This is a genomic window from Microbacterium immunditiarum (assembly GCF_013409785.1).
GTDB lineage: Bacteria > Actinomycetota > Actinomycetes > Actinomycetales > Microbacteriaceae > Microbacterium > Microbacterium immunditiarum.
In genome coordinates this window covers 2,051,417-2,107,993 of record NZ_JACCBV010000001.1, presented here as the reverse complement: position 1 = coordinate 2,107,993, position 56,577 = coordinate 2,051,417, and the positions used below count along the sequence as shown (strand labels likewise).

54 protein-coding genes and 2 riboswitches (2 of these 56 only partly in view) are annotated in these 56,577 nt (G+C 70.8%); of the genes, 26 read left to right on the top strand and 28 right to left on the bottom strand.

Annotation, left to right across the window (positions count from 1 at the left end; genetic code table 11):
- A protein-coding gene (locus BJ991_RS09740; protein ID WP_179489561.1) for a DEAD/DEAH box helicase crosses the window boundary here: on the top strand, positions 1-1,135 show its 3' portion. 377 nt of this gene lie to the left of the window's left edge; 1,135 of the gene's 1,512 nt are visible here — the last part of the coding sequence; its start codon lies beyond the left edge, outside the window; the stop codon is at positions 1,133-1,135.
- 265 nt (positions 1,136-1,400) lie between these two features.
- Entirely contained in the window at positions 1,401-2,279 is an 879-nt protein-coding gene (locus BJ991_RS09735; RefSeq protein ID WP_343048703.1) for an endonuclease domain-containing protein, read from the top strand.
- Here BJ991_RS09735 and BJ991_RS09730 read toward each other — a convergent pair.
- A complete protein-coding gene (locus BJ991_RS09730; protein WP_179489559.1) occupies positions 2,271-3,221 on the bottom strand; it encodes a DUF817 domain-containing protein in 951 nt (316 codons plus the stop codon). The genes BJ991_RS09735 and BJ991_RS09730 overlap by 9 nt on opposite strands.
- 154 nt (positions 3,222-3,375) lie before the next feature.
- Between BJ991_RS09730 and BJ991_RS09725 the strand changes: the two genes are divergently transcribed.
- Positions 3,376-3,765, top strand: coding sequence for an SHOCT domain-containing protein (locus BJ991_RS09725; protein WP_179489557.1), 390 nt, complete (start codon positions 3,376-3,378; stop codon positions 3,763-3,765).
- A 39-nt stretch (positions 3,766-3,804) separates the two neighbouring features.
- Here BJ991_RS09725 and BJ991_RS09720 read toward each other — a convergent pair whose 3' ends face one another.
- Positions 3,805-4,668 (bottom strand): PHP domain-containing protein, encoded by an 864-nt coding sequence (locus BJ991_RS09720; RefSeq protein ID WP_179489555.1) that lies wholly within the window; start codon positions 4,666-4,668, stop codon positions 3,805-3,807.
- A 97-nt stretch (positions 4,669-4,765) separates the two neighbouring features.
- Between BJ991_RS09720 and BJ991_RS09715 the strand changes: the two genes are divergently transcribed.
- Genes BJ991_RS09715 through BJ991_RS09700 form a run of 4 tightly spaced genes read left to right on the top strand, consistent with a single transcriptional unit; the run spans position 4,766 to position 9,406 of the window.
- A complete protein-coding gene (locus BJ991_RS09715; RefSeq protein WP_179489553.1) occupies positions 4,766-5,785 on the top strand; it encodes an endonuclease/exonuclease/phosphatase family protein in 1,020 nt (339 codons plus the stop codon).
- Positions 5,786-5,828: 43 nt separating this feature from the next.
- A complete protein-coding gene (locus BJ991_RS09710) occupies positions 5,829-7,301 on the top strand; it encodes an aminopeptidase P family protein (protein WP_179489551.1) in 1,473 nt (490 codons plus the stop codon).
- 25 nt (positions 7,302-7,326) lie between these two features.
- Positions 7,327-9,129, top strand: coding sequence for a gamma-glutamyltransferase (locus tag BJ991_RS09705; protein ID WP_179489549.1), 1,803 nt, complete (start codon positions 7,327-7,329; stop codon positions 9,127-9,129).
- A 34-nt stretch (positions 9,130-9,163) separates the two neighbouring features.
- Entirely contained in the window at positions 9,164-9,406 is a 243-nt protein-coding gene (locus BJ991_RS09700) for a PIN domain-containing protein (protein WP_179489547.1), read from the top strand.
- Between the two features lie 76 nt (positions 9,407-9,482).
- On the opposite strand, the gene BJ991_RS09695 is transcribed toward BJ991_RS09700, so the two are convergent.
- Genes BJ991_RS09695 through BJ991_RS09685 form a run of 3 tightly spaced genes read right to left on the bottom strand, consistent with a single transcriptional unit; the run spans position 9,483 to position 11,069 of the window.
- A complete protein-coding gene (locus BJ991_RS09695) occupies positions 9,483-10,166 on the bottom strand; it encodes an alpha/beta hydrolase family protein (RefSeq protein WP_179489545.1) in 684 nt (227 codons plus the stop codon).
- Positions 10,167-10,191: 25 nt separating this feature from the next.
- Positions 10,192-10,365: a hypothetical protein gene (locus BJ991_RS09690; protein ID WP_179489544.1), complete on the bottom strand. Its 174-nt coding sequence runs from the start codon at positions 10,363-10,365 to the stop codon at positions 10,192-10,194.
- Complete coding sequence (locus BJ991_RS09685) at positions 10,362-11,069, bottom strand: YflT domain-containing protein (RefSeq protein WP_246301066.1); 708 nt, start codon at positions 11,067-11,069, stop codon at positions 10,362-10,364. Before BJ991_RS09685 ends, BJ991_RS09690 begins: the two co-directional genes overlap by 4 nt.
- 40 nt (positions 11,070-11,109) lie before the next feature.
- Here BJ991_RS09685 and BJ991_RS09680 point away from each other — a divergent pair, with 40 nt between their 5' ends.
- From BJ991_RS09680 to BJ991_RS09670, 3 genes are read left to right on the top strand one after another with little or no spacing between them, the layout of a single operon-like run.
- Entirely contained in the window at positions 11,110-12,405 is a 1,296-nt protein-coding gene (locus tag BJ991_RS09680; RefSeq protein WP_179489543.1) for a magnesium transporter MgtE N-terminal domain-containing protein, read from the top strand.
- A complete protein-coding gene (locus tag BJ991_RS09675; protein WP_179489542.1) occupies positions 12,405-12,938 on the top strand; it encodes a DUF1003 domain-containing protein in 534 nt (177 codons plus the stop codon). The genes BJ991_RS09680 and BJ991_RS09675 overlap by 1 nt, the downstream gene beginning before the upstream one ends.
- On the top strand, positions 12,935-14,086 hold the full coding sequence (locus tag BJ991_RS09670) for a P-loop NTPase (protein ID WP_179489541.1): 1,152 nt from the start codon (positions 12,935-12,937) through the stop codon (positions 14,084-14,086). The genes BJ991_RS09675 and BJ991_RS09670 overlap by 4 nt, the downstream gene beginning before the upstream one ends.
- A gap of 9 nt (positions 14,087-14,095) precedes the next feature.
- Here BJ991_RS09670 and BJ991_RS09665 read toward each other — a convergent pair whose 3' ends face one another.
- On the bottom strand, positions 14,096-14,476 hold the full coding sequence (locus BJ991_RS09665) for a twin-arginine translocase TatA/TatE family subunit (protein WP_179489540.1): 381 nt from the start codon (positions 14,474-14,476) through the stop codon (positions 14,096-14,098).
- A gap of 73 nt (positions 14,477-14,549) precedes the next feature.
- On the opposite strand from BJ991_RS09665, the gene BJ991_RS09660 reads away from it, so the two are divergent.
- Positions 14,550-15,185: an O-methyltransferase gene (locus tag BJ991_RS09660; RefSeq protein ID WP_179489539.1), complete on the top strand. Its 636-nt coding sequence runs from the start codon at positions 14,550-14,552 to the stop codon at positions 15,183-15,185.
- A gap of 70 nt (positions 15,186-15,255) precedes the next feature.
- On the opposite strand, the gene BJ991_RS09655 is transcribed toward BJ991_RS09660, so the two are convergent.
- From BJ991_RS09655 to dapE, 3 genes are all read right to left on the bottom strand, one after another.
- Complete coding sequence (locus BJ991_RS09655; protein ID WP_019179788.1) at positions 15,256-15,429, bottom strand: DUF3117 domain-containing protein; 174 nt, start codon at positions 15,427-15,429, stop codon at positions 15,256-15,258.
- A gap of 96 nt (positions 15,430-15,525) precedes the next feature.
- On the bottom strand, positions 15,526-16,761 hold the full coding sequence (locus tag BJ991_RS09650) for a hypothetical protein (protein ID WP_425487524.1): 1,236 nt from the start codon (positions 16,759-16,761) through the stop codon (positions 15,526-15,528).
- On the bottom strand, positions 16,749-17,819 hold the full coding sequence (gene dapE, locus BJ991_RS09645) for a succinyl-diaminopimelate desuccinylase (RefSeq protein ID WP_179489538.1): 1,071 nt from the start codon (positions 17,817-17,819) through the stop codon (positions 16,749-16,751). The genes BJ991_RS09650 and dapE overlap by 13 nt, the downstream gene beginning before the upstream one ends.
- A 102-nt stretch (positions 17,820-17,921) precedes the next feature.
- On the opposite strand from dapE, the gene dapD reads away from it, so the two are divergent.
- Positions 17,922-18,878, top strand: a complete 957-nt coding sequence (gene dapD, locus BJ991_RS09640; RefSeq protein ID WP_179489537.1) for a 2,3,4,5-tetrahydropyridine-2,6-dicarboxylate N-succinyltransferase — start codon at positions 17,922-17,924, stop codon at positions 18,876-18,878.
- 64 nt (positions 18,879-18,942) lie between these two features.
- On the opposite strand, the gene BJ991_RS09635 is transcribed toward dapD, so the two are convergent.
- The 8 genes from BJ991_RS09635 to BJ991_RS09600 all read right to left on the bottom strand — a co-directional run bounded on the left by BJ991_RS09635 (position 18,943) and on the right by BJ991_RS09600 (position 27,329).
- Positions 18,943-20,241: a citrate synthase gene (locus BJ991_RS09635; RefSeq protein ID WP_179489536.1), complete on the bottom strand. Its 1,299-nt coding sequence runs from the start codon at positions 20,239-20,241 to the stop codon at positions 18,943-18,945.
- A gap of 192 nt (positions 20,242-20,433) precedes the next feature.
- The gene (dapC, locus tag BJ991_RS09630) at positions 20,434-21,540 is read right to left on the bottom strand and encodes a succinyldiaminopimelate transaminase (protein WP_179489535.1); all 1,107 of its coding nucleotides are present in this window, start codon (positions 21,538-21,540) and stop codon (positions 20,434-20,436) included.
- Positions 21,540-21,860: a ferredoxin gene (gene fdxA, locus BJ991_RS09625; RefSeq protein WP_179489533.1), complete on the bottom strand. Its 321-nt coding sequence runs from the start codon at positions 21,858-21,860 to the stop codon at positions 21,540-21,542. Before fdxA ends, dapC begins: the two co-directional genes overlap by 1 nt.
- A 10-nt stretch (positions 21,861-21,870) precedes the next feature.
- A complete protein-coding gene (locus BJ991_RS09620; RefSeq protein WP_246301065.1) occupies positions 21,871-22,317 on the bottom strand; it encodes a DUF6113 family protein in 447 nt (148 codons plus the stop codon).
- 40 nt (positions 22,318-22,357) lie between these two features.
- Positions 22,358-22,672, bottom strand: coding sequence for an AzlD domain-containing protein (locus BJ991_RS09615; protein WP_179489531.1), 315 nt, complete (start codon positions 22,670-22,672; stop codon positions 22,358-22,360).
- Positions 22,669-23,427 (bottom strand): AzlC family ABC transporter permease, encoded by a 759-nt coding sequence (locus BJ991_RS09610; protein ID WP_179489528.1) that lies wholly within the window; start codon positions 23,425-23,427, stop codon positions 22,669-22,671. Before BJ991_RS09610 ends, BJ991_RS09615 begins: the two co-directional genes overlap by 4 nt.
- A gap of 91 nt (positions 23,428-23,518) precedes the next feature.
- The gene (gene typA / locus BJ991_RS09605; protein ID WP_179489526.1) at positions 23,519-25,438 is read right to left on the bottom strand and encodes a translational GTPase TypA; all 1,920 of its coding nucleotides are present in this window, start codon (positions 25,436-25,438) and stop codon (positions 23,519-23,521) included.
- Positions 25,439-25,520: 82 nt separating this feature from the next.
- A complete protein-coding gene (locus BJ991_RS09600; RefSeq protein ID WP_179489524.1) occupies positions 25,521-27,329 on the bottom strand; it encodes a dipeptide ABC transporter ATP-binding protein in 1,809 nt (602 codons plus the stop codon).
- A 31-nt stretch (positions 27,330-27,360) separates the two neighbouring features.
- Between BJ991_RS09600 and BJ991_RS09595 the strand changes: the two genes are divergently transcribed.
- Positions 27,361-27,969 carry a PH domain-containing protein gene (locus BJ991_RS09595; protein WP_179489522.1) on the top strand — a complete coding sequence of 203 codons (609 nt, stop codon included), beginning with the start codon at positions 27,361-27,363 and terminating at the stop codon, positions 27,967-27,969.
- A gap of 10 nt (positions 27,970-27,979) precedes the next feature.
- On the opposite strand, the gene BJ991_RS09590 is transcribed toward BJ991_RS09595, so the two are convergent.
- The 3 genes from BJ991_RS09590 to BJ991_RS09580 all read right to left on the bottom strand — a co-directional run bounded on the left by BJ991_RS09590 (position 27,980) and on the right by BJ991_RS09580 (position 32,664).
- Entirely contained in the window at positions 27,980-29,134 is a 1,155-nt protein-coding gene (locus BJ991_RS09590) for an ABC transporter permease (protein WP_179489521.1), read from the bottom strand.
- A gap of 1 nt (position 29,135) precedes the next feature.
- Positions 29,136-30,653: an ABC transporter permease gene (locus BJ991_RS09585; RefSeq protein ID WP_179489520.1), complete on the bottom strand. Its 1,518-nt coding sequence runs from the start codon at positions 30,651-30,653 to the stop codon at positions 29,136-29,138.
- A 178-nt stretch (positions 30,654-30,831) separates the two neighbouring features.
- Positions 30,832-32,664, bottom strand: a complete 1,833-nt coding sequence (locus BJ991_RS09580; protein ID WP_179489519.1) for an ABC transporter family substrate-binding protein — start codon at positions 32,662-32,664, stop codon at positions 30,832-30,834.
- 166 nt (positions 32,665-32,830) lie between these two features.
- On the opposite strand from BJ991_RS09580, the gene BJ991_RS09575 reads away from it, so the two are divergent.
- Complete coding sequence (locus BJ991_RS09575) at positions 32,831-33,712, top strand: CPBP family intramembrane glutamic endopeptidase (protein ID WP_179489518.1); 882 nt, start codon at positions 32,831-32,833, stop codon at positions 33,710-33,712.
- Positions 33,713-33,805: 93 nt separating this feature from the next.
- Here BJ991_RS09575 and gcvP read toward each other — a convergent pair whose 3' ends face one another.
- The 4 genes from gcvP to BJ991_RS09555 all read right to left on the bottom strand — a co-directional run bounded on the left by gcvP (position 33,806) and on the right by BJ991_RS09555 (position 39,735).
- A complete protein-coding gene (gene gcvP / locus BJ991_RS09570; protein WP_218853159.1) occupies positions 33,806-36,661 on the bottom strand; it encodes an aminomethyl-transferring glycine dehydrogenase in 2,856 nt (951 codons plus the stop codon).
- A gap of 62 nt (positions 36,662-36,723) precedes the next feature.
- The gene (gcvH, locus tag BJ991_RS09565) at positions 36,724-37,107 is read right to left on the bottom strand and encodes a glycine cleavage system protein GcvH (RefSeq protein ID WP_179489516.1); all 384 of its coding nucleotides are present in this window, start codon (positions 37,105-37,107) and stop codon (positions 36,724-36,726) included.
- A complete protein-coding gene (gcvT, locus tag BJ991_RS09560) occupies positions 37,104-38,231 on the bottom strand; it encodes a glycine cleavage system aminomethyltransferase GcvT (protein WP_179489515.1) in 1,128 nt (375 codons plus the stop codon). Before gcvT ends, gcvH begins: the two co-directional genes overlap by 4 nt.
- 49 nt (positions 38,232-38,280) lie before the next feature.
- Positions 38,281-38,384: riboswitch (glycine riboswitch) on the bottom strand.
- A 1-nt stretch (position 38,385) separates the two neighbouring features.
- A riboswitch (glycine riboswitch) is annotated at positions 38,386-38,488 on the bottom strand.
- 74 nt (positions 38,489-38,562) lie between these two features.
- On the bottom strand, positions 38,563-39,735 hold the full coding sequence (locus BJ991_RS09555; RefSeq protein ID WP_179489513.1) for a MarP family serine protease: 1,173 nt from the start codon (positions 39,733-39,735) through the stop codon (positions 38,563-38,565).
- A 116-nt stretch (positions 39,736-39,851) separates the two neighbouring features.
- Here BJ991_RS09555 and BJ991_RS09550 point away from each other — a divergent pair, with 116 nt between their 5' ends.
- From BJ991_RS09550 to BJ991_RS09525, 6 genes are read left to right on the top strand one after another with little or no spacing between them, the layout of a single operon-like run.
- Positions 39,852-40,580, top strand: coding sequence for an NUDIX hydrolase (locus BJ991_RS09550; protein ID WP_179492672.1), 729 nt, complete (start codon positions 39,852-39,854; stop codon positions 40,578-40,580).
- Between the two features lie 12 nt (positions 40,581-40,592).
- Positions 40,593-41,942, top strand: a complete 1,350-nt coding sequence (gene nadA, locus BJ991_RS09545) for a quinolinate synthase NadA (RefSeq protein ID WP_179489511.1) — start codon at positions 40,593-40,595, stop codon at positions 41,940-41,942.
- Positions 41,939-43,702: an L-aspartate oxidase gene (gene nadB, locus BJ991_RS09540; RefSeq protein ID WP_179489509.1), complete on the top strand. Its 1,764-nt coding sequence runs from the start codon at positions 41,939-41,941 to the stop codon at positions 43,700-43,702. The genes nadA and nadB overlap by 4 nt, the downstream gene beginning before the upstream one ends.
- Positions 43,696-44,559, top strand: coding sequence for a carboxylating nicotinate-nucleotide diphosphorylase (nadC, locus tag BJ991_RS09535; protein WP_179489507.1), 864 nt, complete (start codon positions 43,696-43,698; stop codon positions 44,557-44,559). Before nadB ends, nadC begins: the two co-directional genes overlap by 7 nt.
- A gap of 8 nt (positions 44,560-44,567) precedes the next feature.
- The gene (locus BJ991_RS09530; RefSeq protein ID WP_179492670.1) at positions 44,568-45,710 is read left to right on the top strand and encodes a cysteine desulfurase family protein; all 1,143 of its coding nucleotides are present in this window, start codon (positions 44,568-44,570) and stop codon (positions 45,708-45,710) included.
- A 59-nt stretch (positions 45,711-45,769) separates the two neighbouring features.
- Positions 45,770-46,723, top strand: coding sequence for a glycosyltransferase (locus tag BJ991_RS09525; protein ID WP_179489505.1), 954 nt, complete (start codon positions 45,770-45,772; stop codon positions 46,721-46,723).
- A gap of 16 nt (positions 46,724-46,739) precedes the next feature.
- On the opposite strand, the gene BJ991_RS09520 is transcribed toward BJ991_RS09525, so the two are convergent.
- A complete protein-coding gene (locus BJ991_RS09520; RefSeq protein ID WP_179492668.1) occupies positions 46,740-48,743 on the bottom strand; it encodes an ABC transporter ATP-binding protein in 2,004 nt (667 codons plus the stop codon).
- Positions 48,744-48,826: 83 nt separating this feature from the next.
- Between BJ991_RS09520 and BJ991_RS09515 the strand changes: the two genes are divergently transcribed.
- The 4 genes from BJ991_RS09515 to adhP all read left to right on the top strand — a co-directional run bounded on the left by BJ991_RS09515 (position 48,827) and on the right by adhP (position 52,723).
- Positions 48,827-49,048, top strand: coding sequence for a hypothetical protein (locus BJ991_RS09515; RefSeq protein ID WP_179489503.1), 222 nt, complete (start codon positions 48,827-48,829; stop codon positions 49,046-49,048).
- Between the two features lie 173 nt (positions 49,049-49,221).
- Entirely contained in the window at positions 49,222-50,763 is a 1,542-nt protein-coding gene (locus BJ991_RS09510; RefSeq protein ID WP_179489501.1) for a DHA2 family efflux MFS transporter permease subunit, read from the top strand.
- Between the two features lie 88 nt (positions 50,764-50,851).
- Positions 50,852-51,430, top strand: a complete 579-nt coding sequence (locus tag BJ991_RS09505; protein WP_179489499.1) for a carboxymuconolactone decarboxylase family protein — start codon at positions 50,852-50,854, stop codon at positions 51,428-51,430.
- 273 nt (positions 51,431-51,703) lie between these two features.
- Positions 51,704-52,723, top strand: coding sequence for an alcohol dehydrogenase AdhP (gene adhP, locus BJ991_RS09500; protein ID WP_179492666.1), 1,020 nt, complete (start codon positions 51,704-51,706; stop codon positions 52,721-52,723).
- Between the two features lie 18 nt (positions 52,724-52,741).
- Here the strand turns inward: adhP and BJ991_RS09495 are convergent, their stop codons facing one another.
- Positions 52,742-53,587, bottom strand: a complete 846-nt coding sequence (locus BJ991_RS09495; RefSeq protein ID WP_179489497.1) for a DNA-formamidopyrimidine glycosylase family protein — start codon at positions 53,585-53,587, stop codon at positions 52,742-52,744.
- A gap of 114 nt (positions 53,588-53,701) precedes the next feature.
- Here BJ991_RS09495 and BJ991_RS09490 point away from each other — a divergent pair, with 114 nt between their 5' ends.
- Complete coding sequence (locus BJ991_RS09490; protein ID WP_179489495.1) at positions 53,702-54,286, top strand: flavin reductase family protein; 585 nt, start codon at positions 53,702-53,704, stop codon at positions 54,284-54,286.
- Positions 54,287-54,343: 57 nt separating this feature from the next.
- Here the strand turns inward: BJ991_RS09490 and BJ991_RS09485 are convergent, their stop codons facing one another.
- The gene (locus tag BJ991_RS09485) at positions 54,344-54,625 is read right to left on the bottom strand and encodes a GlsB/YeaQ/YmgE family stress response membrane protein (protein WP_179489493.1); all 282 of its coding nucleotides are present in this window, start codon (positions 54,623-54,625) and stop codon (positions 54,344-54,346) included.
- 159 nt (positions 54,626-54,784) lie between these two features.
- Between BJ991_RS09485 and BJ991_RS09480 the strand changes: the two genes are divergently transcribed.
- Positions 54,785-55,165, top strand: a complete 381-nt coding sequence (locus BJ991_RS09480; protein ID WP_179489491.1) for a bleomycin resistance protein — start codon at positions 54,785-54,787, stop codon at positions 55,163-55,165.
- 29 nt (positions 55,166-55,194) lie between these two features.
- Here the strand turns inward: BJ991_RS09480 and BJ991_RS09475 are convergent, their stop codons facing one another.
- On the bottom strand, positions 55,195-56,577 hold the 3' portion of the coding sequence (locus BJ991_RS09475) for a UDP-glucose dehydrogenase family protein (protein ID WP_179489489.1). The gene runs 15 nt beyond the window's last position; only the last 1,383 of its 1,398 coding nucleotides appear in the window; its start codon lies off the right edge, out of view; its stop codon occupies positions 55,195-55,197.

Below are 56,577 nucleotides of genomic sequence, written 5' to 3'. Positions count from 1 at the left end.
CGGCACGCCCGGCCGACTGATCGACCTCAACAACCAGCGCCTGCTCGACCTCTCCAACGCGGCCGAGGTCGTGCTCGACGAGGCCGACAAGATGCTCGACCTCGGGTTCCTCCCCGACATCGAGAAGATCTTCCAGAAGCTCCCGGCCGTCCGCCACACACAGCTCTTCTCGGCGACGATGCCCGGCCCGATCGTCGCGCTCGCGCGCCGGTTCATGTCGAACCCGATCCACATCCGCGCGAACGACCCCGACGAGGGGCTCACGCAGGCGAACATCCGCCACCTCGTGTACCGCGCGCACGCCCTCGACAAGGACGAGGTCATCGCCCGCATCCTCCAGGCCGAGGGCCGCGGCAAGACCGTCATCTTCACGCGTACGAAGCGCGCCGCGCAGAAGCTCGTCGACGAGCTGAGCGACCGCGGCTTCAACGCGGGCGCCGTGCACGGCGACATGAGCCAGGAGGCGCGCGAGCGCTCGATGGCCGCGTTCAAGGCCGGCAAGAAGGACGTGCTGATCGCGACGGATGTCGCCGCCCGCGGCATCGACGTCGACGACGTCACCCACGTGATCAACCACACGATCCCCGACGACGAGAAGACCTACCTGCACCGCGCCGGCCGCACGGGCCGCGCCGGCAAGACCGGCATCGCGGTGACGTTCGTCGACTGGGAGGACCTGCACAAGTGGGCCCTCATCAACCGAGCCCTCGAGTTCGGCCAGCCCGAGCCCGTCGAGACGTACTCGTCGAGCCCGCACCTGTTCGCCGACCTCGACATCCCCGCGGGCACGAGGGGCCGCATCGCGACCGCGCCCAAGACGCAGGCCGTCAAGACGCAGCGCCGCCCCGAACGCGCGGCCGAGGCCGCCGCCGAGGGCGAAGACGCCGGCACGACCCGTCGCCGCCGCCGGCGTCGCTCGTCGAGTGAGCGCGTCGGAGCGACGTTCGCAGAGGGGTCGACGGATGCCGCGCCCTCGCGCGACGGGGACCACGAGTCCGCGCATCGCGCCGAGCGCACCGAGGGCGGCGGAACGCACGACGGCGGAGGCAAGGAGCACCACGACGGCAAGCCCGCACCCGCGCGCCGCCGCCGCCGCCGCCGCGGCCCGCGCTCGAGCACGCCCGCCGCCTCCTGAGGCGGCGCCTCCGCGCTCAGGAGGCGGCGGCGCCGCGCGCCGGCGCCGCCCGCCCGCGCACCACAGGCCCGCCCGCCAGCGCGCCGAGAAGAGGACGATGGACCGGCATCAGGGCGACGCATCCGTTTCCGCCCTGATCTGGGTGCATCGGCCTGCTCTCGTGACTGAGACGACGTTCCTCCCCAAGAGCCGCAGTTCGCCGCGCTGACCACAGGAGCCGCCTGAATGCGCGGCGCCGTCCGGTTCGGCGACCACGCTCGGCGGGGTGAGCAAGCAAGACCTCTTCGTGCGATGGCTGACCGCCCGTGGCGGAGTGACGCATACAAGCGAAGCGCGTGTCGCGGGGTTCGACTCGCGCGTGATCGCGGCGATTGAGGCGAAGGGTCGCATTCGCCGCATCCGTCGTTCGTGGATTGTTCTGCCGAACACGGATGCAGCGACCTGCGCGGCACTGGCCGTCGCCGGCCGGCTGACCTGTGTCACCGCGGCGGCGGATCTCGGGTGGTGGGTGCCACCGAACATGAGTGATGCGACCCACGTCGCGGTCGCGCCGACGGCGAGCCGGATCGAGCGCGATGGAGTTCACCTGCACTGGTCGCGCGGACCCGCTCCGACGGCTCGCTACGCCGTGCGGGAGCACTCCGTGAACGTCCTGGCTCACGTGGCCGGCTGCCTGGATCGCATGGACGCGCTCGCCGTGTGGAACTCCGCCGCGCGTTCGGCGCAGACGAGCCCCCGCGTGCTGAAGTCGGTGGCTTGGAGCACGCCACGCGCGCGCGAACTCGCCCACGCGGTCTCGGTGCTGTCGGACTCAGGTCTGGAGACGCATGCCGTCGAGCGGTTCCGTGCGCTGGGTCTCGCCGTGCAGCAGCAGGTCTGGATCGCCGACCAGCCCGTCGACCTCCTCATCGGCGAGCTGCTCGTCGTGCAGGTCGACGGGGCCCACCACCTCGAGCAGAGGCAGCGTCGCCGCGACATCCGGCATGATGCCCGCCTCCGGCTCATGGGCTACACCGTCCTGCGGTTCGACTACCAGCAGGTGCTCTTCGACTGGGCCTATGTGGAGTCGGTGGTGACGACCGCGGTGGCGCAGGGCCTCCACCTCGCCGCGAGCGCGACGCGACGTGCAGCGAGATCAGGTTGATGCATCCGGATCAGGTCGGTTTGTCAGAATGGGCCCTGTTCTCGGTACGGCGGCCTGTTCTCGCGGCACGGCCCCCGCCCGCGCCACCACTGCGGCCGCGGGCTCGCGCGGCGGGTACACCCACGCCACGAGCACCACCGAGATGATCATGAGCAGGAACCACGACACGAGCTTCGTGGCGGACACCGGATGCCACCCCTCGACCTGGTTCGGGTACAGCCATGCGCCCGCCCACGTGCCGATGTTCTCGGCGAGGTAGATGAACGCCGCGACGCCGGCGAACGCGGCGAGCAGCGGGATCCGGAGCACGCGCCGCCACACGCGCGCGTACATCACCGTCGGCAGCCACAGCAGCACGACGAGCGCGAGCAGCACCCACCGCAGGTCCCACCAGAAGTGGTGGGTGAAGAAGTTCACGTAGATCGCCGCGGCGACGATCGCCGTGAGCCACCGCCGCGGGTACCGCGTGAAGCCGAGGTCGAAGAGCCGGTACACGCGCACCATGTACGAGCCGACCGCGGCGTACATGAACCCGCTGAACAGGGGCACGCCGGCGATCCGCAGCACGCCGTCCTCCGCGTACGCCCACGACCCGACGTCGATCTTGAAGATCTCCATGACCGTGCCGGTCACGTGGAAGAGCACGATGACCCACAACTCGCGTCCCGTCTCGAGGCGCGCTGCGACCATGACGACCTGGATCGCGACCGCCGCGATCGTGAGGAAGTCGTTGCGCGCGAGCAGCGCGTCGTCCGGATACCAGAGCCGCACCGCGACGATGACCGCCAGCAGCGCGGCGCCGAAGACGCACGCCCACGCCTGCTTGAGCACGAAGACCGCGAGCTCGACGAGGGTCGCACGGATGCCGCGATCCGGAGCGTTCCGCAGCAGTCGATGCGCGACAGAATCGATGCGCCGTTCGAGCGCGGTGGACTGCCGCATCCGTCCACGCTAGCCCGGCCGCCCGGGACACGCCCTCCGACGCCCGCGCGGAGGGCATTCCGTCCAGCGCGCTCCCCCGCCATAATCGGCATCAGACGACGGATCCTCGCCGCCGTCGCGCTGCTCGCAGCGTCCTTCTATCCAAGGAGAATCCATGGACTTCTGGTCCAACTTCTGGAGCCTCATCTGGTGGTTCCTGTGGGCGTTCGTCTTCATCGCCTACCTCATGGCACTGTTCGCGATCATCGGAGACCTCTTCCGGGACCACAAGCTGAACGGCTGGTGGAAGGCGGTGTGGATCATCTTCCTGATCTTCGTGCCGTTCCTCACCGCGCTCGTCTACCTGATCGCGCGTGGCCAGGGCATGGCGGAGCGGAGCCAGCGCGAGGCGCGGGCCGCTCAGGCCGCCACGGACTCCTACATCAAGCAGGTCGCGGGAGCCAGTCCGGCCGAGGAGATCGCGAAGGCGAAGAGCCTGCTCGACGCCGGCACGATCACGCCGGAGGAGTACGAGCAGCTGAAGGCCAGGGCCCTCGCGCACTGAGACCGACACGGGCGACGAGCCCGTGCGGAGGCGCCCCCGTCACGGATAGACGGGGGCGCTTCCGCGTCCGCGCTCGATGAGCCGCTCGACCATGTCGTCGCTCGTCGAGTTCTCGCCGGGCTGGTTCGGCTTTCCGAGCCCGTGGTAGTCGCTCGAGCCCGTCACGATGAGGTCGCGCTCCTCGCACAGGCGGCGAAGGGTCCGGATGCCGCTCTCCAGGTTCTCGCGGTGCCCGAGCTCGAACCCGCCGAGGCCCGCGTCGAGCATGTCTTCGAGGACGGGCATGGGCAGCACGCCCGCCCGGCCCGCGGGGTGCGCGATGATCGGCACGCCGCCGGCATCCGCGATCAGTCGCACCGCCGTGACCGGGTCGGGTGCGAACAGGGCGACGTAGTACTCGCCACGCGGGCTGAGGATGCTCGAGAAGGCCTCCGCGCGGTCGCGCACGAGCCCGCGGGCGACGAGCGCGTCGGCGATGTGCGGGCGGCCGACGGTCGCGCCGTCCGTGGTCTGTGCCACGATGTCGTCCCACACGACGTCGTAGTCTCGCGCGATGCGCTCGGCCATGAGGCGCGCGCGGTCGAGCCGTGACGAGCGGATGCGGTCCGTCATCGCCACGAGCGCGGCGTCGTCGGGGTCGAACAGGTACCCGAGCACGTGGACGCTGCGGTACTGGTGCTTCGCCGACAGCTCTATCCCCGGGATGAACGTCATGCCGAGCGACACGGCCGCCTCGGCCGCCTCCGCCCACCCCGCCGTCGTGTCGTGATCGGTCAGCGCGGCGGTGCGCAGCCCGTGGCGGTGCGCCGCGGCGAGCACGAGTGCGGGCGACTCGGTGCCGTCGGAACGGGTCGAATGGAGGTGAAGGTCGCTGGGGCCCTCGAAGCGCCGGTTCACCGCCATCCTCCGAGCGTAGCGGGGGCATCCGTCACGCCGCGCGCTCGGCAAGAACGCATGCTCTGTTTCGAGTTTTCTCAGCCTGCTCGCATAGAGTCGCCGAGTGCTCCGCCTCCTCGGGATCCTCGTCGCCGTGCTGTGCGCGATCGGCGCGGCGGTCCTGACCTGGCCCGCTTTCTTCCGGGTCGAGCGCGTCTATCCCGTCGCCCAACTGATCTCGTTCCGCAGCGTCATCCTCGTGGGGTTCGTGGTCGCCGTGGCGCTGTTCCTGCTCCTCGCGCTCGCGCGCCCCGTCCGTCGTTTCGCCCTCGCGATCGCCGCCATCGCGGTGGTCGCCGTCGTCGCGAACGTCGCGATCCTCGCCTCGCGCGGCACGGGCACCGAGACGCTCCCCGAGAAGACCGCCACGAGCGTGCGCGTGATGACGTGGAACACGGCCGGCGCCGCGACGCCGCCGGAGACCATCGCACGCATCGCCGTCGCGATGGACGCCGACATCGTCGCGCTCCCCGAGACGACGATCGAGACCGGCGAGGAGGTCGCGCTCGTCATGCGCGACCTCGGCCACCGCATGTGGGCCCACCACAGCGAGAACCCGTCGACGGAGTGGGACGCCGGCTCGACCACACTGCTCATCTCGCCCGAGCTCGGCGAGTACGCGATCATCGAGTCCTCGAGCAACGGCACGAGCAACACGTCGACCGTGCCGAGCGCCGTCGCTATGCCGACCTCCGGCGACGGCCCGATCGTCGTCGCGGCGCACGCGGTCGCGCCGCGACCGAGCTACATGCAGCACTGGCGCGACGATCTGCAGTGGCTCGCCGACCAGTGCGCGGTCGAGAACGTCATCCTCGCGGGCGACTTCAACGCGACGGTCGACCACATGTCCGACCTGGGCGTCGGGGGCGGGACACTCGGTCGCTGCCACGACGCCGCCGCCGCGAGCGGCAACGGATCGGTCGGCACGTGGACGACGAAGATGCCTCCCCTGCTGTCCGCGCCGATCGACCACGTCATGGCGACCGACGACTGGACCGCCACCGGCTCGATCGTGCTCGGCTCGATGGACGACTCTGGAAGCGACCATCGGCCGCTCATCGTGCAGCTGGAGCCGGCCGGCTGATCCGTCCTCACGGCTCGCCGGAGGTCCGTGCGAGACTGGACGAATGAGCACGACAGGCGACCCTTCGACGGGCTCAGGGACCGACACGATCCCTGCCGACTCCGCGACCACCGAGCCGACGGCCGAACCCCAGGCCGAGGAGAAGGTCACCACCAACCGGCGGCAGCCTTTCGGGCGCGGATTCCTCGACACGATCTCGACCGGCTGGGCGGACCGGCCCGAGTCGCTCCCGCCGCAGCGTGAGCAGGCGCCGTATGCCGCCAAGCGGCGCGACGCGGTGTCGGCAGCGTTCCCCGGAAAGCGCCTCGTCATTCCCGCGGGCGACCTCAAGCAGCGCAGCAACGACACCGACTACCCGTTCCGCGCGCACTCGGCATTCACGCACCTGACCGGCTGGGGATCCGACGCCGAACCGGGCTCCGTGCTCGTGTTCGACCCGCGCGACGAGGGCGGTCACGACGTCACGCTCTACTTCCGCGAGCGCGCCGACCGCACGACGGCGGAGTTCTACTCGGATGCCTCGATCGGCGAGTTCTGGATCGGCCCCCGCCCGGCGCTGGCGGGCGTGGCATCCGATCTCGGCATCGCGACCTCGCACGTCGACGACTTCGTGGCAGGAGACGCCGACCTCGTGCTCGACCACGACGACGAGCTCACGCGTTTCGTCTCGGAGCTGCGTCTCGTCAAAGACGAGTACGAGGTGGACCAGATGCGACTCGCGGTCGACGTGACGGCGCGCGGGTTCGACGACATCGTCGAGAACCTGCCGCGCATCGTCGAGCACCCGCGCGGCGAGCGCGTCGTCGAGGGCGTGTTCCACCTGCGCGCACGCAGCGAGGGCAACTGGGAGGGCTACGACACCATCGCGGCATCCGGCCCGCACGCGTGCTATCTGCACTGGACGCGCAACGACGGCACCGTCGTGCCGGGAGACCTCATCCTCATCGACGCGGGCGTCGAGGTCGACAGCCTGTACACGGCCGACATCACGCGCACCATTCCGGTCAGCGGGCGCTTCACCGACGTCCAGCGCAAGGTCTACGAGACGGTTCGCGAGGCGGCGGATGCCGCGTTCGCCGCCGCCCGTCCGGGAGTGACCTTCCGCACGGTGCACGAGACCGCGATGCGCGTCATCGCGCGGCGCGTCGCCGAGTGGGGGCTGCTGCCCGTGACCGCCGAGGAGGCGCTCGACGCCGACAAGGGCGGCCAGCACCGGCGGTACATGGTGCACGGCACGAGCCATCATCTCGGCATCGACGTGCACGACTGCGCGCAGGCGCGGCGCGAGATGTACTACGACGGCCTGCTCGAGCCGGGCATGGTGTTCACGATCGAGCCGGGCCTGTACTTCCAGATCGACGATCTCACGGTCCCCGAGGAGTACCGCGGCATCGGCGTGCGCATCGAGGACGACATCCTCATCACAGAGGACGGACCCGTGAACCTGTCCGCGGCGATCCCCCGCACCGCCGACGAGGTCGAGGAATGGGTCGCGCGACTGTCGACCGGTCGTTGAACGGGCGCAGCGAGACGACGCGCCCGTGACCTACACCGCTCCCCCGTCGTTCACGACGCGGCCGACGCTATCGGGCACGTTCGGCATGGCCGCGTCGACCCACTGGATCGCCACGGCGACCGCGCAGTCGGTGCTCGAACGCGGGGGAAACGCGTTCGACGCGGCGGTCGCGGGCGCCTTCGTGCTGCACGTCGTCGAACCGCACCTCAACGGCCCCGGGGGCGACCTCGTCGGAATCTTCGCGACTGCGGAAGACCCGACGCCGACCGTGCTCATGGGCCAGGGGCCGGCGCCCGAAGGCGCGACGATCGACCACTACCGCTCCGAAGGCCTCGACCTCGTGCCCGGCGCGGGCGGGCTCGCGGCCGCCGTCCCGGGTGCCGTCGACGCCTGGCTCCTGCTGCTGCGCGACCACGGCACGTGGGAGGTCGCCGATGTGCTGTCGTATGCGATCCGCTACGCGCGCGATGGCGTGCCGCTCGTGCCGCAGGCCGCCGCCACGATCGCGCGGGTGGCTGAGCTGTTCGCGAAGCACTGGCCGACCTCGGCGGAGCTGTGGATGCCGGATGGCGAGCCTCCCGCACCGGGCTCGGTCGTCCGAAATCCTTCGTATGCCGACGTCCTCGACGGGCTGTGCCACGCGTCGTGCACCGTGCGCGACGACGGCCCCGTCGGCCGCGCGGCCCGCATCGACGCCGCGCGGCGCGAGTGGAAGACGGGGCTCGTGGCACACGAGGCATCCGCGTTCCTGTCGACCCCGCACCGGCACTCGGAAGGCGGCGAGCATGCGGCCGTCATCTCGGCCGACGACTTCGCCGGGTTCGACGCGTCGTACGAGCCCGCCGTGACGGCCGAGTTCCGCGGGGCGACGGTCGCGAAGGCGGGCGCGTGGACGCAAGGACCGGCGCTGCTTCAAACGCTGCGGATGCTGGATCCGCTCGACGCCGACCGCCTCGACCCCTCGCAGGAGGTCGGCGCGCACACGATCCTCGAGGCGCAGAAGCTCGCGTACGCCGACCGCGACGCGTGGTACGGGGACGCCGACGTGGATCTCGAGACCCTGCTGTCGGAGGACTACGCCGCTGAGCGGCGAGAGCTCATCGGCGACGAGGCCTCCGCCGAGCACCGGCCAGGCACCCCCGGCGGGCGCGACGGCTTCCGTCCGCCGCTGCGCACGAAGGACGCGTTCGCCGCCGCGGCGGGCACCGGTGAGCCGACCGTCTCGACGAGCGGCCGCACGCGCGGTGACACATGCCACATCGACGTGCTCGACCGCTGGGGCAACATCGTGTCGGCGACACCATCGGGCGGCTGGCTGCAGTCGTCGCCGACGATCCCGGCGCTCGGCTTCTGCCTGGGCACGCGCCTGCAGATGACGTGGCTGGAGCGGGGGCATCCGTCGTCTCTGCTTCCCGGCAAGCGGCCCCGCACGACGCTCACGCCGACGCTCGTGCTGCGGGGCGGCGCGCCGTGGTTCGCGATGGGCTCGCCTGGCGGCGACCAGCAGGACCAGTGGCAGCTGCTCGCGCTGCTGCGCATGCTCGTGGGCGGCTACCGCGCGCAGGAGGCGATCGACGCGCCCGCGCTGCACACGACCGCGATGCCCGAGTCGTTCTGGCCGCGCACGTGGACTCCGGCCGGCGCCGTCGTCGAGGACCGCCTGGGCGACGCCGTGATCGACGGCCTCGAGCGGCGCGGGCACGTCGTCACGCGCGCGGGCGACTGGACGCTCGGCCGCGTGTCGGCGGTGGGGACGGATGCCGCAACCGGCCTGCTGTGGGCGGCGGCGAACCCGCGCGGCATGCAGGGGTACGCGGCGGGGCGCTGAGCGCGGGACGACACCGTGACCGGCCCGCCTAGATATGGATGATCTGCGCGAGATCGTCGGGACACCGCTCGCGTTGAGCGCCGAAAGCCTGCGCGAGGCGGCGGTGCTGGCGTCCTCACACGGTCTCTCGTTCTACGACGCGAGCTGGGCAGCTGCCGCGCGCGGTTTGGGGATCGTGCTGGTCAGTACCGACGGACGTCTCCAAGAGGCCGGACTCGCCGAATCCGCCGCCGAGACCGTCGCCCGTCTGAGACTGTCGGTTCCGCCCGCACGGTGACGAACGCGGCTCGTCCGGCGGCGCCCGACATCCACCCACTCAGTACCAGGCGTGGATTCCGCGCCCGCCGCGGGTGTCACACAGGAATGCGAGCGCGCACGAACCTCGCGACCAGCGGCGCGAGGCCCGCGCCGATCTCCTCGGCGGGCCGCTTGCGGCCCTTGACCTCGAACGAGTGGCCGCCGCCCTCGATCCACTCGACGGTCGCGTCCTGACACGACGCGACCGCCGCTTCGAGCCCCTCGTGCGGGACGACGAACGGGTCGACCGTGCCCTCGACGAACAGCTGCGGCGCGGCGATCCGCGGCAGGTGCGCCGAGCGGTCCTTCTCGGGCTGCCCCGGCGGATGCAGCGGATACCCGAGGTACACGAGCCCCGCCGGTGAGATGGCCCCCTCCGCGGCGGCCATCGACGCCATGCGGCCGCCGTACGACTTGCCCGCCGCGACGAACGGCACGCCGGCGAGTGCCTCGCGCGCGGCGGCCTCGACCGCGGACCACATCGCGATCGCATGAGCGGCGGGTCCGGGCATCCGTCGACCCGCCTCGACATAAGGGAAGTTGAACCGCAGCGTCGCGAGGCCCTCATCGCGCAGGGCGCGCGCGAAGCCGACGAGGAACGGATGCCGGTACCCCGCGCCCGCGCCGTGGGCGATCGCGACCGCGGCCCACGGGTCTGCTTCGGGCAACTCGAGGTCGCACGACACCGCGACGGACCCCGCGGGCAGCGCCACCGGGATCGGAGAGTCGACGAGCGTCATCGCTGCCATCCTCGCGTACGCCGTGTCACGTGTCGATGTCGATCGTGCCGTCGCGGGCCGCCCAGAACTCGAGGTTCTCGCGCGCGCTGAGCTTCGTGTTCCCGTCGAGCGCCGTCACGACGCCCTTGCGGCCGCGCAGCCGGTACTCGCGGCGAAGATCGGCGACCTCGATGACGGGGTCACCGGGCGCGGGACTCACGCGCGGTCGTCTCGCTCGTCGGGCGCAGGGGATGCACTCGGGTCGGACCGGTCGTCGTCCGCACCGTCTTCTTCCGGCGCGGCGGATGCGGCATCCGTCGATTCGTCATCGGTGTCTGGCCCACCGCTCTCGACGACCCGCTCGCCGTAGCGCGGCGGTTCTGCGGGAGGAGCGACTCGCTGCCCGTACAGCGGCGGCTCGCCGGCCGTCGGGGCGGCCTGCGGAGGCACGGGCTCAGTCGTGCCGAGGACCTGACGCGCGCGGTGGACGCTCGACGAGGCGACGTGGACCTCGTAGTGCTCGGCGACGACCTGCATGACCGACGCGTAGTCACGACGACGGCGGACGAAGGAGTACGTCACGAGGCTCAGCAGCATGCCGATCGCGATGCCCACGAAGAGCACGCCGACGAACGCCTGGATGGGCACGGTCGGGGATCCGAGCACGAAGATCGCTGCGAAGAGGAGGCCGAGCAGCAGGCCGTTGATCGCGCCGGAGCGCGCGGCGGCGGCGTAGCCGAGGCGACCCGTGACGCGCTCGACAGAGCGCAGGTCGTGGCCGACGATCGAGATCTCGCGCGCGGGGATCTCGCCGGCGATGAGCGTCGAGACGGCCTTCTGCGCCGCCTCGTAGGTGGGAAAGCTCGCCACGGTCTGGCCCGTGTCTTCAGGGCCCTGCGGGAAGCGACCGCCCATCATGCTCATGTCCCTCATCCTTGCACGGACCCCGGACTACGCTGGACGGGTGAGCACGCAGAGGGTATTCGTCGCGCGCCTGTCCGGGTGCTCGGTCTTCGACCCCGCCGGCGACCGGCTCGGCAAGGTGCGAGACGTCGTCGTGATCTACCGCAAGGACGATCCGCCGCGCGTCGTGGGTCTCGTGGTCGAGATCCCCGGGCGCAGACACGTGTTCATGTCCATCGGGCGCGTGACCTCGATCGCGACGGGCCAGGTCATCGCGACGGGGCTCATCAACGTGCGCCGGTTCCAGCAGCGCGGCGGCGAGGTGCGCGTCATGGCCGAGCTGCTCGGCCGCCGCGTCTACTTCAAGGACGGATCCGGCCACGGGGTCATCGAGGACGTCGCGATCGAGCGCAACCGCGCGGGAGAGTGGGACGTCGGCCAGCTCTTCCTGCGCCGCCCCAAGACGAGCGCGTCGCCGTTCGCGAAGGGCCCGACGACGTTCGCGCACTGGTCCGAGGTGCGCGAGCGCCAGACTCCGGGTGAGGCGCAGTCCGCCGAGCAGCTCATCGCGACCTATTCCGACCTCAAGCCCGCCGACCTCGCCAACACGCTGCTCGACCTGCCCGAGGAGCGCCTCATCGAGGTCGCCGAGGAGCTTCCCGACGACCGCCTCGCCGACGCGCTCGAAGAGATGCCCGAAGACGAGCAGGTCCACATCCTCGAGGCGCTCGGCGACGAGCGCGCCGCCGACATCCTCGACGCGATGGAGCCCGACGACGCAGCCGACCTGCTCGGGCAGCTCTCGGAGGAGCGGTCGGAGGAGCTGCTCGAACTCATGGAGCCCGAGGAGGCGGAGGACGTGCGCGCCCTCCTGAAGTACGGCCCCGACACGGCGGGCGGTCTCATGACGAGCGAGCCCATCGTGCTGTCGGCCGACGCGACCGTCGCCGAGGCGCTCGCGCTCATCCGCCGGCACGAGCTGCACCCCGCGCTCGCGGCGGCCGTGTTCGTGACGCTTCCGCCGTACGAGACGCCGACAGGGCGCCTGCTGGGCACGGTCCACTTCCAGCGGATGCTCCGCTACCCCCCGCACGAGCGCCTGGGCACCATCATCGATGACACGCTCGAACCGGTGCCGGCGACCGCGTCGGCCACCGAGGTCGCACGCCTCCTCGCCAGCTACAACCTCGTTTCGCTGCCGGTCGTCGACCAGGCTCACCGCCTCGTGGGCGCGGTCAGCGTCGACGACGTGCTCGACTACCTCCTTCCCGACGACTGGCGATCCCATGACGCCGACGATGAACAGCCGCAGGAGACCGTTCCCACGACCACCGCGAGCATCCCGAGGAGGCGCTGATGGCCCGTCCGACCCGCCGTGCGGCGCTGGATGCCCCGCTCGGGCGCTCCGGCGTCCTGGGACCGCGCCCCGCCCAGCCCTCACGCGACCGCTTCGGCCGCTTCACCGAGTGGATCGCGCGCAACATGGGCACCCCGGCGTTCGTCCTCGGGCTCACGATCTTCTGCGCGGCGTGGATCCTGTGGAACACGATCGGGCCGGAGGAGCTGCGCTTCGACTCGGCCGAGCTCGGGTTCACCGCGCTCACTCTCGTGCTGTCGCTGCAGGCGTCGTACGCCGCTCCCCTGATCCTGCTGGCGCAGAACCGCCAGGACGACCGCGACCGCGTGCAGATCGAGCAGGACCGCCAGCGCTCCGAGCGAAACCTCGCCGACACCGAGTACCTCGCGCGCGAGATCGTCGCGCTGCGCATGGCGCTCACGGAGGTCAGCGACGAGGTCATCACGCGCGACGTGCTGCGCACCGAGCTCAAGGCGCTGCTCGAGCAGCTCCAGCCGAGCGGCGAGGCCGGTGACGCCGGCCGATCGACGTGACCGACGAGCTCGCGGCCCGCGTGCGCGCAGCGGTGGGGGCCGTGAGCGATCCCGAGCTGCGGCGGCCGATCTCCGAGCTCGGCATGGTGCGCGACATCTCGGTCGAGGGCGGGACGGCGAGAGTCGGCATCGTCTTGACGATCGTCGGATGCCCCGCCGCCACCCGCATCGAGAGCGACGTGCGCGCGGCCGCCGCCTCGGTGCCCGGGATCGACGCGGTGGAGGTCGCGGTCGGGGTCATGACACCCGCCGAACGAGCCGAGCTCACCGAGAAGCTGCGCGCCGGTCGTCCCGCCCGCCAGATGCCCTTCGGCCCTGACTCGCTCACCCGGGTGATCGCCGTCACGAGCGGCAAGGGCGGAGTCGGCAAGTCGACCGTGACCGCGAACCTCGCGGTGGCGCTCGCGGCGCGCGGCCTCGCAGTCGGCCTCGTCGACGCCGACGTGCACGGCTTCTCGATCCCGGGTCTGCTCGGCCTGGTCGACGCCGACGGACTGCCGCCCCACCCCACGCGCATCGACGACCTCATGCTCCCGCCCGTCGCGCACGGCGTGAAGACGATCTCGATCGGGATGTTCCTGCGGCGCGGGCGCTCCGACGAGCCGCTGGGCGCGGTCGCGTGGCGCGGTCCGATGCTGCACCGGACCGTGCAGCAGTTCCTCACCGACGTGTACTTCGGCGACCTCGACGTGCTGCTCCTCGACATGCCGCCCGGGACCGGCGACGTCGCGATCTCGGTCGGCCAGCTGCTGCCCCACGCGGACGTCGTCGTCGTCACGACGCCGCAGGCCGCGGCATCCGATGTCGCCATCCGCAGCGGACTCGTCGCGCGCCAGACCGGTCAGCGCGTCGTCGGCGTCGTCGAGAACATGGCCGGCCTCACACTCCCCGACGGGACGACCGTCGACCTGTTCGGGTCGGGCGGCGGCGCCGAGGTGGCCGCGGCGCTGTCCCACGAGGGCGAGGAGGTGCCCGTGCTCGCGTCGATCCCGCTGAGCCCCGAGCTGCGCGCGGACGGGGACGCCGGAACGCCGGTCGTCGTCACCCACCCGGATGACCCCGCCGCCGTCGCGATCACGCGTCTCGCCGAGAGACTCGGCGGTCCGCGCGGCCTCGCGGGCCGGTCGCTCCCGATCCGGCCCTCCTGATCCGGGGCTCTACGTCGCTTCGGCGTCGAACGGCGGGGTCTCCCCCGCGGTGAGGCGCCGGGGCGGCTCGGGCGGCGTGAGCGGCGCCGTGACCGCTGCCGCCGTGCCCGCGGCCTTGACGGTCGCGATGGGCGGGTCGTCGAGCAGCGCCTCGCGGATGATGCGCCTCGGGTCGTACTGGCGCGGGTCGAGAGTGCGCCAGTCGATGTCGTCGAAGTCCTCGCCCATCTCGTCCTTGACGCGGGTCTTCGCGTTCTGAAGGTAATCGCGCACGCGTCGTGTCGCGCGTGCGAGCGCCTCCGCGTAGCGCGGCAGCCGCTCGGGGCCGACCACGAATGCGGCGATCACACCGATCAGCAGAAGCTTCTCGATCGTGAGGCCGAAGAACATGCACACAGGTTACCGCCGTGTGCCTGTGCGGGCGGCATGATTCCGGGCCGTAGGCTGTCGCAGGAGGAGGACCATGGCCGATCAGCACGCGAACAACCGCTTCGCCGACGAGGCGACCGTCGAGCCCGACCACATCGTGCGCGCACGAGCGCACGCGCTCGAGCTCGGCGCGGCGCCGGTGAGCCCCGCGGTCGGCGCGCAGTGCGCCGTCATCGCGGCGGCGTCCCAGGCGCTGAACATCGTCGAGATCGGCACGGGGGCGGGCGTCTCGGGCCTGTGGCTGCTCCACGGCTCGCCGCGCGCGACCCTGACGACGATCGACAACGAGCCCGAGCACCTGGGCGTCGCGCGCAAGGCGTTCGCCGACGCGAGGATCCCGCCCGCACGTGCCCGCTTCATCACGGGGCGCGCCTCAGAGGTGCTCCCGCGCATGAACGAGGCGTCGTACGACATCGTGCTCGTCGACGCCGACCCCGAGGGGGTCATCGAATACGTCGAGCACGGGCTGAGGCTCGTGCGCGCCGGCGGCACCGTGCTCGTGCCCCGTGTGCTCGCGGGGGGCGCCGTCGCGGACCCGGTGCGCCGCGATCCCGTGACCTCGGCCTACCGCTCGCTCATCCAGGAGACCCAGGCCTCGCCCGCCGTCATCGGCGCTCTGTCCATCGTCGGTGAGGGACTGCTTCAGCTCACCACGCGCCCGGCGGAGTGAACAGCCCGTCCCATCCGCGGAGACGACGGAACGGCCGGTCCCTCAGGACCGGCCGTTCCGAAGTCGCGACTCAGGCGGCGTTGACGACACCGCCCAGGACGTCATAGAGCTCCTTGGCCTCGGCGTCGTTCACCGAGACGACGAGGCGCCCACCGCCCTCGAGCGGAACACGGACGATGATGAGGCGCCCCTCCTTAACGGCCTCCATCGGCCCGTCTCCGGTTCTCGGCTTCATCGCTGCCATGGTGGCTCCCTTTCGTCGTAGGTCTGCCTCCCAAGTTTATCGTGCCCTGACAACGCGGGGAAAAGCCGGGGCGCCCTGTGGAGAACGTTTTCCGCGTCAGGGGATCTGCCAGAACGTATTCCCCAGCCCGTACATGTTGAAGATCCACCACCATTGGCCGAGCAGGCCGACGGCGAGTACGCCGAACCGCCACCACGGCGATCTCGGCATCGCGACCGCCCCCCACAGCGGCGACAGCGGCACGAGCAGACGGAAGATGCTCGACTGCGGGAAGAACACCGCGAGCAGGTACACGACGTAGCTCGCCGCCCAGAGGCGCAACTCCACCCCGAGCCGCTTCACGTGCGGTTCGAACAGCAGCAGAGCCGCGATCGCCGCCACGAGGATGACGAGCGCGACGATGCCGAGCCAGCCCGGAAGGCCCCACGTGCTGAACCAGAAGTCCGCACCGAGCACGAACCCGTCGAACGGCACGAAGGCGCCGCTCCATCCGGGCAGCCAGTTGCGGCGCCACGCGAGCTCGGTCGCGAGGTACGCTGTCGGATCGCCCGTGACGATCCCGGCGATGACCTGCCACGAGAACCCGACGAACGCGGCGATCAGGCCGAGCGCGACGATGTGCACGACCTCCCGGATCGGGAGCGGGTCCCGTCGGCGCGCGAACCACCGCGCGATGCCGTACAGCGCGAGGAACAGCGAGAACGCGAGCACTCCAGGCCGCGTGAACCCCATCGCGGGCACGAGCAGGTACAGCCAGCCGAACCGCCGTCGCATGACGAGCCACAGCGCCAGGAAGAGGAACAGCAGGAAGAGCGACTCGGCGTACGCGACCTGGAACAGCGCCGCGAGCGGCCCGGCCGCGAAGAACACCACGGCCCACATCGCCATCGCGTCGTCGCCGCGCAGGCGCAGCATCCGGTACAGCACCAGGCACGCGAGATAGCCGGCCGCGAGCGACACCGCGACCGCCCCCGCGGGCCACGAGCCGAACGCGAGGCCGACGGCGCTCGACAGGTACGGGTAGACCGGCATGAACGCCCACTGATTCTCGGCGACCAACCCGTCGTCGGTGAGCGGCAGCTCGGCCGGGTACCCGTTGACCGCGGTGTACCAGTACCACTGGCCGTCCCACCCGGTCGCGAGACCCGCGAGGCCGGGGTTGACCCCGAAACGGGAAGAAGGGCCGGATGCCGCATCCGCCGTCACGAAGAACAGCGTCGTCACCACGCGGGCCAGCACGTACACGATGAGCACGCGCACCGAGACCGGCAACGCCGCCCACCCGCGACGCAGCGCGTCCCAGGTGCCGCGCGGCGCGCTCAGCTCAGCCACGCCCGCAGACCGCGCTCGACGTCCTCGATCTGCGCGAGCGGCACACGCTCCTCGTCGTGGTGGGCGAGGCTCGCGTCGCCAGGACCGTAGTTGACGGCCGGCACGCCGAGCGCCGAGAAGCGCGCGACATCCGTCCAGCCGTACTTGGGCCGTGGCTCGGCGCCGACGGCGGCGACGAACTCCTGCGCGAGCGGCGCGTCGAGACCGGGACGGGCTCCCGGCGCGATGTCGACGACCTCGACCTCGAATCCGTCCATGACCCCACGGACGTGGGCGACGGCCTCGTCGGGCGTGCGGCTCGGGGCGAAGCGGTAGTTGACCTCGACCTCGCACAGGTCGGGGATCACGTTCCCCGCGATGCCGCCCCGGATGCGCACGGCGTTGAGACCCTCGCGGTAGGCCAGGCCGTCGACCGCGACCTCCTGCGGCACGTAGTCCGCGAGACGGCCGAGGATCGGCGCGGCGCGGTGGATCGCGTTCTCGCCCATCCACGCCCGGGCACTGTGCGCGCGGACGCCGTGCGTGCGCACGATCGCGCGCAGGTTGCCGTTGCATCCGCCCTCGACCTGCCCGTTGCTCGGTTCGCCGAGGATCGCGAAGTCGCCCGCGAAGAGGTCGGGACGCGTGCGCGACAGGCGTGTCAGGCCATTGAGGTCGGCGTCGACCTCCTCGTGGTCGTACCACATCCACGTGATGTCGACGCGGGGCGAGACGAGCTCGGCCGCGAGCTTGAGCTGCACCGCGACGCCCGCCTTCATGTCGACGGTGCCCCTTCCCCACAGCATCCGCTCGCCATCGGCGCCGATCTCGCGGGTGGGCAGGTTGTGGTTGACGGGCACTGTGTCGATGTGACCCGCGATCACGACGCGCTGCGCACGACCGAGGTTCGTACGCGCGACGATCGTGTCTCCGTCGCGATACACGTCGAGATGCGCGAGCCGGTGCACGGCGTGATCGATCGCGTCAGCGAGGGTCTTCTCCTCACCGGAGACGCTCGGGATGTCGCAGATCGTGCGGGTGAGATCGACGGAGGACGCGGAGAGGTCGAGCACCGGCATCCGTCGAGTCTATCGACCCGCCCTGCTTCGACCCGCCCGCATGATCCGCCTGGCGGCACCCAGCCACCGGCGCATCCGACGGACCGCGCTACCGTTGAGGACATGACTGATTCGCGGTGGGTGTGGGCGATCGGACTCGCGACGAGCTCCGAGAACGGGACCATTCTCGACACGTGGTACCCCGAGCCGAAGTTCGGCCGCCTCCCGCTCGGCTACGACCCCGCCATGCCGCCGGAGGACCTCGAGCGCCACGCCGTTCCCGACCCGCGCCGCGGCGTCACGGTCGACATCGTCACGGTCGAGATCGACCTCGACGAGGCGCCCGCCTCGACGCCGGACGCGTACCTGCGCCTGCACGCGCTCTCCCACCGGCTCGTACGCCCGAACGAGGTGAACCTGGACGGGATCTTCGGTCACCTGCCGAGCGTCGCGTGGACCAACGCGGGACCCATGCACCCCGACGACGCGACGCGCCTGCGTCCGTTCCTGCAGCGGGACGGCATCCAGGTTCAGGGGCTCGACAAGTTCCCGAGGCTGCTCGACTACGTCACGCCGCCGGGGGTGCGGATCGCGGATGCCTCGCGCGTGCGCCTCGGCGCATACCTCTCCCCCGGCACGACCGTCATGCACGAGGGCTTCGTGAACTTCAACGCCGGCACCCTGGGCGCCTCCATGGTCGAGGGACGCGTCTCGCAGGGCGTCGTGGTCGGCGACGGGAGCGACATCGGCGGCGGCGCGTCCATCATGGGCACGCTCTCGGGCGGCGGCGCCCACAGGATCTCGGTCGGCGCGCGCACGCTCCTCGGCGCGAACGCGGGCATCGGCATCTCGCTCGGCCACGACTGCGTCGTCGAGGCCGGCCTCTACGTGACGGCCGGCACGAAGGTCGTGCTCCCCGACGATCCGCGCACCGCCGACGGCGCCCTGCCGTCGGTGAAGGCCGTCGAGCTGTCGGGGCGCGACGGGCTGCTGTTCCGCCGCAACTCGCTCACGGGCGCCGTCGAGGCGGTGCGGCGCGAGGGCGTCGGCGTGACGCTCAACGAGGCGCTGCACGCCTGACGCGGGTCGCGAGCGCGGAGATGGGGGCGGATGCCGCGGCATCCGCGCTCGCTCGTCTCGAGCCTCAGGCTGTGCCCGGGTAATTGCGCTCGGGCGAGCCCACGTAGAGCTGCTGCGGGCGGCCGATCTTCGAGTGCGGGTCGTTGACGGCCTCGCGCCACTGCGCGAGCCAGCCGGGAAGGCGGCCGATGGCGAACAGCACCGTGAACATGCGGGTGGGGAAGCCCATCGCCTTGTAGATGACGCCGGTGTAGAAGTCGACGTTCGGGTAGAGGCGGCGCTCCTTGAAGTAGTCGTCCTCGAGGGCGATCTCCTCAAGCTCTTTCGCGAGGTCGAGCAGCGGGTCGTGCACTCCGAGCTCGCGCAGCACCTCGTCGGCCGACTCCTTCACGAGCTTCGCGCGCGGGTCGTAGTTCTTGTAGACCCGGTGGCCGAAGCCCATGAGCTTGACGCCGTCCTCCTTGTTCTTGACGCGCTCGACGAAGCGCTGCACCGACTCGCCCGACTCGCGGATGCGGGCGAGCATGTCGAGCACCGCCTCGTTCGCACCGCCGTGGAGCGGACCGTAGAGGGCGTTGATGCCGGCCGAGATCGACGAGAACTGGTTGGCGCCGGTCGAGCCGACCAGGCGCACGGTCGAGGTCGACGCGTTCTGCTCGTGGTCCTCGTGGAGGATGAGGAGGCGCTCGAGCGCGCGCGACATGACCGGGTTCACCTCATAAGGCTCGCTGAGCACGCCGAAGTTGAGCTTGAGGAAGTTGTCGACGAAGCCCAGCGAATTGTCGGGGTACAGGAACGCCTGGCCGATGCTCTTCTTGTGCGCGTACGCCGCGATCACGGGCAGCTTGGCGAGCATGCGGATCGTGTTGAGCTCGACGAACTCGGGGTTGGCGGGGTCGGACTCGCGCTCGTAGTAGGTCGACAGCGCCGACACGGCCGACGACAGCACCGACATCGGATGTGCCGTGTGCGGCAGCGCCGAGAAGAAGCGCTTGAGGTCTTCGTGCAGAAGCGTGTGGCGGCGGATGCGGTCGTCGAAGGCCGCGAGCTCGTCAGGAGTCGGCAGCTCTCCGTAAAGCAGCAGCCAAGCGACCTCGAGGTAGGTGCTGTTCTGCGCGAGCTGCTCGATGGGGTAGCCGCGATAGCGGAGGATTCCCTTGTCGCCGTCGATGTAGGTGATCGCCGACGTCGTCGCGGCGGTGTTGACGAACCCGTAGTCCAGCGCCGTGTGGCCGGTCTGCCGCGTGAAGGTCGAGATGTCGACGCTGGGGACGCCGTCGGTGCCGTGCAGCACGGGGAATTCGGCCGTTCGTTCACCGATGGTCAGAATCGCCTTGACCGGCTGAGTGACCGCGTCGTTCACGGAGCCTCCTCGCGTTGTGAGTCGTACCGGGGGGTGGTGCGGGTCACGCCGGGAGGCGGGGTTCCGCGAACCGTGACGGGGCGGAGAGATGCTCGCCACCGCGCCCCTACAGCCTATCTGGCCACCGGGCGTAGTGCGGACACAGCCAACCCCTGCACCCGTTCGATGGAGGATTCCGACGAATGCGACGCGTCACGCGCGCCGCAGGCGGTCCGCAGCCTCGTCGATGCGCTCATCCGTCGCGGTGAGCGAGAACCGCACGTGCTCGGGGAAGTGAGCACCGTAGAAGTGCCCCGGACCGGCCAGGATGCCCAGGTCGGCAAGCCTTCCGAGGCTGTCCCACCCGTCGCGGCCCTCGGTCGCCCACACGTAGAGTCCCGCCTCGCTGTGGTCGACGCGGAATCCCGCCGCCTCGACCGCCGGCCGCAGCACGTCGCGCCGGCGACGATACAGCGCCTTCTGCTCCTCGACGTGCGCGTCGTCGGCGAGCGCCGCCGCCATCGCCGCCTGCACGGGTGCCGGCAGCATGAGGCCCAGGTGCTTGCGCGCCGTGAGCAGTCGCGCGACGAGGTCGGCGTCGCCCGCGACGAAGGCCGCGCGGTAGCCGGCGAGATTCGACTGCTTGCTGAGCGAGTACACCGACAGCAGGCCGCCGAGGCTCCCTCCCGACGCTCGGGGGTCGAGCACCGACGGGATGGGCTCGCGATCCCACGGCGCGTCCCAGCCGAGCTCGGCGTAGCACTCGTCGGATGCCAGGACCGCCCCGATCTCGCGCGCCCGGTCGGCCGCGGCGCGCAGCGCCGCCGCGTCGAGGACGCGCCCGTCGGGATTGCCGGGCGAGTTGATCCAGACGAGCTTCGCGTCGACCGGCCACTCGGCCGGGTCGTCGGCGGCGACCGGCGTCGCGCCGACGAGCTTGGCCCCCACCTCGTACGTCGGGTAGGCGGCGCGCGGGTGCACGACGACGTCGCCGGGGCCGAGCCCGAGCAGGAGGGGCAGCAGCGCGACGAGCTCCTTCGACCCGATCGTCGGGAGGACGTTCTCGGCGCCGAGCGCCGTGACGCCTCGGCGGCGCGCGTACCACGCGGCGATGGCCTCACGAAGGGCTGGAGTGCCGACGGTCTGCGGGTACGCGTGGGCGTCCGTCGCCCGCGCGAGCGCCTCGGCGATGACGGGCGGCGTCGGGTCGACGGGCGAGCCGACCGACAGGTCGACCATCCCGTCGGGGTGTGCGCGGGCGCGGGCGGCGTAGGGCGCGACCGAGTCCCACGGGTACTCCGCGAGGTCGGCGACCCCCATCAGGGAGCCTGCGGCGGAAGGGCGGCGATGATCGGGTGGTCCTTGTGGATCACGCCCACCTTGGCTGCGCCGCCGGGTGAGCCGATGTCGTCGAAGAACTCGACGTTCGCCTTGTAGTAGTCCTGCCACTCATCGGGAAGGTCGTCTTCGTAGTAGATCGCCTCGACGGGGCACACTGGCTCGCACGCGCCGCAGTCGACGCACTCGTCGGGGTGGATGTAGAGGCTGCGTTCGCCCTCGTAGATGCAGTCGACCGGACACTCGTCGATGCAGGCGCGGTCCTTGACGTCCACGCACGGGAGGGCGATCACATAAGTCACGGCACCCAGTCTAGGCCGAGCGGTCGGCTGCGGATGCCTCGCCCGCCGTTCGCGCGGGAGTCGCGGCATCCGTGTCTTCGCCCTCGTCTTGAGCCGTCGTCGTCATGCGCGGCAGGTGCTCGGGCCACGCCACCACCAGCGCCACCAGCAGCGGAACGGAGATCGTCCACACGACGCCGAGGCTCGTCTGCGGCACCACGACGGAGCCGCCCGGCCCCGCCCCTGAGAAGACGAGCGTCGCGACCATGAGCCCGAGGCCCGTGCCGAGCGCCGCCCAGCGGTCGGACGTGAGGAGCCGCACGGCGGCGAGCAGCGCCCCCGAGCCGATGAGCGCGAGAATCAGCCCCAGCGGGAACCACGCGAGCGTGTAGGCGTGCGCGATGGTGCCGGCGACCCCGTAGACGGCGCCCGCGACGAACGCGACGATCCACGTGCCGACGCGGGACCACGAGAACATCACCGGGCAAGTCTAGATCCCTGCGGTCCGCGGCCCCGCGTCAGGCCGCCCAGCCCCACAGCCGCAGCAGCGCGGCCACGAGCGCGGCGCCCGCCACCACGACCAGGAACGGCGCCCGCAGCATCAACAGGCCCGCTGCGACGAGGACGGCCGGGATGCGCGCGTCGACGACGATCGCCTGGCCGGCGCCGAGCGTCTGCACCGCGACGAGCGCGGCCAGCAGAGCGACGGTCAGCAGATCCGAGATGCGCGCGGCGCGGGGTGCCTCGAGCACGCGCGGCGGCACGAGGTAGCCGAGCGTCTTGAGCGCGACGCAGATGATCGCGGCGACGAGCGTCGCAGTCCACAGGGTCACGGCAGTCCCTCTCGCTCGGCGACGTCGGCGGGCTCTGCCGGCACGTCGTCGGAGCCCAGCCAGTTGAACCAGCCGACCGCGACGGCGACGACCGCCGCGACGAGAACCGGGAGCCCCGGCATGAGCACGGGCGTGAGGATCGCGGCGACGACGGCCGCCGCGGCGCCGACGGCGATCGGCTGCAGGCGGCGCAGGCGAGGCCACAGGAGCGCGAGGAACGCCGCAGCGGCGGCCGCGTCGAGGCCGTACGCGCGGGGATCCCCGAGCACGTCGCCCAGCAGCGCACCCGCGAGCGTGGAGAGGTTCCAGCCGACGTAGATGCCGATGCCCGTCACCCAGAAGCCCACAAGGCGCGCGCGGTGCGTGCGCTGCGCGAGGGACACCGCCGTGGACTCGTCGATCGTGAACTGCGCGGCTGCCGCCCGGCGCCAGAACCCCGGACCGATCACGGGCGACATGCGCATGCCGTACGCGATGTTGCGGATGCCCAGGAGCGAGGCCGACGCGATGGCCGCCGGCGCGGCCGCCACTCCCCCGGCGCCGATGACGCCCGCGAACGCGAACTGCGAGCCGCCCGTGAACATCAGCAGGCTCAGCACGCACGTCTGCCACACGTCGAGACCGGATGCCACGGCGAGCGCGCCGAACGAGATGCCGTACGCGCTCGTGGCGATCGCAACGCCGAGGGCCTGACGCCACGCGGCACGCGCCTCGGTGACGGCATCCGCATCATCGAAGTCGGGCGCTGAACTCACTCGCTCGATGGTACCGACCACGGCCGACGTGCCAGGGCGAGCCGATCCGGGATCGGTGGACCGGCCGGACCGGTCGGACCGGTCGGCGGCCTCAGGCGCTCGCGGCGGCGTCCTGGCGCTTGAGCCGGCTCGCGGCGCGAGCGCGCTCGGTCTGGTCGAGGACCACCTTGCGGATGCGCACCGTCTCCGGCGTCACCTCTACGCACTCGTCCTCGCGCGCGAACTCGAGGCACTCCTCGAGCGAGAGCTGACGCGGGGGCGTGAGCTTCTCGAGCTCATCGGCGGTCGAGGACCGCATGTTGGTGAGCTTCTTCTCCTTGGTGATGTTGACGTCCATGTCTTCCGAGCGCGTGTTCTCGCCGACGACCATGCCCTCGTACACCTCGTCGGTGGGCTGCACGAAGAAGCTCATGCGCTCCTGCAGCGCCATCATCGCGAACGGCGTCGCGACACCGGCGCGGTCGGCGACGATCGAGCCGGTCGCGCGCGCGAGGATGTGGCCCGCCCAGTCGTCGTAGCCGGCCGAGATCGCGTTCGCGATTCCCGTGCCGCGCGTCACCGACAGGAACTCGGTGCGGAAGCCGATGAGACCGCGCGACGGCACGATGAATTCCATCCGCACCCATCCGGTGCCATGGTTGACCATCGACTCCATGCGGCCCTTGCGCGCCGCCATGAGCTGCGTGATCGCGCCGAGGTGCTCCTCGGGCGCGTCGATCGTGAGGTGCTCGAAAGGCTCCTGGACCTGACCGCTCGGACCCTTGCGCGTGACCACCTGCGGCTTGCCCACCGTCAGCTCGAAGCCCTCGCGGCGCATGTTCTCGACGAGGATCGCCAGCGCGAGCTCGCCGCGGCCCTGCACCTCCCACGCATCCGGACGCCCGACATCGACGACTTTGAGCGACACGTTGCCGATGAGCTCGCGGTCGAGGCGGTCCTTGACCATGCGACCCGTGAGCTTGTGGCCCTTCACCTTGCCCGCGAGCGGCGAGGTGTTCGTGCCGACCGTCATCGAGATGGCCGGGTCGTCGACCGAGATGGCGGGCAGCGCACGTACGTCCTCGGGATCGGCGATGGTCTCGCCGATCGTGATCTCGTCGATGCCCGCGATCGCGACGATGTCGCCGGGCCCCGCGGACTCCGCGGGGTAGCGCTCGAGCGCGCGGGTCTTCAGCAGCTCGGTGATGCGGGCGTTCGAGTGTGTGCCGTCGTGACGCACCCACGCGACGGTCTGCCCCTTCTTGAGAGTGCCGTTGAAGACGCGCAGCAGCGCGAGACGGCCCAGGAACGGGCTCGAGTCGAGGTTCGTGACCCACGCCTGCAGCGGCGCCTCGTCGTCGTAGGACGGCGCGGGCACGTGCTCGAGGATCGCCTCGAAGAGCGGCTCGAGGTCGGAGTTGTCGGGAAGCTCGCCGTTGGCGGGTCGGTTGCGCGACGCCGCACCCACACGACCGCTCGCGTACACGACCGGCACGTCCAGGAGCGCGTCGACGTCGAGGTCGGGCACGTCGTCGTGGAGGTCGGATGCGAGGCTGAGCAGCAGGTCGTGCGCCTCCTCCTCGACCTCGGCGATGCGCGCGTCGGGACGGTCGGTCTTGTTGACGAGGAGGATCACCGGGAGCTTCGCCTCGAGCGCCTTGCGCAGCACGAAGCGCGTCTGCGGCAGGGGCCCCTCGCTCGCGTCGACGAGCAGCACGACGCCGTCGACCATCGACAGACCGCGCTCCACCTCGCCGCCGAAGTCGGCGTGGCCGGGGGTGTCGATGACGTTGATGGTCACGGGCTCGTCGGTGTGCGCGCCGTTGTACGTGATCGCCGTGTTCTTGGCGAGGATCGTGATGCCCTTCTCGCGCTCGAGGTCGTTCGAGTCCATCGCCCGCTCCTCGACGTGGGCGTGCTCGCCGAACGAGCCCGTCTGGCGCAGCATCGCGTCGACCAGGGTGGTCTTGCCGTGGTCGACATGCGCGACGATCGCGACGTTGCGGAGGTCCGGACGGAAGGCGCGCGCCATAGAGGATCCTTGAGGAGAAAGTGAAAAGACTGGGGGACGCCGGGAATCCGGCATCCCCCAGTCTATCGGGCGCTCCTGAGCGTCAGCTTTCCGGGTCGGCGCCGCGCTGCAGAAGCAGGGCGCGCGCCTCGCGGCGATCCCGCTGCGCGTCGGGATCGGGAACCGGAACCGCAGCGATGAGGCGCTGCGTGTAGGGGTCTGTCGCCCCGCGCAGGATCTCGTCGCGCGTACCCGTCTCCACCAGCTTGCCGTGGTGCATCACCGCGATGCGGTGCGCGAGGATGTCGACGACCGCGAGGTCGTGGCTGATGAAGAGGCACGCGAACTGCAGCTGCGCCTGGAGCTCCTGGAGCAGCTCGAGGAACCGTGCCTGCACCGACACGTCCAGCGCCGAGGTCGGCTCGTCTGCCACGAGCAGCTCGGGTGCGAGGGCGAGAGCGCGCGCGATGCCGACGCGCTGACGCTGACCGCCCGACAGCTCGTGCGGGAAGCGGTTGCGGTACGACGACGGAAGCTCGACCTGGTTCAGCAGCTCCTCGACGCGACGGTCGAGCGCCTTGCCCTTCGCCTCGCCCGACAGCAGGATCGGCTCTCCGATGGACTGGCCGATCGGCATGCGGGGGTTCAGCGACGAGGCCGGGTCCTGGAACACGATGCCCGTCCTGCGGCGGATCGCGAACAGGTCCTTCTGCGTCGCCTTCGAGATGTCGGTGCCGACCGAGATGAGCTTGCCCTCCGCGATCGGCAGCAGGCCGATCGCCGCGCGGCCGAGCGTCGTCTTGCCCGAGCCCGACTCGCCCACGAGACCCACGATCTCACCCGGGAAGATGTCGAGATCGATGTGCTCGGCGGCGCGGAACGCGGGGATGCGCCCGCGCTTGGGGTAGTCGATCGCGACGTCCTGGAACGACAGCACCGGCTCGCGCGTCTCGATGATCTCTTCGGCGACCTCGGTCGCGCGCTCGCGGATCGCCGCGATCGCCGGCACAACCGCGTCATCGGTCTCGACGACGCCGAGGGCGGCGTCGGACGCCTCCTCGATGACGCCGAGGCCGAGGTGCGGCACCGACGCGAGCAGCTGCTGCGTGTACGGGTGCTGAGGCGCGTTGAAGATCTCGTGGACCGTGCCCTGCTCGACCACGATGCCGTTCTTCATCACCATGATGCGGTCGGCGAGGTCGGCGACCACGCCCATGTCGTGGGTGATGAGGATGATCGCCGAGTCGAGGCGCTTGTGCAGGTCGCGCAGCAGGTCGAGGATCTCGGCCTGGACGGTCACGTCGAGAGCGGTCGTCGGCTCGTCGGCGATGAGCAGGAGCGGATCGCACGAGATCGACTGCGCGATCATGGCACGCTGGCGCTGACCGCCCGACAGCTGGTGCGGGTATTTGTGGAACGACTGCTCCGGGTTCGGCATCTCGACCAGGCGCAGCAGCTCGATCGCCCGCTCCTTCGCGGCCGACGGAGCGATACTGCGGTCGTGCGAGCGAAGCGACTCCACGATCTGGAACCCGATCGTGTAGACCGGGTTGAGAGCCGTCATGGGCTCCTGGAAGATCACGGCGATCTCGTTGCCGCGCAGCGCACGCAGCGTCGCATCGTCCACGCCGCGCAGCTCGCGCTCGAGCAGCTTGATCGAGCCGGTCACGCGCGAGTTCTCGGGCAGCAGCCCGAGCAGGGCCATCGAGCTCGTGCTCTTGCCGGAACCCGACTCGCCCACGATCGCGAGCACCTCGCCACGCCGCACGACGTAGTTCATGTCGACCGCCGCGGGGTAGAACTGTCCCTCCACCCAGAAGTCGACGCCGAGGCGCTGGACCTCGAGGATCGTCTCGGGCAGGGCCTTGTGCGACGCCGCGATCTCGGCGTCGATGCCCGTGGTGTCAGTCATTCGTTGTATCCCATCTGGAAAGCTTGAGGTCATGCCGTTTCAGGAGGTGTTCTACCGGCCGGTGCTCGGCCGCGTCCTCGCCGTGGTGACCATCGTCGTGTGCGCCGCGGGGGTGGTCCTCCTGCTGTGGGAGGACCCTGCCGCGGCTCTGCGCTACAGCTGGCCGATCCTGCTCGTCGCCGTCGTGGCCTGGGCGCTGTTCTGGCGACCGAGCCTGCGGGTGCAGGAGCACGGCATCACTGTCGTCAACGTGTTCCGCACGCACTTCGTGCCATGGCCGAACATCACCGCGATCGACACCCGCTACTCGCTCACGCTCCGCACCGGCGGCGCATCCGTGCGAGTGTGGGCGACGCCCGCTCCCGGGCGCCACCGCACACTCGGCCTTGCGAGCAAGGATTTCGACGGCGTAGGCCAGTCGGCCCTGGGCGAGCATGGCAGCCTTCGCCCCAGCGACGCGATCAGCACCCCGAGCGGCAATCTCGCCCAGGTGATCCGCGGGCACTGGGAGCGCCTGCGCGACGCGGGAGCGTTCGCGAGCGGCGCCGACCCCGAGGCTTCCGCCGTCACGTGGCATTGGGCGACGATCGCGGTGATCGCTGTCCTCGCCGGCGCGACGGTGATCGGCCTGCTGGTCTAGCAGCGTCACGTCAGCGCTCCGGGCCGCGCGCCGCGTCGTCCGGATCGACCGGGCTGTTGTCCGTCGCCTGTGCGATGTCCCGGATATCGGGGGCATCGGAGGTCGTCAGAGCAGCCTCATCGATCGCCGTCGCCGAGATCGGCTTCTTCGCGCGCGCGGTGCGTGCCATCGCCCGCTCGCTCGGCATCTTCTTCTGGCGCGGGTCGAACGCGTCGCGCAGACCGTCGCCGATGAAGTTGATGCACAGGGCGATGACGATGATGAAGATGCCCGGCCACCAGAACAGCCACGGCCGCGTCGAGAACGCCGCCTGGTTGTCGGAGACGATCTTGCCCAGTGACGTGTCGGGCGCCTGCACGCCGAAGCCGAGGAAGCTCAGCGCCGACTCGAGCAGGATCGCACCCGCCATGAGCAGCGTCGCGTTGACGACGATGACGCCGACGGCGTTCGGGAGGATGTGGCGGAAGATAATGCGCCGGTCGCGCGCACCCGACACACGGGCCGCGTCGACGAACTCGCGCTCGCGGAGCGTGAGGAACTCGCCGCGCACGAGACGCGCCATCGTGGTCCACGCGAACAGTCCGATCACGACGCCCAGCACCGCGGCACCGAGGTTGCCGAAGGTGTTTCCCAGCACCGAGCCGATCACGATGAGCGGGATCGTGATGATGATGTCGGTGAAGCGCATGAGCACCGAGTCGGTCCACTTGCGGTAGTAGCCGGCGAGCGCGCCGATCACGACGCCGATCACCGTCGCGACGACACCCGCGATGACCATCACCATGATCGACTGCTGCGTGCCGCGCATGACGACCGCGAAGATGTCGCGCCCGACCTCGTCCTGCCCGAACGGGTGGTCGCCGAACTGCAGCGGCCACAGGCTCATCGTGGGCACGCCGTTGTTGACCTTCGTGGGGATCTCGGTCCAGGAGTACTGCCACCACCCGGGGATCCGCAGACCCCACAGGCTCACGCCGACGGACGTGAACGCCAGCACGATGATGAAGCCGAGGACGATCATCGAGATGAGCGCCGCGCGGTGCCGGAAGAAGCGCCGGCGGACGATCTGGCCCTGGCTGAGACCCTCGGTCTCCTTCTGCTCGATCGTGATCTCGGAGAGCGCCTGAGTGTCGAGCGCCTCTTGTTCAGTGACTGTGGTGTTCATGTCAGGCCACCTTGATTCTCGGGTCGAGCGCCGCATACACGAGGTCCGCGATCAGGTTGAAGACGACCGCGAGCGTGCCCGTGACCACGAAGAAGGCCATGACCGGATTCGGATCGTGCGCACCGAGCGCCGTGACGAACAGGCGTCCCATGCCGGTCCAGCCGAACACGGTCTCGGTGATCACCGCGCCGCCGACGATCGCGCCGACATCGAACGCGATGATCGTCGTGATCGGGATGAGGGCGTTGCGGAAGGCGTGACGCACGATGACCGTGCGCTGCGTGAGTCCCTTCGCCCGCGCGGTGCGGATGTAGTCCTGGTTCATCACCTCGAGCAGGCTCGCGCGCGAGTAGCGCGTGTAGCTGGCGAACGAGATGAGGATGATCGCGATCGTCGGCAGCAGCAGGTGCGTGTACAGGTCGATGCCCTGCACCCAGAAGTTGCCGCCGAGGCCGGGTGTCGAGGCGCCCACCGTCGCGATGGGACGACCGCGCACACGGCTCGAGTTGGCATACGCCTCCCAGTACGACATGTACTTGTCGAGCGCGGTGAACCCCGCGACGAGGAAGCCCACGATCGCGGTCGTGCGGACCACGGGCGCACGGTCGGGCGCTCCCATGAACCACCCGATCGCACCGCTCACGATGACCGCGAGCACCGCGAGGACCACGAAGAACCACAGCGTCATCCCGTTGAGGATGTAGTTGATCATCGGGAAGTACAGGGCGATGCCGAGAACCGCGACGATCAGCGACGCGTACAGCGCCTTGCGGTTGCGCAGACCCGTCGAGATCGCCGTCACGCCGACGGCCGTACCCAGCGCCAGTGCTGAGAAGACGACGATCCCGATGCTCGGGTCGGCGAACCAGCGGGTCGCCGAGAGGAAGGCCATCACGGCCGCGGTCGCGACGGCGGCGGTGCCGAACACGATGAGCCGACGGCGCCACTTGCCGCCGATGAGGGACATCCAGATCAGGCCCGCGATCAGCGAGACCACGATGATGACGGGTATCGCGATCACCGGATCGCCGAGCCAGTTGTTGAGCTGGATCGCGCCGTACTGCTTGAGCAGCACCGCGACCCAGAAGATCGGCAGCGAGAAGAACAGGAACGAGATGAGCGTCACCGTGTAGTCGAAGCCCGTGTACTGACGAAGGGCGGAGACGATACCGACGGTGATGCCGAGCACGATCGCGACGATGGTCGCCGTCGTGACGAGCGTCAGGGTCGCGGTGATCGCGTTCCCGAGCAGCGCGTTGACCGGCTGCCCCTGGATGCTGATGCCGAAGTCGCCGCGGAACAGGCCACCGAGCCACAGGAAGTAACGCAGCGGCGGCGGGACGTCGAGGTTGAGGAGCTTGGTCCGAGCTTCCATGAGCTCGGCCTTGTTCGGAGCGTTGCTCTGACGGAGGTCCTCCAGCGGGTCGCCGGAGTAGGCCGTGAGCAGGTACATGAGAAATGTCGCGGCGAAGAGCACGAAGATGGACGCGATCAGTCGCCGGATGATGAATGAAGCCATGGTGTGGCCGCCTACCAATCCGTGAGTCGGCGAGAGTGGCGGGGTACCCGGGATTGCCGGCCCTCAGCCCTCTGCCACCGGGAGGATTCTAACGTGTGGGGTGCAGGCTTCCCCTGAGGGAAACCTGCACCCCACCTGGCTCAGCCGAGCCGGGGCTCGGCTGAGCCGCGTTCGGTGATTACTCCTCCGAGCCGCCGTCGGTCACGGACCAGTCCCACGCGTTCCAGAAGATCGTGGGAGCGAGGATCGACGGGTCGATGCCCTCCACACGGTCGCTGAAGGCGGTGACGCCCGGGAACTGGAAGATGGTGACGCCGTAGAAGTCGCCCCAGAGCAGAGCATCGATCTGCTTCTGGATGTCGATCTGGGCGTCAACGTCGAACTCGACGTTCAGCTGGGCGATCAGCTCGTCAACCTCAGGGTTCGAGTAGAACGTGAGGTTGTTGATGCCACCCGTCTGGAAGGTCGGGCCCGAGCTCGTGACGGCGAGGCTCGTCGACTGCCAGCCGAAGAGCGATGCGTCGTAAGCACCCGGCGTGCCCAGGAGGCCACCCCACTGCTCCGAACCGCAGTCGGTCACGTTGAAGCCGGCCTGAGCGGCCGAAGCCTGGATCAGGGCGAACTCGTTGACACGGCGCGGGTTGTTCGATGCGTAGAGGAGGCAGACCTCGGTGTTGGTCACGCCCGACTCGGCGAGGAGCTGCTTGGCGCCCTCGATGTCGACCTCGGCGAACGCCTCGGAGCCGTTCGCGGCGACCGACTCGTCGTAGCCATCGGCACCCGGCACGAAGATCTGCGAGGAGCGCAGGAGCGCGTCGTCGCCGGCGATCGGCCTGATGAGAGTGTCGAGGATCTCCTGACGCGGGATCGTCTTGAGGAACGCCTCACGGACCTGCGGGTTCGAGAAGATGTTCTCGGGGTTTCGACCGTTGTTGAACTGGAGGTCGACGTGCTCGTACGTGCCCTCGACGCCGGTCACGACCGTGATGCCCTCGAGGCCGTCGAGCGCGGTCTTGATGTCGGCGGTCGCCTGGGGCGAGATGACGTCGACCTCACCGTTCTCGAGCGCCTGCACCGCGGCCAGCGGGTCGGGGATGAAGCGGATCGTGATCTCTTCGATCGTGGGCTGGTTGTCACCCGCGTACTCGGGGTTCGCGACCAGCGTGATGTACTGATCGGCCACGAAGTCGCTGATCATGTACGGACCGGTCGCGAGGTAGAGCTCGGGGTCGTCGGGCAGCTCGGTGAAGTTGAAGCCCGCGTTCCAGAAGGCCGAGATCGGCGCCAGAGCGGCGTCGTCCTCGTTCTCGATCGCGTCGAGGATGGCCTGCTTGGCCTCTTCGTTGTCCTCGATGCCGAGGGCGTTCTTGGCCACGACGTGAGCCGGAAGCGGCGACGGGAAGGAGAGCTCCCAGTCGACGTACGGCTGGTCGTAGGTCATCGTGATCGAGCGGCCATCGTCGCCGATCTCGGGCGTCTGCGTCACGAGACCGAGGCCCGCGTCGGCGGTGGCGCCGGAGTCGAAGTAGACGACGTCGGTCGGGAAGGCGTCGGTGAACTCACCGGTCTCAGGGTCGGTGAACTCGGCCGGGTCGAAGTCCGGGGTGTCCAGTGCGCGCGAGAGGGCGGCCCAGTCGAGCATGAGGTCGGCGGCGTCGACCGGCGTGCCGTCGGACCACTTGACGTCCTCGTTGACCGTGTACTTGATCGTCAGCGGGTCTTCGCTGACCATCTCGTACGTGCCGAACGACGTGTTCTGAACGAGCTCAGGCGTGTTGTTGTAGTAGTTGAAGCCGTCGAGCGTCAGATACGTGATGTTGTTGTTGGCGGTCGCGTTGCCGAACGACGTGTTGCCGTTGTACGAGTAGAACGCCTGGTTCCACGCAGCGGTGATCGACGAGCCCTCGATGAGACCGGAGTCGTCACCGTTGTCGCCGCCACCGGCGGCGCAGCCCGAGATCGCAAGTGCGCCGACGGCGGTGAGTGCCACCGCAGCCGAAATGCGCTTCATTCTCACTGTTCCTCCTGTGCAGGGTTGAGCGCACACGCGTAGGCGGGGCCATGCGGGGGCGCTGGATGGGAAAACGATAAGCACGCAAGGTGAGATGGTCAAAACAATCCGCGAAAACGTTACAGAGCCTTAACTCGGCGCGTTCGCAGTGTGGCAATCTGACAAGATGAGCCCGCCCGAACGCCCCGACATTGTGAGGGAAACCACTGCCGGAGGCCCCCTTTCGCGGTATGAGCGGGCGCGGCTCACGTGGGAGGTGTGGCTCGTCCTGGCGGTCACGGTGGGGCGCTCGGCGCTCTACTCGGTGCTCTCGCTCATCCGCACGACGATCGACGCGCTGACGGCCGGCGAGGGCCTCGGCGACCGTGCGACGCAGCTGAACCCGACGCGCGACGCCACGGCGTTCTGGGACCTCCTCTACCAGCTGCTCGACGTCTTCTTCTCGCTCGCCGTCGTCGCGCTCGTGGTTTACCTGCTGTGGGAGCCGGGAAGCAACGCGCTGCGGCGCATCGGCCTCGACTTCCGCCGGTTCGGGGGTGACGTCGCGCGCGCCCTCCTGCTCGCCGCCGTGATCGGCGTGCCGGGGATCGCGCTCTACGCCGCCGGCCGCGCGCTCAACATCACCCTGCAGGTGAGCGCGTCGCCGCTCGACGCCGCGTGGTACACCGTGCCCGTCCTCATCCTGGCCGCCGTGCGAGCCGGCCTCGTCGAGGAGGTCATCTTCAACGGCTACCTCTTCGACCGGCTGCGGCGCCTCGGATGGTCGTGGTGGCCGATCATCCTCACCTCGGCCGCGATCCGCGGCGCGTACCACGCGTACCAGGGCCCCGGCGCGGTCGTCGGCAACTTCGCGATGGGCGTCCTCTTCGGCTGGTGCTACCGCCGCTGGGGCCGCGTGATGCCCCTCGTGATCGCGCACACGATCATCGACACCGTCGCGTTCGTCGGGTACCCGATCGCAGCGGGACTCTGGCCGGACGTGTTCGGCCCGCTGCCGACGCCGACACCCACGCCGACGCCGACCACGACGTCGACTCCCGCGGCCTGAGCGCGGGGGCGCGGCATCCGTCACGCGTCGGCGAGTCGCCTGAACGGGGCTGTCGGCGACGACGGAACCGGATGCCGCGCCCGCGGCCCCGCGTCAGGCGAACGCCTCGATCGGCGGGCACGCGCACACGAGGTTGCGGTCGCCCCACGCCTGGTCGATGCGCCGTACCGGCGGCCAGTACTTGCCCCGGACGAGCGAGGGCACCGGGAAGACCGCGCGCTCGCGCGAGTATGGATGCGTCCACTCGTCCGCCGCGATCGACGCGGCCGTGTGCGGGGCGTTAACCAGGGGGTTGTCGTCCTTCGGCCACTCCCCCGCCGCGACCGCGAGCGCCTCGTTCTTGATGGCGATCATCGCCTCCACGAACCGCTCGAGCTCGCCGAGGTCCTCAGATTCGGTCGGCTCGACCATGAGCGTGCCGGCGACGGGGAACGACATCGTCGGCGCGTGGAAGCCGTAGTCGATGAGCCGCTTCGCGACGTCGTCGACCGTGACGCCGGTCTGCTCCTTGAGCGGTCGCAGGTCGAGGATGCACTCGTGGGCGACGAGCCCGTTGTCACCGGTGTACAGCACCGGGAAGTGATCGCGCAGGCGCGCCGCGAGGTAGTTCGCGGCGAGGACCGCGGCGGCCGTGGCATCCGTCAGCCCCTCGGTTCCCATCATGCGGACGTACGCCCACGAGATCGGGAGGATCCCCGCCGAGCCGTGCGGTGCGGCAGACACCGGGCCCCCCTGGAAGACTCCGCCCGCATGGTCCTTGCGCTGCGAGAACGGATGCCCCGGCAGGTAGGGCGCGAGGTGCGCCTTGGCCGCGACGGGGCCCACGCCCGGTCCGCCGCCGCCGTGCGGGATCGCGAACGTCTTGTGCAGGTTGAGGTGCGATACGTCGCCGCCGAGGTCTCCGAAGCGGGAGTAGCCCAGCAGCGCGTTCAGGTTCGCGCCGTCGACATAGACCTGCCCGCCGGCGTCGTGCACGGCGCTCGTGATCTCGAGCACGTCGAGCTCGTAGACGCCGTGCGTCGACGGGTACGTGATCATGAGCGCCGCGAGCTCGTCGCGGTGCTCCTCCACCTTCCCGCGCAGGTCGTCGAGGTCGACGTTGCCCTGGTCGTCGCACGCGACGACGACGACGCGGAGCCCCGCGAGCACCGCCGAGGCGGCGTTCGTGCCGTGCGCCGACGACGGGATGAGGCACACCCGCCGCTCGGACTCGCCGTTCGCGTCGTGGTATCCGCGGATCGCGAGGAGCCCCGCGAGCTCGCCCTGCGAGCCGGCGTTCGGCTGCAGCGACACGGCGTCGTACCCGGTGACCTCCGCGAGCCACGTCTCCAGCTGCTCGATCATCGCGAGGTAGCCGCGCACGTCGGCCTCGGGCGCGAAGGGGTGCACGCGCGAGAACTCCGGCCACGACACGGCGGCCATCTCGGTGGCCGCGTTGAGCTTCATCGTGCACGAGCCGAGCGGGATCATGCCGCGGTCGAGGGCGTAGTCGCGGTCCGACAGCGTCCTGAGGTACCGCATCATCGCGGTCTCGCTGCGGTGCGTGTGGAACACCGGATGCGTGAGGTACTCGTCTTCACGTCGCAGCACCTCGGGCGCGCCGGCGAGCGGCACCGCGTCATCGAACGGGACGGCCCGCTGCCCTTCCTCGCCCCCGCCGTCGAACTCGACGTCGGGCAGCCCGAACGCCCACGCGACGGCGGCGAGGTCGTCGGCCGTGGTGGTCTCGTCGACCGAGACGCCGACGGTCGCGTCATCCGCCCAGAACAGTTGGTAGCCCCGTGAGCGCGCCCGGTCGATCACGCGCTTGGACGGGCCGGGGGTCACGACGCGGATCGTGTCGAAGAACGAGTCCGACACGAGCGAGAGGCCGTACTCGCGCAGGCGTCCGGCGAGCGCCTCCGCCTTCTTCGCGACGTCGGTCGCGATCGCGCGGAGGCCCTCGGGGCCGTGGTACACCGCGTACATCGAGGCCATGACCGCGAGCAGCACCTGCGACGTGCAGATGTTGGAGGTCGCCTTCTCGCGACGGATGTGCTGCTCGCGGGTCTGCAGGGCCAGGCGATACGCCGGATGCCCCTCCGCGTCCTGCGAGACTCCGACGAGTCGCCCGGGAAGCTGTCGCTCCAGGCCCTGGCGCACGGCCATGTAACCGGCGTGAGGGCCGCCGAACCCGAGCGGCACGCCGAAGCGCTGCGTCGTGCCGACGGCGACGTCCGCGCCGAGCGAGCCGGGCGAGCGCAGCAGGGTGAGTGCGAGGAGGTCCGCCGCGACGATCGCGAGACCGCCGGACACGTGCACCGCGTCGATGACCCCCGAAGGGTCCCACACGCGTCCGGAGGCGCCGGGGTACTGCAGGAGCACCCCGAAAGGCTCGACCTGCTCGCCGTCCGCCTCGACGGGGAGCACGCCGCCATTGGCGAAGTCGACCTCGACGAGCGCGATGCCGACCGCGCCCGCGCGCGTGCGCAGGAGCGCCTTCGTCTGCGGCAGCGCGTCGGCGTCGACGGCGAACACGTTCGACGCCGACTTCGAGGCCCGCCGGGCCAGCAGCATGCCCTCGACGACGGCGGTCGACTCGTCGAGCATGGACGCGTTCGCGGTGTCGAGCCCGGTGAGGTCTGAGACCATCGTCTGGAAGTTGATGAGCGCTTCGAGCCGCCCCTGCGAGATCTCGGGCTGATACGGCGTGTACGCCGTGTACCACGACGGGTTCTCGAGCACGTTGCGCGCGATCACCGACGGTGTGAACGTGTCGTAGAGCCCGAGTCCGATCATCGGGCGGGCGACGCGGTTCATCGACGCGAGGCCGCGCAGCTCGGCGAGCGCCTCGGCCTCGGTCGCGGCGCGGGGGATGTCGGTCGTGGTGCGCGGCGTCGAATGGATCGACGCCGGGACGGCGGCCCGCACCAGGTGATCGACGCTGTCGTAGCCGAGCGCGTCGAGCATGGTGCGCTGAGCCGCGGCATCCGTTCCTATATGGCGGTCCGCGAAGCGGCGCTGTGCGGACGTCACTTGTCGCCCTCGGTCAGCGCGACGTAGGCTGCGCGGTCGAGCAGGCCGTCGAGGCCCGCCGGGTCGACGCGCAGCTTGACGAGCCAGCCGTCGCCGAACGGGTCGGCGTTGACGATCGACGGGTCGTCGACGGCGGCGTCGTTGACCTCGACGATCTCACCCGAAACGGGCGCGTAGAGTTCGCCGACGGACTTCGTCGACTCGATCTCACCGCACACGGCACCGCCCGTGACGGCGGAGCCCGCCGCGGGCAGGTCCACGTAGACGACGTCGCCCAGCTTGTCGGCGGCGTAATCGGTGATGCCGATGGTGGCGACGTCGCCGTCGACGGCGATCCACTCGTGCTCGGCGGTGTACTTGAGGGTGTCGAGATCGGTCATTTGTTCCTCCGGTAGAAGGGCAGGGTGCTGACGGTGGCCGGGATGCGGCTTCCGCGCACGTCGATGAAGAGAGGGGTGTCGAGGGCGCTCGCGTGCGGTGAGACGAAGGCCATGGCGATCGGATGCCCCAGGGTCGGGCTCAGCGCGCCGCTGGTGATCTCGCCGACGGGGTTGCCGTCGGCGTCGAGGACGGGGTAGCCCGCGCGGCCGGCGCGGCGCCCTTCGGCGACGAGCCCGACGAGCACGGGGGCGTCGGTGGCGACCACGGTCTCGATCGCGGTGCGCCCGACGAAGTCCTCCTTGTCGGCGGCGACGGTGCGCGCGAGGCCGACCTGCGAGGGCACGGTGTCGCGCGATAGCTCGTGCCCGTACAGGGGCATGCCGGCTTCGAGACGGAGCGTGTCCCGCGCCGCGAGCCCGGCCGGAACGAGCCCGAACGGCTCTCCGGCGGCCAGGACCGCGTCCCACAGGGGGCCGACCGCGTTCGCGCGGATGAACAGCTCGAAGCCGTCCTCGCCCGTGTAGCCCGTGCGTGCGAGGTGCATCGGCACGGACTCGCCGCCGCGGACGAAGTCGGCGTGCGTGCGCCGGTAGTACTTCACGTCCGACAGCGGCGTGTGGTCGCCGACCTGGATCTCGGACGTCGCCTCGAGGATCGCCTGCGACGCCGGGCCCTGGACGGCGATGAGCGCGATGTGGTCGGTGCAGTCGTCGACGACGACGTCGAACTCCTCGGCGCGCTCGGTGAGGGCCGCGACGGCCGCGTCGCGGTTTCCCGCGTTCGCGACGACCATGTAGCCGTCGTCCGCCGCGCGGTACACGATGAGGTCGTCGATGATCCCGCCGGACGGGTCGAGCAGGAGCGTGTACTTCGCCTGGTCGACCGCGAGCGCCGACATGCGCCCGGACACGGCGAAGTCGAGGAAGGCCGCGGCATCCGGGCCGTGCACCTCGATCTCGGCCATGTGCGAGATGTCGAATAGGCCTGCGGCGTTGCGGACGGCGTGGTGCTCGGCGAGGTCGGACGTGTAGCGGACGGGCATGAGCCATCCGCCGAAGTCCGTGAACGAGGCGCCGAGCGCCTCATGTCGGTCATGCAACGGGGTCGTGCGCAGCTGGGTCATGAGTTCTCCCGTGGTCGGGCGGGTGGATGCCGGGCGGCATCCGCGGAACTCCCCCTCTGTCTTCGACCTGAGAGCTTCGCCACCGCCTCGACGAATGAAGTCAAGGGGGGCTTTCTCCTTCGGCGGGTGCGGCTGCACCACTCTCCAGAGCGGCCGGACGGATGCGGTACACGGACCTGAGAGATTGGCGGGGAGGCTTGCTCCTTCGGTGCCCGTCCCCACGCTCGGCGTGGTCGGGGCTCTCCCGCAGTCGTCATGCGGCCTGGTCTTCAGTTGCGGGGCCAAGCATATCCGTCCCGCTCCCGGCGAGCCAGCCGGACACGGCGGCCGGTCAGCGCGTGCAGGCTCCCGTCGAGGTGGTCGGGCTGTCGGCGGATGCCGCGGCCAGCGCGGGCGCGAGCTCGACGGGCGTCATCGCGTAGCCCAGTCCCTGTCCGACGTCTCCGCGTGCGAACACGACCCCCGCGACCTCGCCGTCGCCGGTGAGCAGCGGTCCGCCGGAGTTGCCCGGCTGCACGTCAGACTGAAGCGAGTAGATCTCGCGGAGCGCGGCGGATTCGCCGTAGATGTCGGGCACGGGGACCGCGCCGACCGACAGCACGTGAGCGCTCGTGCTCGTGAGCGGCCCGCCCAGCGGGTAGCCCTGGACGACGGCGGGCGCGCCGGGACCGATCGTCTCGACGATCGCGAGGGGCTCGGCCGGGAGGTCGTCGACCGCGATGACCGCGAGGTCGTCGACCGGGTCGAAGTAGACGACGCGGCCCTCCCGCGCAGTGCCGCCCGGAAGCTCGACGAGCGGTGAGTCGACGCCGGCGAGCACGTGCGCGTTGGTGACGACGAGGTCGTCGGCGGCGACGAACCCGGAGCCGGTCATCGCGACCCCGCACGCGGAGGCGGTTCCGCTGATGCGGGCGACGGATGCCGCGGCCCGCTGCAGCTCGGGATCGTCGAGCGCGACCGGCGGCGCTGTCGGCTGCGCCTGCGGCTGAAGCAGCTCGCCGAGTCGGGGCAGTCCGTCGTCGAGGACGGCCCCTCGGAGCTGGGCGAGCGCCGCATCGACGGGTGTCGGCGTGAAGGCGTCGATCATGCGCAGCACGCGCGACGATGCGACAGCGGATGCGACGAGCGGCGTTCCCGTCGCGGTCACCGTCGTCCCGACGAGGAGCAGCACGAGGGCGGTCGTGACGACGTTGAGCACGCCGCCGAGCACGCGATCGATCCCGCGCAGGGCTGTTCGCTCGACGCCCTTGCGGAGTGCCGTGCCGATCGCGGTCCCGACCGCGGCGCCGAGGAGGACCAGGAAGATCGCGCCGCCCGCGAGGAGGATGCCCCGCCACGCCCCGCCAGGGAGGAAGACGCCCGCGACAGGCACGAGCCAGTAGGCCGCGAGCGCGCCGACGACCAGCCCGACCAGCGTGCCGGCCGTCGCGAAGAACCCGCGGCTGACGCCGATGGCGAGCGCCGCGATGAAGGCGGCGACCGCGATCACGTCGACGACGATCATCGGGCCTCCTCGGGACTCGCGGCGTCGCCACTGTAGGCGATCGACGTCGGCGGACGCCGGGAGTTTGACTTCAAGTCAATGTGACAATAAGATCGGTCGCAGGAGTTATGGTCATGATGACACGAACCGGCGAGGCATCCGCCGCGATCGCGACCGGCACAGTCGCCGAGGTGACGCGCGTCGCCGTCTCGACCGTCATCTTCACGACCCGCCGGCTCGAGGGCGCCGATCGTCCGGCCGTCGTGCTGCCGCTCGTGCGCCGCACGCGCGACCCGTACGAAGGTCTGTGGGCGCTCCCGGGCGGGTGGCTCGGCCTCTCCGAGAGCCTCGAAGAGGCCGCGTCGCGCACGCTCGCCGAGACCACCGGCCTCGCGCCGAGCTACCTCGAGCAGCTCTACGCGTTCGGAGCCGTCGACCGCTCCCCCGCGCGCGTCGTCTCCATCGTGTACTGGGCGCTCGTGCGCGAGGACGAGACGCGCACTCCGCAGCCCGAAGACCCGGAGAACGTCGCGTGGTTCGACGCCGCGTCCCTTCCGCAGCTCGCCTTCGACCACAACCAGATCGTCGACTACGCGCTGTGGCGCCTGCGCAACAAGGTCGGCTACAGCCGAATCGCGCACGGCCTGCTGCCCGACGAGTTCACGCTCGCCGAGCTGCGCGAGGTGTACGAGGTGATCCTCGGCCGGCGCCTCGACCCCGCCAACTTCCGCCGCCAGGTCGAGAGCTCGGGGACCCTCATCCCCACCCAGTCGTTCCGCACCGGAAGCCACCGTCCCGCCCGCCTGTACCGCTACGACCGCGACGTCGAGCTCGCCGACCGAGGCCCGCTCGACGCCCGCCAGTGAATCGAGAAACCCATGTCCGCCGTCAACATCTCGCTCCAGCCCCGTCGCATCGATCCGTCCGTCGACCTCGAGATCCGCGCGATCGTCGAGGGCCGCGCGGGCGGTGAGACGTGCAGTACCGACCTCGCCTCGGGCCCCTGGAACTTCGACACCGTGCCCGGCTACGGTCCCGGCGCGTCGATGGGAGACGTCATCCCCACCGGATCGCCCCGTCAGGGCGAGCTCCCGGCCGAGTACCGCACGGCGTCGGCGGACGAGCTCGACGCGCGCATTCTCGCGGCCAAGGCGGCGCTCGGCGACCGGGTCGTCGTGCTCGGCCACTTCTATCAGCGCGAAGAGGTCGTGAGGCACGCCGACTACGTGGGCGACTCGTTCCAGCTCGCGAACGCGGCGCTGGAGCATCCGGATGCCGAGGCCATCGTCTTCTGCGGTGTGCACTTCATGGCCGAGACGGCCGACCTGCTGTCCCGCCCCGAGCAGGCCGTGATCCTGCCGAACCTCGCCGCCGGCTGCTCGATGGCCGACATGGCCGACATCGACCAGGTCGAGGACGCGTGGGAGCAGCTCGAGGACGTCTACGGCGACCTCTCCGCCCCCGATGCCGACGGGCTCGTGCCGGTGATCCCGGTCACGTACATGAACTCGTCCGCCGCGATCAAGGGCTTCGTGGGCCGCCACGGCGGCATCGTGTGCACGTCTTCCAACGCGCGCACGGTGCTCGAGTGGGCGTTCGCGCGCGGGCGCCGCGTGCTGTTCTTCCCCGACCAGCACCTCGGCCGCAACACCGCCAAGGCGATGGGGGTGCCGCTCGAGCAGATGCCGATGTGGAACCCGCGCAAGCCGCTGGGCGGCTCCACCGAGGAGCAGCTCCTCGACGCGCGCGTCATCCTGTGGCACGGGTTCTGCTCCGTGCACCGGCGCTTCAGCGTCGACCAGATCGCGGCGGCTCGAGCTGAACACCCCGGGGTGCGCGTCATCGTGCACCCGGAATGCCCGATGGAGGTCGTCGACGCGGCCGACGAGTCCGGCTCGACCGACTACATCCGCAAGGCGATCGAGGCGGCGACCGAGCCCACGACGTTCGCGATCGGCACCGAGGTGAACCTCGTCCAGCGGCTGGCGGCGCAGCATCCGCAGCACGAGATCTTCTGCCTCGACCCGGTCGTGTGCCCGTGCTCGACGATGTACCGCATCCACCCGGGTTACCTCGCGTGGGTGCTCGAGGCGCTCGTCGACGGTGAGGTGCTCAACCGCATCACGGTTCCCGGCGATGTCGCCGATCCCGCGCGCGTCGCCCTCGAGCGGATGCTCGCGGCGAAGCCTCCGGCGGCCCCGGCCGCGCATTGGGAGCAGGCGTCATGACGCGTGCGCTCGGCGCCCCGGTCGCTGAACGAGCGAAGCGGCACCTCACCCCGGACGCTGAGCGAGCGAAGCGAGACGAAGCGCACGCGCTGGTCGTCGGCTCGGGCATCGCGGGGCTGCTCGCGGCGCTGCACGCCGTCGACAGCGGATGCCGCGTGACCCTCGTCACGAAGGACGTGCTCGACCACGCCAACACGCGCTTCGCGCAGGGCGGGATCGCCGGCGTCATGTTCGACGACGACCGCATCGACGACCACGTGCGCGACACGGTGGTCGCCGGCGCCGGACTCAACGACCTCGACGCGGTGCGCGTGCTCGCCGAGGAGGGTCCCGCACGGATCCGCGAGCTCATCGACCTCGGCGTCGCGTTCGACCGCGGCGACGACGGCGGGTTCGTGAAGGGCCTCGAGGCCGCCCACTCGTACCCGCGCATCCTCCACGCGGGAGGCGACGCGACAGGCACCGCCATCGAGCGCGCACTCGTGGCGCGACTGCGCGCGAGCGACGTCGAGGTCGTCGAGCATGCTTTCCTCGTCGACCTCGTCGTGCGCAGCGGGCGGGTCGCGGGCGCCGAGCTGCTCGTGGACGACCGCGAGCCACTGACGCTCTTCGCCGACGCCGTCGTGCTCGCGACGGGCGGGGCGGGCGAGCTGTACGCGCACTCGACGAACCCCGCCGTCGCGACGGGCGACGGCATCGCGGCCGCGGTGCGCGCCGGTGCGGCCGTCGCCGATCTCGAGTTCTTCCAGTTCCACCCGACGGTGCTTCCTGCGGTCGCGGACGCGCCCGGCATCCGTGGTGCCGACGCGTTCCTCGTGTCGGAGGCGGTGCGCGGCGAAGGTGCGCTGCTCGTCGACGAGCGCGGCCGGCGCTTCGCACTGGACGCGCACCCTGACGGCGAGCTCGCGCCGCGCGACGTCGTCGCCCGCGCGATCGCCGCCCTCATGGAGGCGCAGGACGGACGCCCCGCGCTGCTCGATGCGACGGTCGTCGGGCCGGCCTCCCCCGAGGCGCGTGCGGAGTTCCTCGCGAAGCGCTTCCCGACGATCGACCGTTCCGTGCACGAGCGGGGGCTCGACTGGGCGCGCGCGCCGATCCCCGTGACCCCGGCCGCGCACTACCTCATGGGCGGGGTCGTCACCGACCTCGAGGGCCGCACCACGGTGCCCGGCCTGTACGCGGTCGGCGAGGTGGCCCGCACGGGAGTGCACGGCGCGAACCGCCTCGCGTCGAACTCGCTGCTGGAGGGAGCGGTGTTCGGCGCTCGTGCCGGCGATGCGATCGCGGATGACGCGGCGTCCGGCGCTTGGCCGCGCAGTGCCGCGTCGACCGCCGCGCGCCCGCTCGCCGCGAGTGCGGTCGTGGAGGCGGCGCCGTTCACCCGCCGCACGCTGCAGCACCTGATGTGGGAGCACGCGGGGCTCGTGCGCGATGAGGAGGGGCTGCGGCACGCGGCATCCGTTCTCTCGCAGTGGCGCGCGCAGCCGCGCGAGGCGCGAACCGAACGCGAGCTCGAGGACGAGAACCTGCTGCTCGTCGCCCAGCTGCTGGTCGCGGCCGCGCTCGCCCGTCGTGAGTCGGTCGGGGCGCACTTCCGGTCGGACGACCCGTCGTCGTGCAGAACTCCACAGAACCGCCGCGTCGCGAGCGCCCTCGCCCTCGAGGCGGCCCGAAAGCCCGCAGATCCGTGGAGGATCGCACGCCCGACCGCGACCCGAACCCCGGCTGTCGAACCGGAGAAGGAGCCCGTCGCATGCTGACCCGCGCCACGATCGACCGCGCCGTCGCGGCGGCTCTCGAAGAGGACGCACCGTGGGGCGACCTCACGAGCGACGCGCTCATCGTCGAGACGGCGATCGCACGCGCCGACCTCGTGGCACGCGAAGAGGGCGTGTTCAGCGGCGGCGAGGTGTTCGTCGCGGCGTTCCGCCTCACCGATCCGTCGATCGACGTGGAGCTCATCGTCGAGGACGGCGAGTTCTTCCGCCCGGGCACCGTCCTCGCGACGGTCACCGGTCCCGCGCGCGGCGTGCTCACGGCCGAGCGCGTCGGGCTCAACTTCGTGCAGCGGATGTCGGGCATAGCGACCCTCACCGCGCGCTACGTCGCCGAGGTCGCGCACACGGGCGCGCGCATCGCCGACACGCGGAAGACCACGCCCGGCCTGCGCGCGTTCGAGCGGCACGCGGTCGTGAACGGCGGGGGTCACAACCACCGGTACTCGCTCTCGGACGCGGTCATGGCGAAGGACAACCACCTCGCGGTGCTCGCGCAGAAGGGCGTCTCGGTGACCGCGGCGATCCAGGGCGCGATCGCCCGGCTCCCCCACACCACGCACTTCGAGGTCGAGGTGGACCGGCTCGACCAGATCGAGGCGGTGCTCGCGGCGGGCGTCGACACGGTCATGCTCGACAACTTCTCGCTCGACGACCTGCGTGCGGGGGTCGAGCTCATCGCCGGCCGCGCGACGGTCGAGGCATCCGGCGGGGTGTCGCTCGAGACCGTGCGGGCCATCGCCGAGACGGGCGTCGACGTCATCGCCGTCGGGGCGCTCACCCACTCCGCGCGCGCGCTCGACCTCGGGCTCGACGTGCGCATCGAGATGCTCGGGGGCTGATCATGTCGATGCTCTACCTCGACAACGCCGCGACGACGCCGGTGCGGCGCGAGGTGCTCGAGGCGATGATGCCGTTCCTCACGCGCTGGTTCGGGAACCCGTCGAGCCACCACACGGTCGGCGAGGCGGCGGCCGACGCCCTCGCCGACGCGCGCGCCCGCGTCGCGCGCGTGCTCGGCATGCGCGCGGGCGACGTCGTCTTCACATCGGGCGGCACCGAGGCGAACAACCTCGCAGTGAAAGGCATCGCGATCGCGGCACAGCAGCGCCGCGGCGCGCGCCACATCGTGACCACGCCGATCGAGCACGAGTCGATCCTCGAGTCGGCGGACTACCTCGCGCGCGTGCACGCCTTCGACGTGACGCACGTTCCTGTGGACGAGAGCGGATGCCTCGACCCCGCCGCAGTCGCCGGCGCGCTGCGCGACGACACGGCACTCCTCTCGTTCGGCTACGCGAACAACGAGGTCGGCACGGTGCAGGACGTCGCGGCGATCGCGGCCATCGCGCGCGAGCGCGGCATCCCGGTGCACGTCGACGCGGTACAGGCGGCGGGATGGCTCCCGCTGTCGGCGGCCGACCTCGGGGTCGACGCCATCTCGATCGCGGGCCACAAGATCGGGGCGCCCAAGGGCACGGGCGCTCTCGCCGTGCGCGGACGCGTCCCGCTCGAGCCGCTGCTGCACGGCGGCGGACAGGAGCGCGGGCGCCGCAGCGGAACCGAGAACGTCGCGGGGGCCGTCGCCCTCGCCACCGCGCTCGAGCTCGCCGAGGCGGAGCGGGCCGAGGCATCCGCCCGCGTCTGCGCTCTTCGCGACGCCTTCATCGCGCGCGTCCTCGCGACCGTGCCCGGCGCCGCGCTCACGGGCGACCCCGTGCGGCGCCTGCCCGGCACGGCGAGCTTCACGTTCGCGGGCACGAGCGGCGAGGCGGTGCTGCTCGAGCTCGAGCGCCGCGGCGTCGTGTCGTCGAGCGGATCCGCGTGCGCGGCGGGCAGCGACGAGCCGTCGCACGTGCTCGTCGCGATGGGCGTCGCGCCCGAAGTCGCGCAGACGGCGGTGCGCTTCACGTTCTTGCACGACGTGCGACAGCCGCTCGACGCGGTCGCCGACGCCGTCGCGGCCTCGGTCGCCGCGGTGCTCGCGTACTGAGCGGGAGCAGGTCGGCCGGCGAGCGATCGCACCGCTCGCATAGCGATACCATCACCCCCGTGGCAGCCGATCCCGAACCCGTCGTGACCATCGTCGTCCCTGGCTTCGACGTCGCCGAGTACGCGGTCGAGGCCCTCGACTCGCTGCGCCGCCAGACGCTGCGCGAGTGGATCGCGATCCTGGTCGACGACGCGTCGACGGATGCCACACCCGACCTCTTCGCCGAGGCGGCGGCATCCGACCCGCGGTACCGGGTCGTGCGCCACGAGACGCGGCGCGGCCTCGGCGCCGCTCGCAACGCGGGACTGGACCTCGTCGAGACGCCATTCGTGGGTTTCCTCGACGCGGACGACGTGCTGACCGAGCGCGCGCTCGAACGCCTGGTCGGCACGGTCTCCGCGAGCGGCAGCGACTTCGCGTGCGGCGCGTACGTGCGGCTGCGGCCCGACGGCGCCGGAGCCTACGTGCCCGGCGACGTACAGCGGTGGGTTCGCGAGGCGACGAGCCCCGCGCGCACGGCGACGACGATCGACCAGCACCCCGCGGCATCCGGCAACATCGTCGCGTGGTCGAAGGTGAGCCGCACCGACTTCTGGCGCCGCGCCGGCCTGCGGTTCCCCGAGGGCGTCGCGTACGAGGATCAGCTCATCGCTCAGCGCATGTACTCGCTCGCGCGCGCCTTCGACACGATCCCCGACGTGGTGGTCCGCTGGCGCGAGCGCGCCGACGGCACGTCGATCACCCAGCGGAAGAACGAGCTGCCGGTGCTCGTCGACTACCTCACGGCGATGCGCGAGGGCATCGCCGTGCTCGACGAGGGCGGACACACCGCGGCGGCCGCCGCGCGCGTGCGGCTGATCCTCGAGCTGGACGTCCCTCCGCTCGTGCGGCTCGCCCAGGTGCACCCCGACGACGAGTACCGCCGGGTGCTGGGCGATTTCGTGAGAGGGCTCGTGGCGCGCGCGCCCGAGGCGACGACGTCGACCGAGATCGACGCCGCGGCACTCTGGTAGCGCCCCGCCGGAGGCCTCAGTACTCGTCGCCGAGGGGCACCCAGGGCCGCGCGTCCGACGCGTCGTCGAGGACGAGCCGGACGTCGTCGGGCGGCCGGTCGGCACGACGCTCCGGATGCCCCGCCAGCGGCTGCGCCTCCTCGGCCTCGAGGATGCGCGAGGCTGCGAGCTGCTCGGCGGCGAGCTCGGAGTACAGGCCGCCCCGCGCGATGAGCTCGGAATGCCTGCCGGACTCGACGATGCGTCCGGCCTCGACCACGTGGATGACGTCCGCCCCGATGACGGTCGACAGCCGGTGCGCGATCGACAGCGTCGTGCGTCCGCGCGCGGCGGCATCGAGCGCCTCCTGCACGACGCGCTCCGACACCGTGTCGAGAGCGGACGTCGCCTCGTCGAGCAGCAGCACGGGCGGGTCCTTGAGCAGCACGCGCGCGATCGCGATGCGCTGCTTCTCGCCGCCTGAGAGGCGGTACCCGCGCTCGCCGACGACGGTGTCGTAGCCGTGCTCGAAGCTCGAGATGACGTGGTGGATGTTCGCCGCACGGCACGCCGCCTCGAGCTCGGCGTCCGTCGCATCGGGCTTCGCGTAGCGCAGGTTCTCGCGGATCGTCGCGTGGAACAGATACGTCTCCTGCGAGACGATCCCGACGTTGTCGATGATCGACTCGTGCCGCAGACGGCGCACGTCGGCGCCGGCGAACATGACCACGCCGCCGGATGCCTCGTAGAGCCGCGGCGTGAGGTAGAGGATCGTCGTCTTGCCCGCGCCCGACGGGCCGACGAACGCGACGTGCTGCCCGGGCTCTGCCACGAACGAGACGCCGTCGAGGGTCGGGCGCGTGCCCGGTGCGGCATCCGGATACCGGAAGACCACGTCGCGGAACTCGATGCGCCCCAGCGGACCGGGCGCCTCTGCCGCGCCGATCGCGTCGGGGGCGTCGCGGATCGCGGGCACGAGGTCGAGGTACTCGAAGATGCGGGCGAACAGGGCCGCCGACGTCTGCAGGTCGAGCGCGACGCGCATGAGCCCCATGAGGGGCATGAGCAGCCGCGCCTGCACGGTCGTGAACGCGACGATCGTGCCCGCCGTGATCGTGTCGACGCCGCCGGTCACGAGGTAGCCCGACACGAGGTAGATGATCGCCGGCACGCTCGCCATGAGCACTTGGACGACCGCGAAGAAGCCCTGACCGCTCATCGCGCGCCGCACCTGCAGCCGCACCTGGTTCGCGTTCTCCTCGCGGTAGCGGCCCGACTCGGTGCCCTGGCGGTTGAACGCCTTCGACAGGAGGATGCCCGACACGCTCAGCGTCTCCTGCGTGATGGAGGTGAGCTCCGACAGCGACTCCTGCGTCTCGCCCGCGATGCGGGCGCGCACCTGCCCGACGCGCCGCTGCACGATGATGAGGAACGGCATTAGGACCACGGCGATGATCGTCAGCCGCCAGTCGATGATGATCATCGCGACGAGCGACGCGATGACCGTCACGAGGTTGCCGAGGATGCTCGTGACGGTGTTCGTGAGAACGCCCGAGACGCCGCCGACGTCGTTCTGCAGACGCGACTGGATGACACCCGTCTTCGTGCGCGTGAAGAACGCGAGCTCCATCGCCTGCAGGTGGTCGAAGAGGCGGATGCGGAGGTCGCCGGTCACACGATTTCCGACGGTCGACGTGAGCCACGTCTGCACGACGCCGAGCGCCGCCGACAGCAGGAAGAGCGCGATCATGATCGCCACCAGCCGCCACAGCAGCGGGACGTCGGGAGGAGATCCGTCGACGGGGAACAGCGCGTCGTCGAAGATGCGCTGCACGATGAGCGGCGGGATGACGGCGACCCCGGCGCCCACGACGACCAGCAGGGCGGTGAAGGTGAGGCGCCCGAGGTACGGGCGGAACAGCGACACGACCCGGCGCCCGAGGTGCGTGATCTTCGGCGCCTCGGCGTTGAGCTTCTTCTGCGCCTCGATGTCGACGCCGCGGAACGAGGGACCGCCCCCGCCCCCGCCGCGCCCGCCCATGCTCATGCGGGTCAGCCTAATCACCCGAGCGGACACCTGGACCGGGACTGACCCGACACGGCGCACGGTCTAGGCTTGCCTCCATGAACTCGACGCCCGACACCCCGCAGCACGACGGAAGCGACCTGGCCGAGCTGCGCGCGGAGATCGACGAGCTCAAGAAGCTGCCGCCCACCGACGAGACGCTCGGGGTCCCCGAGACGGTGGGCGAAGAGATCCCCGAGCCCAAGCCGACCGACGCGATCGGCTCCGAGGACTGGGACGCACCGTCTCCCCGCCCCCACGACGAGCCCAGCGACGCCTGACGGCGAGCGAGTCCGTCCACCCGCCCCGATCACGGGGCTTCGCACGCGGGACGAATCCCGCACCAGAAAATCCCCCGAGCGGGAATGCCACCGCATCCGGCGCGGTTTTGCGTTGGGTGCGTCGGCCTCCGGCGCTCCGTGAAGAGCCCGCCGAGCATCGAGGAGACCACTGCATGGCCACCACCGACACCCGACCGGGCACCGACAGCATCCGCGTGCCCGAGGCCTCCGCCGCCGCCGGCTCGCGCGGGCCGCTTCTGGCGCCCGAGCAGAGCCGCGTGGTGTGGCTGCTGCTGGCGGCCGCGTTCGTCGCGATCCTCAACGAGACCACGATGGGCGTCGCCATCCCCCACCTCATCGGCGACCTGGGCATCACGGCCGTCGAGGCCCAGTGGCTGACGACCGCGTTCATGCTGACGATGGCCGTGATCATCCCGATCACGGGCTTCCTGCTGCGTCGGTTCACGACCCGCGCCGCGTTCATCGCCGCGATGAGCCTGTTCTCGCTCGGGACGCTCGTCGCTCTGCTGGCGCCGGGGTACCCCCTGCTCGTCGTCGCGCGTGTGATCCAGGCATCCGGCACCGCCATCATGATGCCGCTGCTGATGACGACGCTCATGACCGTCGTGCCGCCGCACGCGCGCGGCCGCATGATGGGGCGCGTCAGCGTCGTGATGTCGCTCGCGCCCGCGATCGGCCCGACGCTGTCCGGCTTCCTGCTCGACAACCTCAACTGGCGCTGGATCTTCGGCGTCGTGCTGCCGATCGCCCTCGTGGCGCTTGCGATGGGCGCGCGCTGGATCCACAACCTCGGCGAGACGACCCGCGCGCCGATCGACGTGCTGTCGGTCGTGCTGTCGGCGCTGGGATTCGGCGGTCTCGTGTACGGCCTGAGCCAGATCGGCGGAGCCGGAGCACACGGGGCGACGGGTGCCGCGGCGCGCGCGGCCGAGACCCTGTCGACGGTGTCGCTCATCGTCTCGTTCACGGTCGGCGGCATCTCGCTCGCCCTCTTCATCTGGCGCCAGCTCGTGCTGCAGCGCGTCGACGACGCCCTGCTCGACCTGCGCGTGTTCCGCTCGCGCAACTTCTCGCTCTCGATGGTGCAGATCGCGCTGCTGGCGATGGCCTTCTTCGGCGCGATCACGACGCTGCCGCTCTACATGCAGAGCGTCCTCGAGATCTCGCCCTTCGAGACGGGCCTCACGGTGCTGCCGGGTGCGCTCGCGATGGGCCTCCTCGGCCCGGTGATCGGCCGCATCTACGACCGGTGGGGCACGCGCGTGCTCCTCATCCCGGGTGCGTTCATCGCGAGCGGCATGCTGTGGCTGTACACGACGTTCGACGAGCACACTTCGATCTGGACGATCGCGATCGCCCAGACGGTGCTCTCGATCGGTCTGGCGCTTTCGTTCACGCCGCTGTTCACGGCGTCGCTCGCATCGCTGACGCCGAAGTTCTACTCGTACGGCTCAGCGGTCGTGGGCACGACCCAGCAGGTCGCCGGTGCGGCCGGCATCGCACTCATGATCACGGTCCTGTCGGCGGTCACCGCGTCCGCGAGCGAATCCGGATTGTCGGATGCCGCCGCCGGCGCCGCCGGATCGAGGGCCGCATTCCTCATCGCCGCGATCCTGTCTCTGCCGATGATCGTGGGCGCGTTCCTCATCCGCAAGCCCGCCGAGTCGCCGGTCGGAGCGCCCGCCGAGCACTGAGCGCGTATCACCTGTTCGGCACCGCCCTCTCGACGTACCGGGAGGGCGGTGCCATTCTGGGCGCGCGCCCGTGAGACGGAGGATGACCATGATCGTCGCGACACCCGACCCCGCAAAGGCCGAAGGCCGCGTCGCCGAGAAGTACCGCGACGACCTGGAGACGGACGGCTTCGTCTTCAGTCACACGCGGGCGATGGCCGTCAACCCCGAGGCGGAGCAGGCGTTCGAGGCGCTCCTGGGCGCGATCATCCCTTCGATCGGGCTGCGCACATACGAGATCGCGACGCTCGCCGCGGCCGCGGCGCTGAAGTCGCCGCACTGCCTGCTCGCGCACGGACGCCGGACACTGCGGATCGAGGCGCTCGACGAGGACGAGGTGGTGAGCATCGCGCGCGACGTAGCCGACGGCGTGCTTCCGCCGGCCGACGTCGCGGTCCTCCGCTTCGCTGCGAAGGTGTCGACGGATGCCGCGGCCATGACCGACAGCGACAGCCAGGATCTCCGTGACCACGGCTACTCGGACCGCCAGATCGTGGACATCGCGCTCGCCGCGGCGGCGCGCAACTACTTCAGCAGGGCGCTGCTCGCGCTCTCCGTGCCCGTCGACGAGGTGCCCGGGCTCAGCCCGCGCGTGAAGGAGGCGCTCCTGTCACCGCTGACGCGGTGACGCGCCGCTCCGGCTCAGTCGACGCTGCAGCATCCGCCGCCGCAGCAGGACGCGCCGGATTCGGCGGGAGCCAGGAGGTTCTTGTCGTCCGCGATGGGCTGAAGGGCGGGGGTCGGAAGCTGCGACGTCGTCATGCCTCCATCGTAGGCACGCCCGAGGCCAGCGGGACGAACGTCACAACACGGGCGCCATCCGCTCCACTAACGTCGGCCCCAGGGGAGCAGCCTTCCGACGAGGAGTGATCGCGCTATGTCCGTTCTTGCCCAGTCCACGATGCGCGCGGCCGTGGTGGTCGCCCCGGACAAGCCACTCGAGGTGCGGGACGTTCCGATCCCGACCCCTGGTCTCGGAGAGGTGCTCGTGCGCGTCATCACGAGCGGCGTGTGCCACACCGACCTGCACGCGGCGCGCGGCGACTGGCCCGTCCCGCCGAAAGCCGACCTGATCCCGGGACACGAGGGCTACGGCGAGGTCGTCGCGCTCGGCGACAGGGTGACGTCGCTCAAGGTCGGCGACCTCGTCGGCAACGCGTGGCTGTGGAGCGCGTGCGGCGCGTGCGAGTACTGCCGCACGGGCTGGGAGACGCTGTGCGAGCAGCAGAAGAACGGCGGATACGGCGTCGATGGCAGCTTCGGCGAGTACATGCTCGTCGACGAGCGGTTCGCCGCCCGCATCCCTGAGGGCTCGGACCCGGTCGAGGTCGCGCCCATCCTGTGCGCGGGCGTCACCGTCTACAAGGGGCTCAAGGTGACCGAGGTCAAGCCCGGGGAATGGGTGGTCATCTCGGGCATCGGCGGGCTCGGGCACGTCGCGGTGCAGTATGCGATCGCGATGGGCATGCGCGTTGCCGCGGTCGACGTCGACGACGACAAGCTCGAGCTGGCCGAGAAGCACGGTGCCGAGGTCGTCGTGAACGCCGCCGAGACGGATCCCGTCGCCGCGATCCAGGAGCAGATCGGCGGCGCGCACGGGGTGCTCGTGACGGCCGTGCATCCGAAGGCGTTCGCGCAGTCCACCGGAATGGCGCGCCGCCGCGGGACCGTGGTCTTCGTGGGCCTCCCGCCCGGAGACTTCCCCGCCGACATCTTCAGCACCGTTCTGCGGGCGATCACCGTGCGCGGCTCGATCGTCGGCACGAGGCAGGACATGGCGGAGGCGCTCGACTTCTACGCGCGCGGCCTCATCAAGCCGACCGTCCACGTCGAGTCGCTCGACGACATCAACGACATCTTCGAGCGCATGGAAGAGGGGAAGATCGACGGGCGCATCGTCATGCGCTATGCCGACGCGTGAGCAGGTGCGACGGCGCGGTCACAGGATCGCGCCGCCGGTCTGGCACGTCGGACAGTACTCGGCGGTCGTGCTGCCGAGCGAGAACTCGCGGATCTCTCCCCCGCACACCGGACACGTCTCGCCGGCGCGACCGTGCACCCGCATCGCTGCGGTCTTCGCGGCCTTGAGCTGATCGATCGGCACGCCGTGGCGCGCGGCGACCGCGTCGCGGACGGTCGACACGGTCGCCGCGTACAGCCGGTCGAGGGCGTCGGCGTCGAGTGCCGCGGCGTGGGCGACCGGCGACACTTTCGCGGTGTGCAGGATCTCGTCGGAGTAGGCGTTGCCGATGCCCGCGATGGACTCCTGCTCCTGCAGGATCGCCTTGATCTGCTTGCGGCGCCCCACGACGGCGCGGTCGAAGTCGGCGCGTGAGTACGCCGGATCGGCCGGATCGGGGCCGAGCTTGGCGATGGCCGGAGCCTCGGACGGATCGTCGACGACGAAGGCCCCGAGCGACACCCACGACCCCGCGTCGGTCAGCTCGAAGCCGCTGCCGTCGTCCAGCGCGATGCGGGCGAGCACCGCGGGCGCGTCATCCGCGGGCGGATCGGCATCGGCCGCTGCCGCGATGTCGTCGTGCCACGCGATCCACCCGTGGCGGCCGAGCGACACGACCAGGTGCCGGCCGTCGTCGAACGCGAGATCGACGTGCTTGCCGTGGCGCGACGCCGCCGAGACGCGGTCGCCGACGAGGCTCGCCGGGGGCCGCGCGCGGGTCTTGATGATACGGAACTCGACGACGTCGACATCGCGGATGCTCCGCCCCACCGCCCGCTCGCCGAGGAAGTCGACGAGCGCCTGCACCTCCGGTGATTCCGGCATGGACCCATCCTGGCACCAGCGTGGGACATCCGTGCGGGTGCCGGAGGGGCATCCGTTTCGCTGTGTTTCGCTGCGCCGGGCCTTCTCGCAGGCAGCCTGACTACCGTCTTGGACATGACGTCTGCGCAGCCAGCAGCCCGCCCGGCATCCGACTTCGGCGCCTCCGTGCCGGCGCACGGACCGGGCGCGTCGCTGTCTGCGGCCACCTTCAAGGAGCTCTTCCGCGGCCACCCCTCGGGCGTCGCGGTCATCACGGCGAGCGGCGACGACGGTCCGGTCGCGCTCACGGCGTCGTCCGTGGCATCGGTGAGCGTCGACCCGCCGCTGCTCATCTTCTCGATCTCGGCCATGTCGTCGGCGACGCCCGCGATCGCAGCGGCCGACACGATCGTCGTGCACCTCCTCGACGCCGACGACCTCGACCTCGCGCGCCTGGGCGCCACGAGCGGCGTCGACCGGTTCGCCGACCGCGACGCGTGGGCGCCCCTGCCGACGGGCGAACCGGTCTACCGCGACGTGCGTGCGTGGGTGCGGTGCGCTGTCGTGAGCCGCATGGACGCGGGCGATTCGACCATCATCGCCGCGCAGGGGCTGCAGGCGACCATCGCGCGCGAAGCCGCTCCCGGGGAACCGGGTGACGCCCTCGTGTACCACAACCGCACATGGCACCGCCTCGGGGAGCACTCGCGCATCGCATGATGCGGTGATCCCCGAGGCGGTCATGCCCGCGGCGGCGCGACGAGCGCGCGGCCCAGGTCAGATCGAGCGCGTGCCGCGGCGTCGCGCGAAGAGCACGTACAGGCCGAGGACGACGATCGCCCCGATGATCGAGCCGATGATGCCGGCCGGCTGCAGGAAGCCGCCGGCGGGGTCGGCCCCGAAGATGAGGAATCCGAGGAAGCCGCCGACGAACGATCCGACGATGCCGAGCACGATCGTCATGAGGATCCCCATGCTCTGCTTGCCGGGGATGACGGCGCGAGCGATGAGGCCGGCGATCAAGCCGATGATGATGAGACCGAGGATGGTCCAGAGCATTTGTCTCTCCTTCGTCTTGTGAACACCGGGCGAGCGGACGCCCCCGTGTTCGGGGCGGAGACCAGGCTACGAATCCTGCCGCAGTTTGCCCCGGCCCCTACCCACGAGGGGCTGTGACGCGCTATCATCCCGGACTCCTGCGGCGTGTAGCCTGCGTCCATGGCTGAACGCACGGTGCCGATCCTGCTCAGTCGCGACCTCGCGGAGACGCTCGAGTTCTATCGAGCGCTCGGCTTCGAGAACCGCGGCGCGACGCCCGAGGAGTGGAACTACCTCATCCTCGGACGCGGCAGCGCGGAGCTACACTTCTCCGGTGACCCATCCGTCGATCCCTTCCGCACCGCGTCCATGTGCTACCTCTACGTGGACGACGCCGACGCGGTGTTCCGGGAGTGGGAGGGCGTGGTCGTCGCCGACCCGTCGACGGGCAGCCGGATGACGGGCATCGCCGACACGGACTACGGCATGCGCGAGTTCGCCGTCGTCGATCGCAGCGGCAATCTCGTGCGGGTGGGAAGCCCGATGGCGACGGATGCCTGAGGCGTGACGCACGCCGTCACGCAGGACCGCTACCAGCGCGGGACCGCCGGGACGGCATCCGTCCGCGTCAGCGACTCCGCCTGACCGAGCGCGCGGTACTCCCACCCGGCGTTCACATACCGCTCGGCGTCGAGCACGCGGCGACCATCGACGACTCGCCGCTGCCGCACGTTGCGGGCGAGCTCGGCGGGATCGGCGTCGACGAACTCGGGCCACTCGGTGAGCAGCGCCACGACGTCCGCGCCGCGGGTCGCCTCGTCGAGCGAGGCGGCGTAGTCGAGGTCGGGGTACGTGCGGTGCGCGTTCTCCGCCGCGGCAGGGTCGTACACACGCACCTCGGCGCCCTCCATCGACAGCATGCGCGCGACCTCGAGCGCCGGCGCATCGCGCACGTCGTCGGAGTCGGGCTTGAACGCTGCGCCGAGGGCCGCGACGCGTGTGCCCGCGAGGTCTCCCCCGGCGAACTCGCGCACGACGTCGACCATGCGCTCGCGCCGGCGCTGGTTGATCTCGTCCATCTCGTGCAGGAACGCGACCGCCCGGCCCACGCCGAGCTCCTCGGCGCGATGCGCGAACGCGCGGATGTCCTTCGGCAGGCACCCGCCGCCGAAGCCCAGACCGGGCTTGAGGAACCGGCTCCCGATCCGCGGGTCGCGGCCCAGGGCATCCGCGAGCTGACCCACGTCGGCCCCCGTCGCCTCGCACACCTCGGCCACCGCGTTGATGAACGAGATCTTCGTCGCGAGGAACGCGTTCGCCGCGACCTTCACGAGCTCGGCCGTGGCGAGGTCGCTCACGATGACCGGCGTCCCGGCACCCAGCACGGGGTCGAACACGTCGATCAGCCGGTCGAGCGCCCAGTCCGAGTCGACGCCGAACACGAGCCGGTCGGGGCACAGGGTGTCCTCGACCGCGAAGCCCTCGCGCAGGAACTCCGGGTTCCACGCGACCTCGATGTCGGCGCCCGGTCGCGACTGCGCCGCGACGCGCTCCGCGAGGCGGCGGGCCGTGCCCACGGGGACCGTCGACTTGCCGACGATGAGCGCCCTGCGCTCGATGCGCGACGCGAGAGCGTCGACCGCGGCCTCGACGAACCCGAGGTCTGCGGCATTCGTTCCGTCCTTCTGCGGCGTGCCGACGCACACGAAATGCGTGTCGGCGAAGTCCGCGGCCCGCGCGAGGTCGGCTGTGAACGCGATGCGCCCGGTCGCGAGCATCTCGTCGAGATGCTCCTGGAGTCCGGGCTCGTGGAACGGCAGGACACCGCTCCGCAGCGCCGCGACCTTGTCGGGGTCCACGTCGACTCCGACGACGCGGTGTCCGAGCTTGGCCATGCAGATGGCATGCGTGGCGCCGAGGTAGCCGAGGCCGACGACGGTCAGTCGCTGCGGATGTCGGGCGGTCTGCGTCGA

Coding starts and splice junctions, on each gene's coding strand:
- BJ991_RS09710 (WP_179489551.1), top strand. CDS start 5,829: ATGAGCACGACAGGCGACCCTTCGACGGGCTCAGGGACCGACACGATC.
- nadC (WP_179489507.1), top strand. CDS start 43,696: ATGCTGACCCGCGCCACGATCGACCGCGCCGTCGCGGCGGCTCTCGAA.
- BJ991_RS09575 (WP_179489518.1), top strand. CDS start 32,831: ATGAGCCCGCCCGAACGCCCCGACATTGTGAGGGAAACCACTGCCGGA.
- BJ991_RS09655 (WP_019179788.1), bottom strand. CDS start 15,429: ATGGCAGCGATGAAGCCGAGAACCGGAGACGGGCCGATGGAGGCCGTT.
- BJ991_RS09550 (WP_179492672.1), top strand. CDS start 39,852: ATGACACGAACCGGCGAGGCATCCGCCGCGATCGCGACCGGCACAGTC.
- BJ991_RS09480 (WP_179489491.1), top strand. CDS start 54,785: ATGGCTGAACGCACGGTGCCGATCCTGCTCAGTCGCGACCTCGCGGAG.
- BJ991_RS09585 (WP_179489520.1), bottom strand. CDS start 30,653: ATGGCTTCATTCATCATCCGGCGACTGATCGCGTCCATCTTCGTGCTC.
- BJ991_RS09665 (WP_179489540.1), bottom strand. CDS start 14,476: ATGTTCTTCGGCCTCACGATCGAGAAGCTTCTGCTGATCGGTGTGATC.
- BJ991_RS09700 (WP_179489547.1), top strand. CDS start 9,164: ATGGATGATCTGCGCGAGATCGTCGGGACACCGCTCGCGTTGAGCGCC.
- BJ991_RS09485 (WP_179489493.1), bottom strand. CDS start 54,625: ATGCTCTGGACCATCCTCGGTCTCATCATCATCGGCTTGATCGCCGGC.
- BJ991_RS09580 (WP_179489519.1), bottom strand. CDS start 32,664: ATGAAGCGCATTTCGGCTGCGGTGGCACTCACCGCCGTCGGCGCACTT.
- typA (WP_179489526.1), bottom strand. CDS start 25,438: ATGGCGCGCGCCTTCCGTCCGGACCTCCGCAACGTCGCGATCGTCGCG.
- adhP (WP_179492666.1), top strand. CDS start 51,704: ATGCGCGCGGCCGTGGTGGTCGCCCCGGACAAGCCACTCGAGGTGCGG.
- dapC (WP_179489535.1), bottom strand. CDS start 21,540: ATGGGGGTCGCCGACCTCGCGGAGTACCCGTGGGACTCGGTCGCGCCC.
- nadB (WP_179489509.1), top strand. CDS start 41,939: ATGACGCGTGCGCTCGGCGCCCCGGTCGCTGAACGAGCGAAGCGGCAC.
- BJ991_RS09675 (WP_179489542.1), top strand. CDS start 12,405: ATGGCCCGTCCGACCCGCCGTGCGGCGCTGGATGCCCCGCTCGGGCGC.
- BJ991_RS09725 (WP_179489557.1), top strand. CDS start 3,376: ATGGACTTCTGGTCCAACTTCTGGAGCCTCATCTGGTGGTTCCTGTGG.
- dapD (WP_179489537.1), top strand. CDS start 17,922: ATGACTGATTCGCGGTGGGTGTGGGCGATCGGACTCGCGACGAGCTCC.
- BJ991_RS09555 (WP_179489513.1), bottom strand. CDS start 39,735: ATGATCGTCGTCGACGTGATCGCGGTCGCCGCCTTCATCGCGGCGCTC.
- BJ991_RS09490 (WP_179489495.1), top strand. CDS start 53,702: ATGACGTCTGCGCAGCCAGCAGCCCGCCCGGCATCCGACTTCGGCGCC.
- BJ991_RS09620 (WP_246301065.1), bottom strand. CDS start 22,317: ATGTTCTCGTGGTCCCGCGTCGGCACGTGGATCGTCGCGTTCGTCGCG.
- BJ991_RS09695 (WP_179489545.1), bottom strand. CDS start 10,166: ATGACGCTCGTCGACTCTCCGATCCCGGTGGCGCTGCCCGCGGGGTCC.
- BJ991_RS09515 (WP_179489503.1), top strand. CDS start 48,827: ATGAACTCGACGCCCGACACCCCGCAGCACGACGGAAGCGACCTGGCC.
- BJ991_RS09730 (WP_179489559.1), bottom strand. CDS start 3,221: ATGCGGCAGTCCACCGCGCTCGAACGGCGCATCGATTCTGTCGCGCAT.
- BJ991_RS09510 (WP_179489501.1), top strand. CDS start 49,222: ATGGCCACCACCGACACCCGACCGGGCACCGACAGCATCCGCGTGCCC.
- BJ991_RS09720 (WP_179489555.1), bottom strand. CDS start 4,668: ATGGCGGTGAACCGGCGCTTCGAGGGCCCCAGCGACCTTCACCTCCAT.
- gcvT (WP_179489515.1), bottom strand. CDS start 38,231: ATGACCCAGCTGCGCACGACCCCGTTGCATGACCGACATGAGGCGCTC.
- BJ991_RS09660 (WP_179489539.1), top strand. CDS start 14,550: ATGGCCGATCAGCACGCGAACAACCGCTTCGCCGACGAGGCGACCGTC.
- gcvP (WP_218853159.1), bottom strand. CDS start 36,661: ATGCTCGACGCGCTCGGCTACGACAGCGTCGATCACCTGGTGCGGGCC.
- BJ991_RS09590 (WP_179489521.1), bottom strand. CDS start 29,134: ATGAACACCACAGTCACTGAACAAGAGGCGCTCGACACTCAGGCGCTC.
- dapE (WP_179489538.1), bottom strand. CDS start 17,819: ATGCCGGTGCTCGACCTCTCCGCGTCCTCCGTCGATCTCACCCGCACG.
- BJ991_RS09530 (WP_179492670.1), top strand. CDS start 44,568: ATGCTCTACCTCGACAACGCCGCGACGACGCCGGTGCGGCGCGAGGTG.
- BJ991_RS09685 (WP_246301066.1), bottom strand. CDS start 11,069: ATGAGCATGATGGGCGGTCGCTTCCCGCAGGGCCCTGAAGACACGGGC.
- BJ991_RS09505 (WP_179489499.1), top strand. CDS start 50,852: ATGATCGTCGCGACACCCGACCCCGCAAAGGCCGAAGGCCGCGTCGCC.
- BJ991_RS09495 (WP_179489497.1), bottom strand. CDS start 53,587: ATGCCGGAATCACCGGAGGTGCAGGCGCTCGTCGACTTCCTCGGCGAG.
- BJ991_RS09595 (WP_179489522.1), top strand. CDS start 27,361: ATGCCGTTTCAGGAGGTGTTCTACCGGCCGGTGCTCGGCCGCGTCCTC.
- BJ991_RS09600 (WP_179489524.1), bottom strand. CDS start 27,329: ATGACTGACACCACGGGCATCGACGCCGAGATCGCGGCGTCGCACAAG.
- gcvH (WP_179489516.1), bottom strand. CDS start 37,107: ATGACCGATCTCGACACCCTCAAGTACACCGCCGAGCACGAGTGGATC.
- BJ991_RS09520 (WP_179492668.1), bottom strand. CDS start 48,743: ATGGGCGGGCGCGGCGGGGGCGGGGGCGGTCCCTCGTTCCGCGGCGTC.
- nadA (WP_179489511.1), top strand. CDS start 40,593: ATGTCCGCCGTCAACATCTCGCTCCAGCCCCGTCGCATCGATCCGTCC.